This is a genomic window from Micromonospora sp. RB23 (assembly GCF_053585025.1).
In genome coordinates this window covers 4,155,384-4,213,054 of the sequence record NZ_CM132111.1, presented here as the reverse complement: position 1 = coordinate 4,213,054, position 57,671 = coordinate 4,155,384, and the positions used below count along the sequence as shown (strand labels likewise).

Annotated in this window: 44 protein-coding genes and 1 pseudogene (2 of these 45 cut by a window edge); 22 read left to right on the top strand and 23 right to left on the bottom strand. The window is 72.7% G+C overall.

Annotated elements, in window-relative coordinates:
• Together ACTFTM_RS19400 and ACTFTM_RS19395 are read left to right on the top strand one after the other, a co-directional pair.
• On the top strand, positions 1–193 hold the 3' end of the coding sequence (locus tag ACTFTM_RS19400; protein ID WP_449561890.1) for a PQQ-dependent sugar dehydrogenase. The gene continues 1,874 nt to the left of window position 1, outside the view; only the last 193 of its 2,067 coding nucleotides appear in the window; its start codon lies off the left edge, out of view; its stop codon occupies positions 191–193.
• Between the two features lie 171 nt (positions 194–364).
• Complete coding sequence (locus tag ACTFTM_RS19395) at positions 365–1,438, top strand: glycerophosphodiester phosphodiesterase family protein (protein WP_449561889.1); 1,074 nt, start codon at positions 365–367, stop codon at positions 1,436–1,438.
• 71 nt (positions 1,439–1,509) lie between these two features.
• Here ACTFTM_RS19395 and ACTFTM_RS19390 read toward each other — a convergent pair whose 3' ends face one another.
• Positions 1,510–3,819: a BTAD domain-containing putative transcriptional regulator gene (locus ACTFTM_RS19390; RefSeq protein ID WP_449561888.1), complete on the bottom strand. Its 2,310-nt coding sequence runs from the start codon at positions 3,817–3,819 to the stop codon at positions 1,510–1,512.
• Between the two features lie 298 nt (positions 3,820–4,117).
• Between ACTFTM_RS19390 and ACTFTM_RS19385 the strand changes: the two genes are divergently transcribed.
• The 6 genes from ACTFTM_RS19385 to ACTFTM_RS19360 all read left to right on the top strand — a co-directional run bounded on the left by ACTFTM_RS19385 (position 4,118) and on the right by ACTFTM_RS19360 (position 14,954).
• Positions 4,118–6,610: a non-ribosomal peptide synthetase gene (locus ACTFTM_RS19385; protein ID WP_449561887.1), complete on the top strand. Its 2,493-nt coding sequence runs from the start codon at positions 4,118–4,120 to the stop codon at positions 6,608–6,610.
• Entirely contained in the window at positions 6,607–9,897 is a 3,291-nt protein-coding gene (locus ACTFTM_RS19380) for an amino acid adenylation domain-containing protein (protein WP_449561886.1), read from the top strand. Before ACTFTM_RS19385 ends, ACTFTM_RS19380 begins: the two co-directional genes overlap by 4 nt.
• The gene (locus ACTFTM_RS19375) at positions 9,894–12,968 is read left to right on the top strand and encodes a type I polyketide synthase (RefSeq protein ID WP_449561885.1); all 3,075 of its coding nucleotides are present in this window, start codon (positions 9,894–9,896) and stop codon (positions 12,966–12,968) included. Before ACTFTM_RS19380 ends, ACTFTM_RS19375 begins: the two co-directional genes overlap by 4 nt.
• Positions 12,961–13,149, top strand: a complete 189-nt coding sequence (locus ACTFTM_RS19370) for an MbtH family protein (protein WP_449561884.1) — start codon at positions 12,961–12,963, stop codon at positions 13,147–13,149. Before ACTFTM_RS19375 ends, ACTFTM_RS19370 begins: the two co-directional genes overlap by 8 nt.
• A 10-nt stretch (positions 13,150–13,159) precedes the next feature.
• Positions 13,160–13,639: a hypothetical protein gene (locus ACTFTM_RS19365; RefSeq protein WP_449561883.1), complete on the top strand. Its 480-nt coding sequence runs from the start codon at positions 13,160–13,162 to the stop codon at positions 13,637–13,639.
• A 76-nt stretch (positions 13,640–13,715) separates the two neighbouring features.
• The gene (locus tag ACTFTM_RS19360; RefSeq protein WP_449561882.1) at positions 13,716–14,954 is read left to right on the top strand and encodes an MFS transporter; all 1,239 of its coding nucleotides are present in this window, start codon (positions 13,716–13,718) and stop codon (positions 14,952–14,954) included.
• Positions 14,955–14,962: 8 nt separating this feature from the next.
• Here ACTFTM_RS19360 and ACTFTM_RS19355 read toward each other — a convergent pair whose 3' ends face one another.
• From ACTFTM_RS19355 to ACTFTM_RS19300, 12 genes are all read right to left on the bottom strand, one after another.
• The gene (locus ACTFTM_RS19355) at positions 14,963–16,165 is read right to left on the bottom strand and encodes a 2-oxo acid dehydrogenase subunit E2 (protein WP_449561881.1); all 1,203 of its coding nucleotides are present in this window, start codon (positions 16,163–16,165) and stop codon (positions 14,963–14,965) included.
• Positions 16,158–17,171 (bottom strand): alpha-ketoacid dehydrogenase subunit beta, encoded by a 1,014-nt coding sequence (locus ACTFTM_RS19350; RefSeq protein ID WP_449561880.1) that lies wholly within the window; start codon positions 17,169–17,171, stop codon positions 16,158–16,160. Before ACTFTM_RS19350 ends, ACTFTM_RS19355 begins: the two co-directional genes overlap by 8 nt.
• A complete protein-coding gene (locus tag ACTFTM_RS19345) occupies positions 17,164–18,102 on the bottom strand; it encodes a thiamine pyrophosphate-dependent dehydrogenase E1 component subunit alpha (protein ID WP_449561879.1) in 939 nt (312 codons plus the stop codon). The genes ACTFTM_RS19350 and ACTFTM_RS19345 overlap by 8 nt, the downstream gene beginning before the upstream one ends.
• A complete protein-coding gene (locus ACTFTM_RS19340; protein WP_449561878.1) occupies positions 18,099–18,347 on the bottom strand; it encodes an acyl carrier protein in 249 nt (82 codons plus the stop codon). The genes ACTFTM_RS19345 and ACTFTM_RS19340 overlap by 4 nt, the downstream gene beginning before the upstream one ends.
• A complete protein-coding gene (locus ACTFTM_RS19335; protein WP_449561877.1) occupies positions 18,340–20,223 on the bottom strand; it encodes an HAD-IIIC family phosphatase in 1,884 nt (627 codons plus the stop codon). The genes ACTFTM_RS19340 and ACTFTM_RS19335 overlap by 8 nt, the downstream gene beginning before the upstream one ends.
• A gap of 35 nt (positions 20,224–20,258) precedes the next feature.
• Positions 20,259–21,287: a 3-oxoacyl-ACP synthase III family protein gene (locus tag ACTFTM_RS19330; protein ID WP_449561876.1), complete on the bottom strand. Its 1,029-nt coding sequence runs from the start codon at positions 21,285–21,287 to the stop codon at positions 20,259–20,261.
• Positions 21,284–22,849, bottom strand: a complete 1,566-nt coding sequence (locus ACTFTM_RS19325) for a hypothetical protein (RefSeq protein ID WP_449561875.1) — start codon at positions 22,847–22,849, stop codon at positions 21,284–21,286. Before ACTFTM_RS19325 ends, ACTFTM_RS19330 begins: the two co-directional genes overlap by 4 nt.
• Entirely contained in the window at positions 22,846–23,076 is a 231-nt protein-coding gene (locus ACTFTM_RS19320) for an acyl carrier protein (RefSeq protein WP_449561874.1), read from the bottom strand. Before ACTFTM_RS19320 ends, ACTFTM_RS19325 begins: the two co-directional genes overlap by 4 nt.
• Entirely contained in the window at positions 23,073–24,461 is a 1,389-nt protein-coding gene (locus tag ACTFTM_RS19315) for an MFS transporter (RefSeq protein ID WP_449561873.1), read from the bottom strand. Before ACTFTM_RS19315 ends, ACTFTM_RS19320 begins: the two co-directional genes overlap by 4 nt.
• Positions 24,462–24,472: 11 nt before the next feature.
• Complete coding sequence (locus ACTFTM_RS19310) at positions 24,473–31,063, bottom strand: condensation domain-containing protein (RefSeq protein ID WP_449561872.1); 6,591 nt, start codon at positions 31,061–31,063, stop codon at positions 24,473–24,475.
• On the bottom strand, positions 31,060–31,863 hold the full coding sequence (locus ACTFTM_RS19305; protein ID WP_449561871.1) for a thioesterase II family protein: 804 nt from the start codon (positions 31,861–31,863) through the stop codon (positions 31,060–31,062). Before ACTFTM_RS19305 ends, ACTFTM_RS19310 begins: the two co-directional genes overlap by 4 nt.
• Positions 31,864–31,952: 89 nt before the next feature.
• Positions 31,953–32,558: a class I SAM-dependent methyltransferase gene (locus ACTFTM_RS19300; protein WP_449561870.1), complete on the bottom strand. Its 606-nt coding sequence runs from the start codon at positions 32,556–32,558 to the stop codon at positions 31,953–31,955.
• 124 nt (positions 32,559–32,682) lie between these two features.
• On the opposite strand from ACTFTM_RS19300, the gene ACTFTM_RS19295 reads away from it, so the two are divergent.
• Together ACTFTM_RS19295 and ACTFTM_RS19290 are read left to right on the top strand one after the other, a co-directional pair.
• Positions 32,683–33,276 carry a hypothetical protein gene (locus ACTFTM_RS19295; protein WP_449561869.1) on the top strand — a complete coding sequence of 198 codons (594 nt, stop codon included), beginning with the start codon at positions 32,683–32,685 and terminating at the stop codon, positions 33,274–33,276.
• Positions 33,277–33,425: 149 nt separating this feature from the next.
• On the top strand, positions 33,426–37,361 hold the full coding sequence (locus tag ACTFTM_RS19290) for a ThuA domain-containing protein (protein WP_449561868.1): 3,936 nt from the start codon (positions 33,426–33,428) through the stop codon (positions 37,359–37,361).
• Between the two features lie 57 nt (positions 37,362–37,418).
• On the opposite strand, the gene ACTFTM_RS19285 is transcribed toward ACTFTM_RS19290, so the two are convergent.
• Positions 37,419–37,871 carry a septum formation initiator gene (locus ACTFTM_RS19285; RefSeq protein WP_449561867.1) on the bottom strand — a complete coding sequence of 151 codons (453 nt, stop codon included), beginning with the start codon at positions 37,869–37,871 and terminating at the stop codon, positions 37,419–37,421.
• 102 nt (positions 37,872–37,973) lie between these two features.
• Between ACTFTM_RS19285 and ACTFTM_RS19280 the strand changes: the two genes are divergently transcribed.
• Genes ACTFTM_RS19280 through ACTFTM_RS19270 form a run of 3 tightly spaced genes read left to right on the top strand, consistent with a single transcriptional unit; the run spans position 37,974 to position 40,535 of the window.
• Positions 37,974–38,669, top strand: coding sequence for a response regulator transcription factor (locus ACTFTM_RS19280; protein ID WP_449561866.1), 696 nt, complete (start codon positions 37,974–37,976; stop codon positions 38,667–38,669).
• Positions 38,666–39,952: an ATP-binding protein gene (locus ACTFTM_RS19275; RefSeq protein WP_449561865.1), complete on the top strand. Its 1,287-nt coding sequence runs from the start codon at positions 38,666–38,668 to the stop codon at positions 39,950–39,952. Before ACTFTM_RS19280 ends, ACTFTM_RS19275 begins: the two co-directional genes overlap by 4 nt.
• A 28-nt stretch (positions 39,953–39,980) precedes the next feature.
• Positions 39,981–40,535 (top strand): DUF5872 domain-containing protein, encoded by a 555-nt coding sequence (locus ACTFTM_RS19270; protein WP_449561864.1) that lies wholly within the window; start codon positions 39,981–39,983, stop codon positions 40,533–40,535.
• Here the strand turns inward: ACTFTM_RS19270 and ACTFTM_RS19265 are convergent.
• On the bottom strand, positions 40,519–41,427 hold the full coding sequence (locus ACTFTM_RS19265; protein WP_449561863.1) for a LysR substrate-binding domain-containing protein: 909 nt from the start codon (positions 41,425–41,427) through the stop codon (positions 40,519–40,521). The genes ACTFTM_RS19270 and ACTFTM_RS19265 overlap by 17 nt on opposite strands.
• Between ACTFTM_RS19265 and ACTFTM_RS19260 the strand changes: the two genes are divergently transcribed.
• Together ACTFTM_RS19260 and ACTFTM_RS19255 are read left to right on the top strand one after the other, a co-directional pair.
• Positions 41,426–41,977, top strand: a complete 552-nt coding sequence (locus ACTFTM_RS19260) for a GNAT family N-acetyltransferase (RefSeq protein ID WP_449566675.1) — start codon at positions 41,426–41,428, stop codon at positions 41,975–41,977. The two genes, ACTFTM_RS19265 and ACTFTM_RS19260, sit on opposite strands and share 2 nt — an antisense overlap.
• 84 nt (positions 41,978–42,061) lie before the next feature.
• Positions 42,062–42,577 (top strand): PepSY domain-containing protein, encoded by a 516-nt coding sequence (locus tag ACTFTM_RS19255; RefSeq protein ID WP_449561862.1) that lies wholly within the window; start codon positions 42,062–42,064, stop codon positions 42,575–42,577.
• Positions 42,578–42,633: 56 nt separating this feature from the next.
• Here the strand turns inward: ACTFTM_RS19255 and ACTFTM_RS19250 are convergent, their stop codons facing one another.
• Positions 42,634–44,526, bottom strand: a complete 1,893-nt coding sequence (locus ACTFTM_RS19250) for an ABC transporter ATP-binding protein (RefSeq protein ID WP_449561861.1) — start codon at positions 44,524–44,526, stop codon at positions 42,634–42,636.
• Positions 44,527–44,595: 69 nt separating this feature from the next.
• Here ACTFTM_RS19250 and ACTFTM_RS19245 point away from each other — a divergent pair.
• Positions 44,596–45,136 (top strand): annotated as a pseudogene (locus ACTFTM_RS19245) (pyridoxamine 5'-phosphate oxidase family protein).
• Positions 45,137–45,208: 72 nt separating this feature from the next.
• On the opposite strand, the gene ACTFTM_RS19240 reads toward ACTFTM_RS19245, so the two are convergent.
• The 6 genes from ACTFTM_RS19240 to ACTFTM_RS19215 form a co-directional block, all read right to left on the bottom strand.
• Positions 45,209–45,742: a hypothetical protein gene (locus ACTFTM_RS19240; protein ID WP_449561860.1), complete on the bottom strand. Its 534-nt coding sequence runs from the start codon at positions 45,740–45,742 to the stop codon at positions 45,209–45,211.
• A gap of 91 nt (positions 45,743–45,833) precedes the next feature.
• On the bottom strand, positions 45,834–46,211 hold the full coding sequence (locus ACTFTM_RS19235; RefSeq protein ID WP_449561859.1) for a DUF7668 domain-containing protein: 378 nt from the start codon (positions 46,209–46,211) through the stop codon (positions 45,834–45,836).
• A gap of 329 nt (positions 46,212–46,540) precedes the next feature.
• Positions 46,541–47,794: a DUF222 domain-containing protein gene (locus tag ACTFTM_RS19230; protein ID WP_449561858.1), complete on the bottom strand. Its 1,254-nt coding sequence runs from the start codon at positions 47,792–47,794 to the stop codon at positions 46,541–46,543.
• A 144-nt stretch (positions 47,795–47,938) separates the two neighbouring features.
• Positions 47,939–48,172: a hypothetical protein gene (locus ACTFTM_RS19225; protein ID WP_449561857.1), complete on the bottom strand. Its 234-nt coding sequence runs from the start codon at positions 48,170–48,172 to the stop codon at positions 47,939–47,941.
• Positions 48,173–48,275: 103 nt separating this feature from the next.
• Positions 48,276–49,493 (bottom strand): chitosanase, encoded by a 1,218-nt coding sequence (locus tag ACTFTM_RS19220; protein WP_449561856.1) that lies wholly within the window; start codon positions 49,491–49,493, stop codon positions 48,276–48,278.
• A 133-nt stretch (positions 49,494–49,626) separates the two neighbouring features.
• Complete coding sequence (locus ACTFTM_RS19215; protein WP_449561855.1) at positions 49,627–50,523, bottom strand: LysR family transcriptional regulator; 897 nt, start codon at positions 50,521–50,523, stop codon at positions 49,627–49,629.
• A 71-nt stretch (positions 50,524–50,594) separates the two neighbouring features.
• On the opposite strand from ACTFTM_RS19215, the gene ACTFTM_RS19210 reads away from it, so the two are divergent.
• Entirely contained in the window at positions 50,595–51,473 is an 879-nt protein-coding gene (locus tag ACTFTM_RS19210; RefSeq protein WP_449561854.1) for a dihydrodipicolinate synthase family protein, read from the top strand.
• Positions 51,474–51,652: 179 nt separating this feature from the next.
• Positions 51,653–52,261 carry a hypothetical protein gene (locus ACTFTM_RS19205; protein WP_449561853.1) on the top strand — a complete coding sequence of 203 codons (609 nt, stop codon included), beginning with the start codon at positions 51,653–51,655 and terminating at the stop codon, positions 52,259–52,261.
• 13 nt (positions 52,262–52,274) lie between these two features.
• Here the strand turns inward: ACTFTM_RS19205 and ACTFTM_RS19200 are convergent, their stop codons facing one another.
• Complete coding sequence (locus tag ACTFTM_RS19200) at positions 52,275–53,900, bottom strand: glycoside hydrolase family 43 protein (protein WP_449561852.1); 1,626 nt, start codon at positions 53,898–53,900, stop codon at positions 52,275–52,277.
• A gap of 253 nt (positions 53,901–54,153) precedes the next feature.
• Here ACTFTM_RS19200 and ACTFTM_RS19195 point away from each other — a divergent pair, with 253 nt between their 5' ends.
• The 4 genes from ACTFTM_RS19195 to ACTFTM_RS19180 form a co-directional block, all read left to right on the top strand.
• Positions 54,154–55,449, top strand: a complete 1,296-nt coding sequence (locus ACTFTM_RS19195; RefSeq protein WP_449561851.1) for an extracellular solute-binding protein — start codon at positions 54,154–54,156, stop codon at positions 55,447–55,449.
• A gap of 52 nt (positions 55,450–55,501) precedes the next feature.
• Positions 55,502–56,500 carry a carbohydrate ABC transporter permease gene (locus ACTFTM_RS19190; protein WP_449561850.1) on the top strand — a complete coding sequence of 333 codons (999 nt, stop codon included), beginning with the start codon at positions 55,502–55,504 and terminating at the stop codon, positions 56,498–56,500.
• On the top strand, positions 56,497–57,336 hold the full coding sequence (locus tag ACTFTM_RS19185; protein WP_449561849.1) for a carbohydrate ABC transporter permease: 840 nt from the start codon (positions 56,497–56,499) through the stop codon (positions 57,334–57,336). Before ACTFTM_RS19190 ends, ACTFTM_RS19185 begins: the two co-directional genes overlap by 4 nt.
• 90 nt (positions 57,337–57,426) lie before the next feature.
• On the top strand, positions 57,427–57,671 hold the 5' end (the start) of the coding sequence (locus ACTFTM_RS19180) for a LacI family DNA-binding transcriptional regulator (protein ID WP_449566674.1). The gene runs 736 nt beyond the window's last position; 245 of the gene's 981 nt are visible here — the first part of the coding sequence; the start codon lies at positions 57,427–57,429; the stop codon falls past the right edge of the window.

The window sequence follows — 57,671 nt, the reverse complement described above, 5'->3', positions numbered from 1 at the left end:
GTACCGGGGTGTGATCAGCGGCAGCAGCCTGACCAACGTGCAGACGTACTTCAGCGGCACCTACGGTCGGCTGCGCACGGTGGAGCCCGCCCCGGACGGCGGGTTGTGGCTGACCACCACGACCACGGGCGACAAGGACAGCATTCCGAACAACAGCAACGAACGCGTCCTGCACGTCACCCTCGGCGGTTAGGGGAGTTCGCCGACGGTCACCGCATCACCCCGGTGACCGTCGGCGGGCGGCAGGTGCTTCTGAGGTTCGGCGAGCGTTCACGTCCCGCTCGCGGCGAGGTCATCGTCGCCGATCGTCTCCCGCCTAGCGTGACCAGGGCATCTGCACCTGAAGAGCTGAGGTTTTCGCACCATGTCCCTGCGTCACATTCTGGCGGGCCTCGTCGTCCTGCCCGCGCTCGCCGTTCCGGTGGCCGCGCACGCGTCGACCGTCGACAGTGCCACCGCGCTGCTCCCCCAGAAGACCCACTTCGACCTCCAGGCGCACCGCGGTGGCATCGGCATGACCACCGAGGAGTCGCTGGAGGGCTTCGCCAAGGCCCTGCGCCTCGGTGTCACCACCCTGGAGATGGACACCCAGATCACCAAGGACCAGAAGGTCGTCGTCAACCACGACCGCCAGGTCAGCGCGCAGAAGTGCGCCGACACCGCTCCGGTCACGCCCGGTGACCCGATGTACCCGTACGTCGGCAAGTACCTCAAGGACCTCACCCTCGCCCAGGTCAAGACCATGGACTGCGGCTACCAGCAGCTCCCGGGCTTTCCCGAGCAGGAGCAGGTCAAGGGCTTCCGCATGGTCGAGTTGAAGGACGTCCTCGACCTCGTCAAGAGCTACAACGCGAAGCAGGTCACCCTCAACATCGAGACGAAGGTCGAGGCGGGAGCGCCCGAGCAGACCGCGCCCCGGGAGCTGTTCGTCCGGCGCGTCTTCGAGGAGATCCGCGCCTCCGGCATCGAGAAGCAGGTCACCATCCAGTCGTTCGACTGGGGCGCGCTCACGGTGATGCACCGGCTCGCGCCGAAGTGGCCGCTGGTGGCGCTGACGAACTACGACTTCCTCCAGGTCGGCAAGCCCGGCGCGTCCCCCTGGCTGGGCGGGATCGACGCCGACGACTACGACGGCGACTTCGTGAAGGCGGCCGCCGCCATCCCCGGCGTCACCGCTCTGTCGCCGAACTACGGATTCCCGCAGAACGGCACCATCGCCGACCCGAACTTCCGCTTCTACCCCGACGCGACGATGATCGCCGAGGCGCACGCCCGTGGTCTGAAGGTCATCCCGTGGACCTGCGACGACCCGGCCACCGTGTCCGCGCTGATGGACATGGGAGTCGACGGGATCATCACCAACTACCCCAACCGCGTGCGGGCCATCATGGCCGAGCGCGGCATGCGCCTGCCGAAGAGCTACCAGCCCCGCCACTGATCCCGCATCCGGTGGCCGGGACCGTCCGGTGAGCTGCTGTGGCGCTCACCGGGCGGTCCGGCGTCCACCGGTCAGGCCGGATGCTGGATGAGCCTCTTCGACGTCCGCTGCGCCGGCACACCGGCCGGACGGTGGCCCGCGTCCACCTCCGCCGTCCACGGGGGCTGGGCGGCCGGCGTCCGCCACCGGGCCACCCGCGCCCCCGGCCCGGCCGCCGCGCCCGCGTGCTGCCCCGCGGGGCCGGTGTCACCGCCGGTCGTCGGGCCGCCGGCCGGCGCGATGCCCAACTCCCGCATCCGCTCGACGTACGTGCGGTAGCGGCGTTGCGCCTCACCGTGCCGCCCGGCCGCGCGGAGCACCTGCACCAACTCCAGGTGGGCGTCCTCGTCGTACGGGTCGCGGTGCACCAGCCGCATCAGGTAGACGAGCTTCTGATCGGTGTCCGCAGTGTGCTGGGCCAGGGCCCGCAGCACGCTGGTGTGGGCGACCTGCGCCTCCTCCCGCAGCGGCTGGGCCCAGTCCTCGTACGGGTCGTCGGCGAGGAAGTCCCCGCCGTACAACTCGTCGGCGCGGATCAGCGCGCGGACCGTGTCGGGGTGCCCGGCCCGCAGGGCGACCTGCGCCTCCTCGGCCGCGGTGAGGAACGTCTCGACGTCCACGTCGATCACGTCGAGGTCGACCGCCACCGAACCCCGGTCGGCCAGCACCGCGCCCCGACCGCTGGTGCGGTGCCCGGTGCCGAGCACCCGACGCAGCGTGGACAGCAGCACGGACAGCCGGTTCGCGGTGCGCGACGGCGACTCGTCCGGCCAGAGCAGCTCCATCAGCCGGGCCCGGGGCACGGCGCGGCCCCGGTGCGCGACGAGGATCTTCAGCAGGTCCCGGGCCTTCTTGGACTGCCACTCGCCGTACGGGACGACGGTGCCGGCCCGGAACACCCGGAAGTCGCCCAGGGTGTGGATGACCACCGCCGGAACCCGCAGCGTGATCGCGGTGAGCCCGTCGGCGACGCCCGGGTCGAGGCGTACCCCGCAGCGGCGCAGCTTCTGCTCGGCGCCCTCGGCGCCGCGACGGGCCTGGCGTCCCTGCAACCGGGCGGCGATCAGCCGGACGGTCGCCTCCTCGGCCGGATCGCCCAGCTCCCGGCAGAGCGCCGCGGCGTCGTCGAGCAGCCCGGCGGACGCGCGCGGATCGTCCGCCGCGAGCACGGTGAGCTGAAGCGCCTCGATGAGGGTGGCGCGTCGCCGACCCACGGTCGCGCCGGTGCGGGCCTCGGCGGCGTCGAAGTGGGCGGCGGCGGTGTCGCCGCGCAGCAGCGCCACCCACCCGCGGGCCAGCAGGGCGTACGGCCGTTCGGACTCCCGGGCCACGGTGACCGCCCGATCGGCGAGGTCCTGCGCGGCGGTCAGGTCGTCGGCGGCGCGGATCCGCGCCAGCTCGGCGAGCACCCAGGCCGGCGACGCGGGACGCACTGCGGACGTGGCCAGCGCGCTCAGGGCGCCCTCCAACGCCTGCCGGGCCTGGCGTGGCTCCCGCCGGCGGCGGTGCACCATCCCGAGGGCGGCCAGCGAGAACGCCTCGTCGGCGGTCACCCCGGCCAACTCCCGCAGGCGAAGCCCTGCGGCGCCGTCGGCCAGCGCCTCCTCCAACCGGCCGAGCTGGCACTTCGCCACGGCGGCCAGGGTCAGCGCGTACGGCTCGTAGCCGGAGTCACCCGTCACCTCGGTCAGCCGCACGGCCGCCTCGGCCTGTCGCAGCGCGTCGCCGGCGTCGCCGGCCCGCAGCAGGTGGCTGGCCAGGTCCAGGTGGACCATCAGCCGGAACAGGCTGGCGTCGGCACGGCGGAGCCCGTCGGTCGCCTCCGCCCGCCCGAGGGTCGCCGCCGCGTCGCCGGTGGCGGCGGCGAGCAGGACGACCACCCGGGTGTACGCCTGGTGGGCGGTCGGTACGCCGCACGCGTGGGCGGCGCGCGCCGCCTCCTCGACGTCGGCGCTGGCCCGCTCGATGTCGTCGTCGAGCAGGTGGTGCACCGCGGCGTGGCAGTACGTCTGCACGGCGTGCGGCCCGGTCGCGCCGATCGGCGCGGTCGCCAGGAGGGCTGTCGCCAGGTGTGGTTCCCCGGCGAGGTGGTGCCGCAGCGCGGTGCGCCAGATCTGGGCGACCGGGACGTCGGTGTCGTCGGGATCCGCGGCGAGCAGGTCGGGTTGGGTGGCGAGCCACAGGTGCGCCGCCGTGCGGTCACCGGCGGCGGCGAGGTGCCGCAGCGCCCGCCCCGGGTCACCGCTCGGACGTTCTCGTTCTGCTGCCGACGCGTCGCCTCCACCTTCGCCGCGAGCCGGCGTCGACGTGCGCCAGGCATGGTTGACAAGGTCTCCGGACATTCACCGCTCCTGTGTTCTCTCGTGGAGGCTCAGGCGAGCGAAGAGACAACCGGGCCCTGCGAGTCGTCGCCCGGCGTGGCTTCCCCCCGGCACGATCATTGCCTCCATCGAGCGGCATCGCCATAACCAAAAGAGTCGGTGTACTTACTGACTGCAATGCGCTATCGGCATAAAGCCGCGCTCAGGTTTCCCTCAGACCGCCGCAACGGCACCCGAACGGCCCGTACAAGCAACTGGCACGGGTACGGGCCAGACTCCCGGTCATTGCGTGTCACCCGCCGATCGGAGCTGAGATCCGATGACCGAACAGCCAATTGTTCCTGGCCTTTCCGCCTTCTGGGGGCGGCAGCTCGCCGCCCTCCCCGAGCCGCCGGACCTGCCCTTCACGCCGACGACAGACCCGCCCGTCGACACCCGAGTTGACCTGGGCGACGAGGTCGAGCCGCAGGTCAGCGCGTTGGCCGGCCTGTTCGCGCTGCTGCGCCGCTGGGTCACTGGTCGGGACCTGCTCGCCGAGACGCCGGCCGCGCCGACCGGTGCCGCGCGCTGGCTGCCGGTCCGGGTCCGGCTGCCCGAGGATCCCACCTGGACCGAGCTGCGGGACCTGGTCCGAACGGCGCTCCGGGAAGCCCGCGAGCATGACGCGGAATTGCCCGAAAATCCTCCCGACTATCGGCCGGTGGTGTCGATCGGATTCGATCAACTGCCGTTCGGTAATCGTGGTGCGTTGCAACTGCTGATCGACGACACCGGGGAACGGCCGACGGCCACGGTGGGCGGGCACCCGCACGCGACGCCGATCGCGACCGCGCTCGCCGTCCTGCTCGACCGGGCGCGGGAACGCCCCGCGGCACGTCTGTCCGACCTGCCGCTGCTCGACCCGGCGACCGAACGGCGGGTGGTGCGTGACGGGAACGCCACCGACACCGACTATCCGCGCGAGTCGTCGGTGCCCGCCCTGTTCGCCGAGTGGGCCCGCCGGACCCCGAACGCGCCCGCCCTGCGCGACGACCACCAGACCCTCGCCTACCGCGAGGTGGACCGGCGTGCCAACCACCTGGCGGCGCGTCTGCTCCGACTCGGCATCGGCGCCGAGACGATCGTCGGGATCTGCCTCGCCGACACCACGACCTGGGTGGTCGCCGCCCTGGCGACGCTTAAGGTCGGCGCCGCGTACCTGCCGCTGGACCCCGGTTACCCGCCGGAGCGGCTGGCGCTGATGTGCCAGGACGCCGCGCCCGGCGTCATCCTGCACGCCGCCGCGCTGGCCGACCGGCTTCCCGACGACGGCACTCCCCGGATCGCCGTGGACCGGCTGCCCGCCGACGACGGCCCGGCGCAGCCCCCGGCGGTGACCGTCCATCCCGACCAGCTCGCGTACGTCATGTACACGTCGGGCTCCACGGGCCGTCCGAAGGGCACCGGCGTCAGCCACCGCAACATCGTCCGGCTGGTCCGCGACACCACCTTCATCGACGTACGCCCCGACGACGTGATGGGGCAGGCCGCCACGATGTCGTTCGACGCGGCCACCCTGGAGGTCTGGGGCGCGCTGCTCAACGGCGCCTGCCTCGCGGACCTGGACATGAACGACGTGATCGTGCCGGACCGGCTCCGCGCCCGGCTGCGCGACACCGGCGTGACGATGATGTTCCTGGCCACCTCCGTGGCCCGGCAGCTGGCGACCGAGGCGCCGGACGCCCTGGCCGCGCTGCGCTACCTGACGTTCGGTGGTGAACAGGCCGACCGGGTCGCCGTGGACCGGCTCCGGGCGGCCTGCCCGGACACGACCCTCGTCAACGGGTACGGCCCGACCGAGGCGACCACCTACAGCACCACGTACGACTGCGCCCGGCTCACCGCCGCGGACCCGGTCGTGCCGATCGGCGGTCCGGTCGCCAACACCCGGGTGTACGTGCTGGACCGGCTCCTGCAACCGGTGCCGCCGGGCGTGCTGGGCGAGCTGTTCATCGGCGGGGACGGGGTGGCCCGTGGCTACCTCGGCCGTCCGGACGCGACCGCCGAGCGGTTCGTGCCGGACCCGTTCGGACCCCGCCCCGGGGGCCGGCTCTACCGCACCGGCGACGTGGTCCGGCAGCGCCCCGACGGGTTGATCGAGTTCGTCGGCCGATCCGACCACCAGGTGAAGATCCGCGGGTACCGGGTCGAGCCGGGGGAGGCGACGGAGGCGCTGCGCGGTGGCGGGCTGGTCCGCGACGCGATCGTGCGCGCCGACCGCGACGCCGCCGGCGACGCCCGACTGGTCGCGTACGTCGTACCCGACGAGGGGGTGGACGTCGAGGCGATCCGGGAACGGGCCCGCGAGCAACTGCCCGACCATCTGGTGCCGGCCGTGTTCGTGGCACTGCCCCGGCTGCCGCTCAACCGCAACGGCAAGGTCGACGTCGCGGCGCTGCCCGCGCCCGACGCCACCACGACAGCCGACGACGACGGCCCGCGTACGCCGACCGAGCGGGCGGTGACCGAGATCTGGCAGGACGTCCTCGGCGTGCCGGTACGTCGCCGCGCCGACGACTTCTTCGACCTGGGCGGGCGGTCCCTGAAGGCGACCCGGGTCCGCTCCCGGCTCGCCGCCGCGATCGGCGCGGAGGTGCCGTTGCGGCTGATCTTCGACCACCCGACGGTGGCCGGGCTGGCCGCCGCGCTGGACGAGATCGGTGGCACGCCCGCCGAGTCCGCCGAACCGGTCGCGCCGGTCCCGCTGGACGGGCCGCCCCCCGCCGATCTCGCGGGCCTGCTCGACCAGCTCGAACAGGGCGTCGCCCGATGATCGGCGCGCTCACCCCCGCGCAGTTGCGCCAGCGCGTGGACGCCCTGCCACCCGAGCGGCGGCGGGCGTTCGTCGCGGCGATCCGCGCCGACGGCGACCGGTACGGCATCCACCCGCTCACCGCCGCCCAGGAGTGGATGCTCCTGCTGGCCCAGCTCCGACCGGACAGCCCCGCCTACCACGTTCCGTACCGGGTGGACCTGCGCGGCGAGGTGGACGTCGCCGCGTTGCGCGGCGCGCTCGACGAGGTCGTGGCGCGGCACGAGGCGCTGCGCACGGTGTTCGTACCGCTGGACGGTCAGTCGTACCAGATGGTCCTGCCGGCGACGGGCCTGCCGCTGACGGTCGAGGACGTCGCGCCGGAGCGGATCGACGAGTACGCCGCCGTCGAGGCGGTACGCCCGTTCGACCTGGCCCGGGGGCCCCTGGTGCGCGCCACCCTGTGCCGGACCGGCCCGGGTGACTTCTCGCTGCTGCTCAGCCTGCACCACGTGATCTGCGACGGCTGGAGCATGGGTCTGCTCTTCGAGGAGCTGTCGGCGGCGTACGCGGCCCTGCGCCAGGGCCGTGCCGTGGCCCTGCCGGCGGTGCCCCGGGACGTGCCGGCGGCGCTGGCGCAGGACCGGCTGCTCGGCCCGGCCGAGTTGGCCCGGCGGCTCGACTGGTGGCGCGACGCGCTGGCCGGCGCGCCGCCCGGTCTCGACCTGCCCACCGACCGGCCCCGCCCGGCGGAGCTGGAGGACGCCGGCCACGAGATCGAGTTCTCCTGGCCGCCCGCCCTGGCCGACCGGGTCGCCGAGGCGCAGCGACGCACCGGCGCGACCCCGTACATGATCTTCGCGGCGGCCTGGGCGGCGTTGCTGCACCGCCGCAGCCAGCAGCCGGACCTGCTCATCGCCACCCCGGTGGCGAACCGGCAGACGCTCGACAGCGAGACCGCCGTCGGTTTCTTCGTCAACACGCTGGTGCTGCGCAGCCGGGTCGACGGTGGACTGACCTTCGCCGCTCTGCTGGACCGCCTCCGCGACTCGGCGCTGACCGCGCTGACCGACCCGGTGCCGTTCGACGCCCTGGTGCAGGAGCTGCGCCCGGCCCGCGACCCCGGTCGTCATCCGCTGGCCCAGGTCATGTTCGCCGTCGAGGACGGCTGGGAACAGCGGCTGACGCTGCCCGGGGTGACCGTGCTGGCCAGCGGCGAGACGCACACCGGCACGTCCATGTTCGACCTGACGCTGACCGTCATCGCACACGAGGGCCGGATCGACGGGCGGATCGAGTACCGCACCCGCCTCTTCGACGAGTCCACCGCCCGCGCGCTCGCCGACCAGCTCGACACCCTGCTCATGGCCGCGCTCGCCGACCCGGACACCCCGGTGGACCGGCTGCCGCTGCTCGACCCGGCCGCCGGACGGGACCTGGTCGACCGCTGGGCCGCCACCGCGCCCGCGGCACCGACGCAGCCCGCCCTGGGTGAGCTGATCGCCCGTCAGGCGAGGGCAACCCCGGACGCGGTGGCCGTGGCGTACCGCGATCAGGCCCTCACCTACCGGGACCTCATTGCCCGGGCCGACCGCCTGGCCCGAACCCTCGCCGCCCGGGGCGTGCGGGCCGAGACGACCGTCGGTGTCTGCCTGCCCGCCGGCCCCGACTGGGTGGTCACCTTCCTCGCCGTACTCTCCTCGGGCGGGGTCTATCTGCCCCTGGACCCGCAGTTGCCGGCGGCCCGGCTGGCGCACCTGCTCGCCGACTCCGCCGCCGCGCTCGTGGTCACCACGGCCGACGCGCAGCTCGCGCTCCCCGCCACCGATTTGCCACTGCTGCACCTGGACGAGGCCGCGCCGCGCGACGAGGCTCCGCCCTCCGTGGCCGTCCAGCCGGACGCCGCCGCCTACCTGATCTACACGTCCGGCTCGACCGGGCTGCCCAAGGGCGTCGTCGGCACCCACCGAGGGCTGGCCAACCTCGCCGAGGCGCAGGCCCGACTGGTCGGCGTCCAGGCCGGCGACCGGGTCCTGCAGTTCCACTCGATCGGGTTCGACGTCGCGCTGTCCGATCTGGTCACCACACTCACCGTCGGCGCGACCCTGCGCCTGCTCGGCCCGGACGAGCGCACGCCCGGCCCCGACCTGGCCGCCGCGCTCGTCCGGCACCGTGTCACGGTGGCCGACCTACCGCCGGTCGTCCTCGACGCGTTGGACCCCACCGCCGTTCCCGACCTGCGGGTACTCACCGTGGGTGGGGAACCCTGCGCGCCGGACGTCGCCGCCGCCTGGTCACGCGGCCGGCTGCTGATCAACGGGTACGGCCCCACCGAGGCCACCGTCACCGCCACGGCCGCCCGCTGCGCGCCCACCGACACCGAGTTGCCGATCGGCCGCCCGCTGACCGGGGTACGCGCCTACGTCCTCGACGCGGAGCTGCGGCCGGTGCCCCCCGGGGTGCCCGGCGAGCTGCACCTCGGCGGCGCCGGAGTGGCCCGCGGCTACCACGGCGACGCCGCGCTCACCGCCCTCCGGTTCCTGCCGGACCCGTACGCCCCGACGCCGGGGGCGCGGATGTACGCCACCGGTGACCTGGTCCGCTGGCGTGCCGACGGGCAACTCGTCTTCCTCGGTCGGGCGGACAACCAAGTCAAGATCAACGGTTACCGCATCGAGTTGGGCGAGGTGGAAGCCCACCTGCGGCAGTACCCGGGCGTGCGCCGGGCCGCCGCCGTGGTGCGGACCGACTCGCCCGGCGGCCGACGACTCGTCGGTTACCTCGTCGGCGACGGGTTGGCGGTGGACGAGCTACGCCAGAGCCTGCTGCGGCGTCTGCCCCGCTACCTGGTGCCGAGCGCCTTCGTGGTGGTGCCCGACCTGCCGTTCACGTCCAGCGGCAAACTCGACCCGTCCCGCCTGCCCGCGCCCGCCGTCGCCCGCGCCGACCTCGGCGCCGCGTACGTGGCGCCGGACGGAGCCGTCGAACGGGCCATCGCCGACACCTGGCGACAGGTGCTCGGGCTGGACGACGTCGGGGCGGACGACAACTTCTTCGACCTCGGCGGGACGTCCCTGCTGCTGGCGCGGGTGCAGACCCGACTCGCCGACCGGCTGGGCCGAACGGTTCCCGCGGTGGAGCTGTTCCGCTACCCGACCGTCGCGCAGTTGGCCCGCTTCCTCGACGGCGGATCCGCGCCGACGGCGTCGCCGACCGCAAGCGGTCGGCGACGAGACGAACGCAAGCAGGCGCTGGCCGACCGGGCCCGCCGGGCCCGCCCGGTGCCGGCGGGGGAGGGACGAGCATGAGCGACCAGGAGACCGGACTGGAGATCGCCATCGTCGGAATGGCCGGCCGCTTCCCGGGCGCGGCCGACGTCGACGAACTGTGGCGGCGGGTCCTCGCCGGACAGGAGACCATCACCCGGTTCACGGACGCGGAGTTGGCCGCCGCCGGGCTGAGCGAACAGGAACGGCGGCACCCCGACCACGTGCCGGCGCACGGCGCGCTGCCGGACATCGACCGCTTCGACGCGGCCTTCTTCGGCTACTCGCCCCGCGACGCCCGGCTGCTCGACCCGCAACAGCGGCTCTTCCTCGAGGCGGCCTGGACCGCCCTGGAACGCGCCGGTCACCTCGCCGGGAACCCCGACCGGCTGGTCGGTGTGTACGCCGCCGCGGCGGCCAGCGGCTACCTCCTGCACCACCTGTTCCGCAATCCGCGCCTCGACTCGGTCTCCGAGTACGAGCTGATGCTCGCCAACGACAAGGACTCGCTGCCCACCCGGGTGGCGTACCACCTGGACCTGCGGGGACCCGCCGTCGCGGTGCAGACGGCGTGCTCGTCGTCGCTGGTCGCCGTGCACCTCGCCGCGCAGGCGCTGCTGGCCCGCGAGTGCGACGTCGCGCTCGCCGGCGCCGCGCACGTCCTGCTGCCGGGGGGCACCGGCTACCGCCACGAGGCGGGCGGCATCATGTCCCGCGACGGCCACTGCCGCCCGTTCGACGTGCGTGCCAGCGGAACCGTGGGAGGCGACGGCGCCGCCGTGGTCGTCCTGCGCCGGCTGGCCGACGCCCGCGACGACGGCGACACGGTGTACGCGGTCATCCGGGGCTCGGCCATCAACAACGACGGCCGGGTGAAGGTCGGGTTCACCGCCCCCGGGGTGGACGGTCAGGTGGCCGCCATCCGGGCCGCCCAGGAGGTGGCCGAGGTCGACCCCGCCACGATCGGCTACGTCGAGGCGCACGGCACCGGCACCGAACTGGGTGACCAGATCGAGCTACGCGCCCTGACGGAGGCGTTCCAGGGCGCTGCCGGGGGTCGGGGCGCTGGCGGAGGTTCGTGCGCACTCGGCTCGATCAAGGCGATCGTCGGTCACCTCGACGTCGCCGCCGGGGTGACCGGGCTGATCAAGGCCGCGTTGGCGCTGCACCACCGGGTGGTGCCACCCAGCCCGTACTGCGCCGAGCCGCACCCCGAGCTGGCCGGTGGGCCGTTCCGGGTGCCCACCACCGCGCAGCCCTGGCCCGACCTGGGCGCGCCGCCCCGCGCGGCGGTCAGCTCCTTCGGCATCGGGGGCACCAACGCCCACGTCGTGCTCCAGGCCGCCGAACCCGCGGACCACCTCCCCGCCGGCGAGGGGCCGGCACACGTGCTGGTGCTCTCCGCCCGGGACGCCGACGCGCTCGACGAGGCCCGTACCCGGCTCGCCACCCACCTGGAGGCGGACCCGGACGTGCCGCTGGCCGACGTCGCGTACACACTGGCCCACACCCGACGCGCGTTCGGCCACCGCCTGGTCGTCGTCGCCCGCGACGTCCACACCGCCGCCGCCCAACTCGCCGACCGCGACTCGTCGCTGGTCCGCACCGGCGTCGCCACCGGTACGCCGGCCGGGGTGGCGCTGCTCTTCCCCGGCCAGGGCGCCCAGTACGCGGGGATGGGCCGCACCCTGTACCGCACCGAACCGGTCTACCGGGCGGCCTTCGACCGCTGCGCCGACCTGCTGCGCCCCCACCTCGACGTGGACCTGCGCACGCTGCTCTGTCCACCCGGCGAGCAGGTCCCCGCCGCACCCGAGCTGGACGAGACCCGGCTCACCCAGCCGGCCCTGTTCGCCGTCGAGTACGCCCTCGCCGAGCTGCTGCGCCACCGGGGCGTACGCCCGGTCGCGATGGCGGGACACAGCCTCGGCGAGTACGTGGCCGCCTGCCTGGCCGGTGTCTTCACGCTGCCCGACGCGCTCGCCACCGTCGCCGTACGCGGCCGGCTCATGCAGGCACAGGCCCCCGGCTCGATGCTCTCGGTGGCGCTCGGCGTCGACGAGGTCACGGCGCTGCTGCCCGCCGGCGTGGAGGTGGCCGCCGCCAACGCGCCGCGCCTCGTCACCGTCTCCGGCGCGACGGCCGCCGTCACCGCGTTCGCCGACGACCTGCGCGGGCGTGGGGTGGCCTGCCGGGAGATCCGCACCTCGCACGCGTTCCACTCGGCCATGATGGAGCCCGCACTGGCCGGCTTCGCCGCACACCTGCGCGAGATCCCGCTGCGCCCGCCCACCCTCCCCGTCGTCTCGAACGTGACCGGTCGCTGGCTCACCGACGACGAGGCCACCGACCCCGACTACTGGGTGCGGCAGCTGCGCCGTCCGGTCAACTTCACCGCCGCCGCGGACCTGCTGCTGAGCGAGCGGTACGCCGTGCTGGAGGCCGGTCCGGGCCGCACCCTGGCCACCCTCGTCCGCCAGCACGGGGCAGCCCGCGGGGCGACGGTGTTGACCAGCCTGCCCGCCGACCGCACCCCGGCCGGCGAGGACGACGCCGTCGCGCTGGCCGTCGGCCGGCTCTGGCTCGCCGGGGCGCCCGTCGACTGGCCCACCGGACGACGGCGGGTGCCCCTGCCCACGTACCCGTTCGCCCGCGAGCGGCACTGGGTCGACGCGTACCGGCCGGGTCAGGTCACCCTCGACGAGCAGGCGCCGGATGCCGCCGCCCCACCAACGACCGCCCCGGCCGTCGCCGCCGCGTCGACCGACGAGCCGTACGAGGTGGTGCGGCGGATCTGGGTCGACCTGCTCGGGGTGGACGAGATCGGCCCCGACGACGACTTCTTCGAGCTGGGCGGTCACTCGCTGCTCGGCACCCGCGTGGTGGCCCGACTGCGCGACGCGTTCGGCGTCGACCTGCCGCCCGCCGCGATCTTCGAGTCACCCACCCCCGCCGCGCTGGCGCGTACCGTCGCCGACCTGGCCCGGCCCGCTCCCGCCGTACCCGACGGCGACCTCACCGACCTGCTCGCGGAGATCCGGGCGCTCTCGCCGGAGAGTCTCGCCCGCGAGCTGCACCTGGCCCGACACGAGGAAGGTAATTCCCATGGCTGACGAACACCGCGTGGTGGTCAACGACGAGGAGCAGTACGCCCTGTGGCCCCGGCACAAGGCGGTGCCGGACGGGTGGCGGGACGCCGGCTGTGCCGGCAGCCGCGAGGAGTGCCTGGACTTCGTGACGCGCACCTGGACCGACATGCGCCCCCGCAGCGTCCGGGAGCATGTGTCAATGTAGCGTTGACACGATGACGACGCCGTTGGCCGGGTTGGCTGGGGTGCGTGCCGCTCGTGCGCAGCTGGACGAGCGGGAGGCCGAGCTGATCGACCGGGCTCGTCATGACGGCGCGACCTGGGCGCAGATCGCGGCGGCACTGGGCCTCGGCACCCGGCAGGCTGCCGAGCAGCGCCGTCAGCGCCTGGCGGCGGCACGACGGGTGCGGCGGCAGGAGCTGGACCGGGGCTACTCGCCGCAGATCGTGGCGTTGCGCGCCGCGGTGGCGGAGCTGGGGCGCTGGATCGCAGCGGACCGCCGGTGGGACTCCCGCTTCCGTCGGGCGGCACTCGTGCGGAGCACGGTCGACGCCGCCCTGGACGCCGACCCGGGCTCGCTCTACGCCCTGGTCCTGCACCTGCGCACCGACCTTGACGACGCGGGCGACCGGCTGCCGCCGCCGGTGCGGGCGGTGGCGGCGACGTTGGGGACCGCGTTGTCAACGCCGAATTGACATCTCCTGGCGGCATTGCCTGCGCCTGGCTCAAGAAACAGGATGTGAGTCCAGTGGACTCAACCTGGGAGAGCGCATGCGCCGTAACGCGGGTCTGTTCGTGGCGATCTCGATCCTGTCCGGCTTCGGCAGCAGCGCCATGGCCCTCGTGTCCGGCCTCTGGATCCTGGACCTCAGCGGTTCCACCGGACTGGCCGCCCTCGCCGGGCTCTGCGTGTACGCCCCGGTGCTCGCCGGCCCGTGGCTGGGTGGCCTGCTCGACCGGGCGTCGCGACGGCCACTGGTGATCGCCGTCAACCTCATGCTGGCGGCCGCGCTGCTGGCGCTTCTCGCCGTGCGTGGCCCCGGGCAGGCGTGGGTCATCTTCGCCGTCTCGTGCGCCTACGGGGTCAGCTACGTACTCATCGACGCGGGGGAGACCGCTCTGCTGCCGTCGGCGCTGTCGGCGGCGGAACTCGGTGCCGTCAACGGGTGGCGGTCCAGCGCCCAGGAGGGCATGAAGCTCGTCGCGCCGCTGGCCGGCGCGGGCCTCTACGGCTGGCGGGGTGGCCACGCGGTCGCCGTGCTGAGCGCGGCGATGCCGACCCTGGTTGCCGTCCTCTACCTGGCGGTCCGCCTGAACCGGGCCCCACCCGAGCGCTCCACGAGGCGGGACCGAGGGCTCCGCAGCGGACTGGTACTCCTGGCCGGACAGCGGTCCATCCGCGTGCCGGTCCTGCTCGCCGGAGTGTCGATCGCCATGTCCGGCTTCGTGACCGCCGCCCTCTACACGATCGTCGTCACGGACCTACGCCTGCCGACGACCTTCCTGGGGGTGCTGGCCAGCGCCCAGGGCGCCGGCTCCATCCTGGGTGGACTCGTGGTCGGCCGACTGCTCACCCGACGGGGGCCCGTCGCCGTGGGCGTCGCCGGAACGCTCCTGTTCGCCGCGGGTTGCCTCGTACGGTGTCTGCCCTGGTGGCAGGGCACGATGGCGGGTGCGGTCGTGGCCGGCGTCGGGCTGCCGTGGACCCTGGTCGCGGCGGTCACCGCCGTGCAGACGCACACCCCGGCGGCGCTGCTCGGCCGGGCCGCCGCGACGGCCAACACCGCCATGTTCGGCCCGCTCGTCCTGGCGATTCCGCTCGGTTCCGTCGCCGTGCACCTGGGCGGCCGCCCACCGCTCCTCGCCGCCGCCGCGCTCTGCGCGCTCGCCGCGACCGCCTCCGCCCGTGATCGTTGGCGGCTGAGCAACACGACACGCCGGCCACACCACTGCTCAGCAGCCAACGATCACCACCGACAGCCGTCTGCCACCGGTTGGCGCCAGCCCTGACCGATGCGTCAGTCCTCGCTGAGGTGGTCGGGGGACTCCAGCGCCGCCTTCACGGCCTGGAGGAAGGCGACCGCCTCCCGCCCGTTGACGACCCGATGGTCGTAGACGGCACTCAGGTTGACGAACCGGCGGGTCACCACCTGACCGTCCGCGTCCAGCGCCAGTTCCTCCTGCGTGCCACCGATCGCCACCACGCAGGTCTGACCGGGGAACACGATCGGCCCGGCGAGCACCACGTCGGGATCGGTGTGCAGGGACACGACGATGGTCCCGCCGGCCAGCTCGCCGGCCCGGAAGCCCTCGCCGCCGGCCCGGCTACGGAAGTCCATCAGCGTCTCGGCGATCTCCGCGCAGGTCAGCTCCTCCACGTCACGGACCACCGGGATGAACAGGCCCGTGCCCACGTCGATGGTGACGCCGACGTGGGCCGCCTCGGCCAGTCGTACGCTGCTGCCGTCGCCGGGGGAGGCGAAGAGCAACGGGTGGTCCTCGCGCAACCCGCCGATCGCCTTGACCAGCAGTTCCGGCAGGCCGACCAGGGTGCGGGTGGCGCGGGTGAGTTGCCGGGCCACCGCGAGGGCGGCGTCGGCCCGTACCTTGATCACCGCGAGCGCCGCCGGCACCTCCCGGTGCGACTCGGTGACCACGGCGGCCACCGCGCGCTGGGCGCGGGAGAGCGCGTGGACCGGGCGCGGGTCGTCCGGCTCGGGGCCGTCGCCGGCCGCCAGCGCGGCGGCCGCGGCCACCACCACCGGCTCGGTCGTGGCCGTGGGCGCCGCCGACCGGTCGGCCAGCAGGCGTTCCACGTCGGTACGCCGCACGACCGCCTTGCCGAGCCCGCGCAGCTCGTCGTCACCGAGGCCGTGCGCGGCGGCCAGGTCCCGGGCCGAGTCGGTGAGGACGGGTCCACCCGGTCGCACCTCGGGCGTCGGGGCGGCCGGCGTGACCGCCTCCGTGAGGAACCGCTGCCGTGCCTCCTCGCTGTCGAAGACGTGCGCGATGACATCTCCCGGGGCGCACTCCTGGTTGACCTCGACGAGCCGGTGCAGCACGCCGTCGCCGTCGCTGAGCAGCTCCTCGGCCGCCTTGGAGGTCTCCACCTCGGCGATCGGCTCGCCGGCGTGCACCTGCTCGCCGTCCGCGGCCAGCCAGTCGAGCAGGACGTACGTCGTGTCGTTGTTGTTGAGCTTGGGGACGACCAGGTCAGTCACCACTGACGACCTCCTTCACGGCCTGGTGGATGTCGGCGTCCTGCACCAGCACGGTGCGTTCGAGGTGCGCGGCGGTCGGGATGACGCTGTCCGCGGAGTGCACGAGGCGTACCGGCGCGTGCAGCGACCCCCAGAGCCGCCGGTGCACGACCTGCGCAAGCTCCGCGCCCCAGGTGCCGCCGGCGGTGCTCTCCTCGGCCACCACCACCCGCCCGGCGCGGGCGATCGGCGGCAGCAGGGCGTCGGTGTCCAGCGGCCACAGCCGCGACGGCACCAGCACCTGGCAGACGATGTCGTCGCGCAGCAGCAGCTCCCGCGCCACCGACACGGCCCGCGCGGCCAGCCCGCCGGGTACGACGAGCACGCAGTCGGCCTGCTCCTCCTCGTCCACCCGCACCCGGGCGACGTCGGCGTCCGGGCCGATCAGGTCGTAGCGGAACAACTCGTCCACGACGCCGTCGGCGTACATGCGGGTGGTGTAGAGGACCTTGTCCTCGAAGAGCAGTCCCGGCCGGCCGGTGGCGAGCATTCCGGCGAGGACGGCCCGGTTGTCGTGGAACGGCGACACCTCGTGCACGCTCAGGCCGGGAATGCCGATGAAGTGCTTCAGCGGGCTCTGGCTGTGCGTCGGGCCGTACCCGCGGTTGCCGCCGCTGGGGCAGCGCACCACCAGCCGCATCGGCACCCGCCGGCCGTACATGGCCGTGGACTTGCTGGCGAAGTTGAGGATCTGGTCGAACGCCAGCGCCACGAAGTCACTGAACATGATCTCGACGATCGCGCTCTGTCCGGCCAGGGCCAGCCCACCGGCCACGCCGACGATCCCGCCCTCGCTCAGCGGGGTGGACAGCACCCGCTCCGGCCAGCGCTCGGACAGTCCCCGGGTCACCTTGAACGCCCCGCCGTACGGGTCGACGAGGTCCTCACCGAGCACGCTCAGCGTGGGGTCGTCGGCCAGCAGCGCGTGCAGGGCCTGGTTGAGGTTCTCCACCACCCGCTCAGCCACGGTTCTCCTCCGTCCAGCGGCTCGCCGGCCGGCCGGCGACGTCGGCGACCACCTGGGCCACGTACGCCCGTTGGCGTGCGTCGTGCGCGTCGAACTGCTCCGGGTACGCCTGCGCGTAACGCGCGTACCAGTCGTGCGCCCGCGCGTGCGCGATCTCCTCGGGGCGACGGCTGTCGTCCCCCTTGCTGTGTGGTCCCACGCGGTGGGTGAGCAGCTCCACCACGTACGGCGTGGACCGCTCGCGGACCCGGCGCAGCACCGGTGTCAGCGCGGCGCGGACCACCTCGGTGTCGGTGGAGGTGATCCGGAGGTGGTCCACCCCGAACGCCCGCGCCCGGCCGCCGATGCTGCCGGCGAGCTGCGCGGTGGTCGGCGTGGACTGGGCGATGCCGTTGTTCTCCACGACCAGCACCAGCGGCAGGCCCCACAGCGCGGCCATGTTCAGCGCCTCGTAGACGGCGCCCTCGCCCCACGTGCCGTCGCCCAGGTAGACGAGGGCCAACCGGCCGGGCTCGGTGCGCTTGAGGTGCAGCGCCACCCCGGCGGCCACCGGCGCGCTCTCGCCCTGCACCCCGGTCGACAGGTAGCGGTCCCGCAGGATGTGCTGGCTACCGCCGACGCCGTGGCACACCGCGCCCTCGCGGCCCATCACCTCGGCGAGCAGGCCGTGCGGGTCGTCGAACCGGGCCAGGTAGTGGCCGTGGCCCCGGTGGTTGCTGAACACGAAGTCGGCGTCGTCGAGCAGCGGGCGCAGCGCCACCGGCACGTACTCCTGGCCCAGGCAGGTGTGCGTGGTGCCGTGCAGCTCCCCGCGTCCGAACATGTCGAGCAGGGCCAGCTCGAAATGCCGGATCAGCAGCAGCAGGTCCAGGTCGGTGTCGGCGAGCCGGGTCGGCGCTGTCGGCGCCGCCTCGGTACGGGTGGCGGTCACCGTGTCGCCCCGTCCAGTTCGCCGGCGACAAGGTCGACCAGCTCGCCGACGGCGGTCACCGCCAGGTACGCCCGCAGGTCCAGCCGTACGCCGAGGTCGTCCTCCAGGGCGGAGAGCAGCCGCAGCGCCTCCAGGCTGGTCCAGTGGGACAGCGACGCGAACCGGACGTCGCGCGAGATCTCCTCGGCCGGTACGTCCGCGACCTGCTCGATGAGGCCCGCGACGGTGGTGAACAGGTCAGGCACGGATGTCTCCCTCCTCCAGGGCGATCCACGCCGGCAGCAGCCGGGGCGGGGGGTGCAGCGGCAGCACGTGCCGGGTGGTGCCGTCCTCGACGGCGGCCACGGTGAAGCCGGCGGACGGCCAGACGGCCCCGCCGGGCTTGTTGCGGGCGGTGGGCTGGAACAGCGCCTCCAGGCGGGTCGCGCCGGCGGACCGGGCCAGCTCCGCGACCCGGTGCAGCGCGGCCTGCTCGACGCCCCGGGAGAAGACCCGGCAGCTCAGCACGAAGTTCTCGATCACCCAGGCGTCCGGGTCGGTCCGGTCGAGCCACAGGCCGCCCACCAGACCTTCGGCGCCGAACCGGTCGGCCACCTCGACGGTGAGCACCGTGTGGTCGGCGGATTCGGCGCGTGTGCGGGTCTGCGCCTCGGTGTGCGCCCGCTCGGCCATCGTGAACTGGTTGGTGCGCAGCCCGAGCTGCGCGACCCGGGGCAGGGTGTGCGCGTCGACCTCCCGGACGCTGACGCGCAACTTCAGCTCGTGCAGGTAGTCGGCCGCCGAGTCGAACGTGGCGGCGAAACGCTCCCGCCCGGCCCGGGCCCGGTACAGCTCGGTGCGCTCGCGGTCGGTGGCGCCGGTGGCCAGCACGGTGAAGTGCCCCTCGGTGAGCAGCCGGGTGGAGAAGCCGGCCGGGTCGCCGGCCAGCTCCACCACCCGTACGGTCGGCAGCTCGTGGCGTACCAGCTCGCACTCGAACGGGCTGTCGTCGGCGAACACGACAGCGTCCAGGCCCAGGTTGAGGCCGGTGGCGAGCTGGCGCAGGTTCTCGTCCTTGCGTCCCCAGTTGACCGCCTGCGCGACGAAGTCGTCGGCGCGCAGCAGCAGGTCCGGATGTTGCGCGAACGCCTCGGCCACCAGGTCCGGGTCGTTCTTGCTGCACACCGCGAGCAGGACCCCCTGCCGGCGCAGCGCCAGGGCGCGACGTTGCACGTCCCGGTGGCAGTTGCCCGGGTAGTCGGTGCCGAGCCGGATGCCGGTCAGCCCGTCGTCGCCGAGCACGCCCGCCCAGAGCGTGTTGTCCAGGTCCAGCGCGAGCACCTTCGCCGTCCGGCCGAGGACCGCGCGGCAGAAGGTGGCCGCCTCGTGGGCGTACCGGCGCTCCACCGTGGGCGTCCACGCCATGCTGGCGAACCGGTACAGGCGCTCGTCGCGCACCGGACCGTCGTGGTCGACCAGCAGCGTCTCCAGGTCCAGCGTGTACGTGGTGTCCCGCCCGCCCAGTTCCAGGAGCTGGGCGTTCAGGTCCCGCCAGAGGCGGCCCAGCTCGGCCCGACCCCGGAAGCTGACCAGGCTGCGATGCTCCAACGGGGACAGCGGCACGGTGTGCAGCAGCACCGCGCCGTCGGTGCGTGCGGCGTACCCGCGCAGCGCGGCGGTGAGCACGGCGGTCCGCTGGCGCAGCACGTCGGCGAGGCCGTCCAGGTCGCCGGGGTCCCACTCGGCGGGCAGGAACCAGCCGTCGTGCAGCAGGCAGAGCGTGACGTCCGGCCGGAAGTCGGCAAGTGCCGAGCCGGGGTCGCTGAGGTCGAGCACGAGCTGGTCGAAGCCGGAGACGTGGATCTCGGCGGCGATGCCGATCCGCAGCAGCGCCACGCGCAGCAGCGGTTCCAGCGTGCCCGGTGTGAACGTGCCGGTGACCGCGACCCGCAGCGGGCGCAGCGGGAAGTCCTCGCTGGTCAGCTTCTCGACGGGCACGTCGGCGAGCAGCCGGCCGGCGGACGCGACGGTGGTGACCGCCGCGTCGTCCAGGTGGACCAGGCCGGGCGCCAGCTCCGGGTCGGCGGTCGCGCCTGGTCGACGCAGCCGGCGGATCCGGTGCAGGACCTCCTCGACTCTCATGTTCGCTGTTCCTTCCGTGGGTGGGGCGCGGCCGGTCAGACCCGCAGCAGGGTGCAGACCCAGTGCATGCCGCTGCCGGTGCTGGTCAGGGCGACCAGGTCGCCGGTGGTCAACTCGCCGCTGTCGAGGTGGTGCTCCAGGCCGATGAGCTGGTCGGCGCAGCCGATGTGACCGTGCGCGAGGGCCAGCTCGACGTTCGTCCGTTCCAGGTCCACGCCGAGGTCCTTGGCCAGTTCGGCGAACTGCCGGGCGTTGTCGTGGAAGTGCACGAAACGGCGGACGTCGGCGAGCGTGACGCCGGCCCGGGAGCAGGCCGCCTGGACCACCTGCCGGTTGCGCTCGCGGATGGTCGCGACGAACTGGAACATCCGCCGGACGTCCCCGGCGAAGAACTCGTTGAGCCGGTCGGCCGGGTCGCCGACGCGGGGAGTGCCGGCGTCCGGCGTGAACGGCTGGGCGGCGCCACCGACGGGCATGCGCATGAAACCGGCGTACCGGCCGTCGGTGATCGTCTCGGTGGCCAGCCAACGGCACCGGTCGTGGTCGCGGACCAGCACGGCCGCCGCCGCGCCGTCGGAGAAGACGCTGGTGTTCACCTCCATCCGGTTCCAGTACGGCTCGCACACCCGGTTCGCGCCGATGACCAGCGCCGTCCGGTAGTCGGAATGGGTGGCGAACCGGCCGGCGACCGTGTCGAACGCGGCCACCCCGCCGCCGCACGCCTGGTTGAGCAGCACCGCTTCGGCGCGGTGCGCGCCGAGGCGGGCCTGGGTGTGCGCGGCCGGATCCCAGTAGAGGTGTTCGGCGAGGTCGGGGATGGCGAGCACCACGAGGTCCACGTCGGCGGCGGACAGCCCGGCCCGGTCCAGGGCCGTGCCGCCGGCCACCACCGCCAGGTCGGTCACCCCGACACCGGGACCGGCCCGGTGGAAGGTCCGGTACTCCCAGGACCGCAGACGATCAAGATCCTTCGTGTACGCGGCCGCGGCCGCCGCCACGTCGACCGGCTCGCCGAGGACGTGGGCCAGGGCGGCCACCCCGACGCCGACCGGTGGCGCGCTCATGGCCGTACCCCCGTGCTCTGGTCGTCGCTCGCGTGCGTGGCGCGCAGACGGACCCGGGGGTCGGCGGGCGTGACACCGTCCACCTCGGACAGGAAGCGCCGAGCGGTGCCGTTGCGGCCCGTGTCGGTCCACCGGACGACCACCTCGTCCGCGCCGGCCGCGCCGGCCCGGCGGGTCACCTCCCGCAGCACGGCCGCCTCGACGCCCTTGCCCAGCACGGGACAGGAGAGCGAGAAGACGTCGACGGTCCAGCGGTCGGCGGCCCGGTCCAGCGCGACGAGGCCCGAGGTGCCGTAGTCGCCGAGCCGGTCGCGGACCCGGATCGCCAGCAGGTCGTCGGCCCGCTCGGCCAGCGCGGCGGCCGGTGGGGCCGACGTCAGCGCGAAGTCGTGCGCCCGGGCGACCACCTCGGCCACCTCGGCGACGTCGTCCGCGACCACCGGGAGGTAGTCGATCTGGACGTCCAGGCCGGCCACGAAGTCGTCCAGGGACAGCTCGACGGACGCGGCGACGGGTCGGGACGGGCCGCCCGCCCACCGGCGCTCCGGCAGCCGGTCGGTCAGCCCGGCCGCCCGCAACTCGTCCGACCAGGCCGCCGGGTCGGCCCCGAGCGGCACGTGTCGTGGTGGCGGCTGCGCCGCGCCGACGCCGGTCAGGACGATCTGAGCCGGTACGAGGTCCAGCTCGGCGGCGACCTCGGCGAGCTGGTCGGCCAGCGGCCGGTCGTCGGTGACCCAGCCGTCGAGCACGCTCAGCAGGTCGACGGCGTCGCCGTGCGACCACCACTCGTCGCCGGTGGCCCGCAGCGCCACCCGTACGCCGGCGGCGCGCAGCTCGCGCAGCGCCGGCAGCAGGTGCGCGGCGCCGGTCAGCCCGTCACCGTCGACGACGAGCGCCCGGCAGCTTGCGCCGAACCCGGCGCCCACCAGCGCGGCGGCGGTCGCTCCGAGCCGGGCGAACACCTCCTCGGTGTACGGCACCTTGGCGAGGCGGAACAACACCGGATGGTAAGCCCGCTCGTCGCCGACGGCGCGTACCGCCTCGTCGGCGTCGACGAGCAGCACCCGCGGGTCGCCGGCCAACCGGTCGCGCAGGCGTTGCCGTACGACGGTGGCGCTGGCCGACACCCCGTCGGCGTGCATCGCGTCGGCCGGGCCGTGCGGGCGAGCGGCGGGGACGGCCGGCAGCACGTACACCAGCAGGGCGCCGTGTCGACGCGCGGCGGTGACGGCCGCCTCGGCCCCGGCCAGCAGCTCCGCCGCCCAGTCGTCGCCGGACGGGCCGGGGTCGCCGGCCTCCTCCAACCGCTGCGCCACCACCAGCACGTCCGGGCGTGCCGTGGCGAGGAACCCGTCGGTGGCCAGGCACTGCTGCACGACCTGCTGGAACGGGCCGACGGTGAGCGTGGCGGGCAGGCCGGCGTCGTGCAGGCCGAGCCCCAGGTACGGCACCAGCGGGTCCACCGTGTAGCTGGCCAGCAGGGCGACGCGCAGCGCCGGGGTCGGCCGCTGGCGGGTGAGTGCCTGCCAGCGGGTGCGTCGGGCGAACAGGACGTTGCTCATCGCGTCTCCGTGCCCTTGGCGCGCAGCACGGTCCGCAGCTCGCCGACGCTGCGCACGTCGCGGATCTCGTCGAAGGCGAAGGAGAGCCCGTAGACCTCCTCCAGGGTCACCACCAGTTGCAGGTGGCGCAGACTGGTCCAGGTGCCGATGGTGTCCGGCCCGGACTCGTCGGTCACCTCGGCCGGGTCGACGTCCAGGACCCCGGCCACCACCTCGGCCAGCGTCACTTCGCCACCACCGCGCGGTCGTCGGTCAGCTCGTCGGTGCCGGTCGGCGACGGCAGCGGGGCCGGCGGGTCGCCCGGCTCGTCGTAGTCGGGCAGGTCGACCTCCATCCGGCGGATGCTCGGTGAGGCGAACCCGGCGGCCGCCACGCCGATGCCGAACAGACCGACGATCACGAAGATCAGGCCCATTCCGGCGCCCGGTCCGCTACCGACCAGCCACCCGAAGTACGGCACGCCGGGGCCGCCCTCGCGCATCATCGGCTCGAACCAGCGGTCCGCGGCGATACCGGCCAGGGCGGTGCCGCCGGGGTACGCCAGGTCCTCGATGAACTGGCGGGCGGCGAAGACCCGGCCCTGGTGGGACGGCTCGACCTTCTCCTGCCACACCGACTGGGCGTACCCGTCGATGAAGGGGATGGACAGGTGCAGGAAGAGCAGGGCGACCGACCAGACGATGATGCTGTCACCGACGCCGTAGACGATCCGGCCGAGGACGCTGAAGACCAGGATGGCGATGAGCATCCGGCGGATCTTGTGACGGGTGTTCGGCAGCAGCCCGAGCAGGAGCGCGCCGGCCACGCCGCCCACCGCGCCGATGGTCTGCACCAGACCGACCGCGTTGGTGCTGCTGTCGGTGCGGGCCAGGATCTGCGGCACCAGCAGGGCGAAGCCGACCGCGGCGAGCACGTTGATGGCGAACATGATCGCCTCCAGCCCGGTGAACGCCCGGCTGGCCAGGATGTAGCGGAAGCCGTAGACCGTGTCGTACCAGAAGCCACCCTCGTCCTGCTGTGTCGAGCGGGGAACGGGTGGGAGCTGCACCAGCAGCACCGCGCCGATCGCCACCACGTAGGACAGCGCGTCGATGAGCAGGATGACCTTGATGTCCATGAGGCCGAGCAGCGCGGCGGCGAACCCGGGAGCGAAGATCACCGGGATGGTCCGGACCGCGAACATCATCGCGTTGGCCCTCGGGTACTGGCCCTTCTCCATCATCACCGTGATGGTTGCCTGGTACGCCGGGAGCTGGAACGCGAGGAACGCGCCGGTCACCAGGTTGACCAGGTAGAGGTGCCAGACCTCGACCGAGCCGCTGAGGAACAGCAGCAGCACGACGGCCGTGGTGACCGCCGAGCCGACGTCACTGAGCACGATGGTCAGTCGTCGTCCCCACCGGTCGACGAGCGCGCCGGCGATCGGGCTGAAGATGACTGTCGCACCGAACGCGAACGCCATCAGCATGGTCAGGTCGAAGGCCCGGCCGGTGGCGTCCCACACCCAGATGCTCAGGGCGAAGTTCGTCATCCGGGTGCCGAGCGCCGACAGCAGCTGGCCGAACCAGATCGTGGTGAACCCGGCGAACCGGGACGGGCGTCGGAACGCCATGGGGTCTCCTCCTACTGCCGTGGCGGTTGCCCGGGGCGTCCGGCCAGGCGCAGCAGGCCCTGTCGGATGCCGTCGAGCAGGTTCTCAGCGGTCTCCGGCCGGAAGGCCGGAGTGGCGTAGCTCAGATCGACGCGCAGCTCGGGGCCGGTGAGCGACCCCGTCACGTCGAAGGGGAAGGGCCAGTGCCCGTCGGGGTCCTCGGTCGGTCCGAACGGCGCCGCGCAGACGTCGAGGAGGTGGTTGGCCGGGGCGACGTCGTCGAAGCCGTACCCGCCCATGTAGTTGACCGCCACCATGGGCGGCGCGGTGGCGGCCAGCCGGGCGCGCACGTCGTCGTCCGGGCAGAGGTGACGCAGCAGCGCGTACCCGATGCCGTTGTCCGGAACCCGGCCGAGCTGGCGGATCACCGAGCGGACCGAGCGGGTCGCGTCGGCGGTCGCGGGCAGCTCCAGGCGCAGCGGGTACAGCACCTGGAACCAGCCTGTCGTCCGGCTGACGTCGACGTCGTCGAAGAGTGGTTCCCGGCCGTGGCCGGTGGTGGCGACGGTGACCGCGCCGCCGGTACGCCCCGCGACGGTGTCCACGACCGCCCACACGAGCAGGTCCCGCACGCTGGCGCGCAGCCGACGGGCGGCGGCGTGCAGTCCCCGGGTCGCCGCCTCGTCCAGGGTCACGGTGGCCAGGCCCAGGTCACCGAGGCGGAACGGTGCGGCCGTCGGCTCGTCGGCCAACCGGGACAGCACTCCCTCGTCGGCCTGCGCCAGCCAGAACGGCACCTGCTCGCGCAGTTCCGGCGAGCCCGCGTACTCCGCCAGCCGCCGCGCCCAGTCGCGATACGCCGTCGTCTTGGCGGGCAACGCCGGCTCGACACCGCGTTCGAGCTGGTCGCAGAGCGTCTCCAGGTCGGCCAGGAGGACGCCCCGGGAGACCGCGTCGACGACGAGATGGTGGTTGACGAGCAGCAACCGGTCGGGCAGCTCCGGACCGAGCCGGAAGTGCGCCACCCGGGCCAGCGGTCCGGCCGTGAGGTCCAGGGCGGTCTGCGCCTCGGCGCAGTGGGCCTCGACGGCCGCCTCCCGCTCCTCGACAGCGAGCCCGGTCAGGTCGTGGCTGACGAACGGCACCGCGTCGGCCGGGTCGGCATGGTGCTGACGCCAGCTCCCGTCCGCCTGCCGGGTCAGCCGCAGCCGCAGCGCGTCGTGCTGGGCCACCAGCCGACGTACCGCCTCGCGGACCAGGTCGGCCGGGAGCGGCCGGGCCAGCTCGAGGTAGTAGGGGTGGTTGAACAGGGCGGGCCGACCCATGGTGGGTGCGATGACGTCGGTGAACCAGCGCTGCGCGCCGGTCAGCGGGGCGTCGCCGTGCACCTCGCCCTGCTCGGCGTTCGGCGTCGCCGTCGCCTCGCCGAGGCTGGCGGCCAGCTCGGCCACCGTGGGGTGGCGTACGAGCTGTCGGGGGGTGATGTGGATGTCGGCCGCCGCGCAGCGGGCCACGAGCTGCATCGCGAGCAGCGAGTCGCCGCCGGAGGCGAAGAAGTCGTCGGTGATGCCGAGCTGGTTGGTGCGCAGCAGCTCGGACCAGATCGCCACCAGCTGACGTTCCCGGTCGGTGCGGGGCGCGGCGGCGGCCCGGTCGGCCGAGCGCCGGTACCCGTCGGTGACCGCGCCGCGTACCGCCGCCGCGTCACCCAACTCGCTGGCCACCTCGGCCAGCAGCGCGGCGGGTATCCGGTCGACCGGTGCGTCGCCGTCCACGGTGGCGCCGGCGTCGAGCGACCAGAGACCCCGCAGCACCTCCACCGGCCCGACGCCCTCGTCGACGGGCAGCGCCGGAACGTCGGGCGGCGCGGGTGTGGAGCCCGGGTGCAGGAGCAGGGTGGCCGCGTCGGTGGCGGGCGTCGGGGCGTACCCGATGATCCCGGCGGTGACCAGCGCGGACAGCTCCGCGCGCTGCGGCGTCGTGGTGAGCAGCACCTCGCGCCCGGAGCGGGCCTGGGCCGCGAGCAGCCGTGCCAGCTCCGCCTGCCGGTGCGCCGGTCCGGCCGGCACGACCAGCCGGCGCAGCGCGGGATGCCGCACGGCCCGCCGCACCAGCAGCGTCGCGGTGACGGCCGCCAGCTCCGGCGACCAGGCGTCGTCGGGCAGCTCCGGCACCCGGTAGCGCCGCGCCCACGCCTCGATCACAACGACGTCGACGTCCGGCCGGGCCTGGGCCAGCCGCGCGGTCAGCTCCGCGAAGACAGCGGTGTACGGCGACGTCCGGTACGGCGGCGACGGCGGGCAGACGGCGATCGTCAACGCCGCCGCGCTGTACGCCCGGTACACGTCCAGCGCCACCAGCAGCTCCGCGAAGAAGTCGCGCAGCCCGACGATGCCCGCGCCGAGCGGACCGGGTGCGAGCCGGTCCTCCCAGCGCAGGACCAGCGCGTTGCGGTCACGCGCGCTGGTCGCCAGGCCGGCGGCCGGGTCGCGGAGCAGCCGCAGCAGCGCGCCGGGCGCGAGGTGGCCGAGGGTGTGCGGCAGGTTGAGCAGCCCGGCCCAGAAGCGGACGGTCTCCGCGAGCCCCGGAACCTCGACGGTGCCGCCGACCACCAGCCGGGGCGCGGGCGGCGTCGGCCGCCGGGACGCGGGCGCACGTCGACCCGCGATCGGCGCGTCCGGTCGACGCACCCCGTCGTCGAGCACCCGGGCGAGCCCGGTGAGCAGCCGGACCATCCGCTCCGGGGTGAACAGGTCGGCCCGGTACGCCAGGTCGGCGTGCAGGTCGTCGCCCTGCCAGGTGACGCTGAGGAAGAGGTCGAAATCGACACCCACGCTCGGCACCTCGACCGGCGTGGCGGCCAGTCCGGCGAACTCCGGCAGCTCGTCGGCGCCGTCGAGGACGTTGAGCACGCACTGGAACAGCGGGTGGTACGCGGCCTGCCGGGGCAGCCGCAGCGCCTCGACGATGGTCGCGAACGGCAGCCCCTGGTGCCGGTACGCCTCCCGGGCCGTGCGGTGGGCCCGGGTCACGAGCTGCCGGAACGTGGGCCGTCCCGCCACGTCCATGCGCAGCGGCAGCAGGTCGGCGAAGCACCCGATCAGCGGGGCGAGTTCGGCGCGTTCCCGGCCGGCGGTGGGTGTGCCGAGCACCAGGTCCGGTTGCCCGCTCTCGGTGTGCAGCAGGGCCGCGAAGCCGGCCAGCAGGACGGCGAACGGGGTGACCCCCTCCGCCCGGGCCAGCTCCCGCACGGCCGCGCCGAGCCCGGCGCCCAGCCGCTGGGCCTGGTACCCGGCGACGTCCGAGCGCTCGTCGGGGCGGGGATGGTCGGTGGGCAGGTCCAGCAGCGGCGGCGCGTCGGCCAGCCGCTTGCGCCAGTACGCCAGATGCGGCTCGACGGCGTTGGACGCGAGCCAGTCGCGCTGGTGTCGGGCGTAGTCGGTGAACTGCACCGGCAGCATCGGCAGCGGCCGGTCGACGCCGGTGGCGTGGTGGGCGTACCGGGCGGCGAGCTCGTCGAGCAGGATGCTCCACGAGGTGTTGTCACACACGATGTGGTGCATGCCCAGCAGCAGGTGCCAGCGCTGGTCGGGCAGCCGGAGCAGGCGGGCCCGCACCAGTGGCCCGGCCGCCAGGTCGTACCGGTGCGCGGCCAGCTCGGCGGCCGCCCGGCGCAGCGCACGGGCGTGCTTCGCCGCCGGCAGGGCGGTCAGGTCCAGCGTCTCCAGCCACGGGTCGACGTGCGGGTGCACCACCGGTTCGGGCTCGCCGTCGCGGCCCCGGAAGGTGGTCCGCAACACCTCGTGCCGGGCCAGCACGTCGTCGAACGCCCGGCGCAACGAGGTCTTGTCGAGGTCGCCGCGCAGCTCGACGGCGGCCGTGGTGTTGTGCCGGACCACGTCGTCGTCGAGCTGGTCGAGCGCCCAGAGCCGGACCTGCGCCGAGGACGCCACCGCCGGCGTACCCGCCGGAGCGGGGGTGAGCGGGGCGAGCGCGGTGGCGTCCCCGACGGCGTCCAGCACGGCGGCGAGCCCGGCCACGGTCGGGTTGGTGAACAGGGTGTAGAGCGACACCTCCCGGCCGAACTCGGCCTGCACCTGGGACAACAGACCGGTGGCGAGCAGCGAGTGTCCACCCAGGCCGAAGAAGTCGCTCGTCACGCCGACCTGTTCGACGCCGAGCGCGGTGGTCCAGAGACCGGCGAGCCGCTCCTCGGTGGGAGTGCGCGGCGCGACGATCTCCGCATCGGCGGCGGTGCGGACGGGGGCCGGCCGGCTGCGCTCGGCGACAGCCGCGGCGGTGCTCAGCTCCTCGACGACGTACGCGGCCCGCTCCGACCCGATCGGCGTGTGCAGCTCACTCGGGCCGGCGCTCGTCACCGGCGGGTCCAACGCCCAGACGTGGGCGAGCAGCCGCCGCAGATCCTCCGACCCGGCGGGCACGGTCAGCGCCAGCACGCCCGGGTGCGCCTCGCGCAGCGCCGCGATCACCTGCGGGTCGGTGTCGAGGACCACCGTGGTGGCCGGGTCGGCGGCGTCGAGCGCCTGCGCCGTGTACGCCCGCACCTCGTGACCGGGCAACGCGTCCGCGAGCCGGTCGACCGGCAACCGTTCGCCGTCGACGAGCACGAGCCGGCGCGGCTGGCCGGCGAGCCGCCGCAGCTCGCGCAGCACGATCGTGCCCAACGCCGCGAAGTACTCCCCGGTGTACGGCACGTGGCCCAACTCGTCGGCGCCCTCGTCGTCCACCTCGGCGACCGGGTAGGCGCGGGCATGGTCGGCGGCCCAGACCGCGTGGACCCCCGGCGTACGCGCCGCCAGCCCGGCCAGCCGGTCGTCGAGCCGGCCGTGCTCCTGGTCGGCGGCGCGCGGCGACGCGGGGCAGACCACCAGCAGCAGCGGGGCGTCGGTCCGCCGCCGGTACGCCGCCACCGCCGCGTCCAGGTCGTCCATCGCCGCGTCGAGGGCCCCGGCGGTGTGGTCCTGTCGGCGCAGCCAGTCCTCGAAGCGCAGCAGGCAGACCGTGGCGTCGACCGTCGGCCCGGCCAGCAGGTGGGCCACCAGCTGGCCGTACCCGACCAGCTCCACCGACGCGGGTACGCGCAGGAAACGCAGCCAGAACTCCACCGGGTCGCGCAGCGGGTCCACGGTGAAGGTGGCCGCCAGCGCGATCCGGTGCCGGCGCAGACCGGGCACCTCCGACAGCGGGCGGTCCGGGTCGTCGACCATGGCGCGCAGCAGCTCGGGCAGCCGGCCCACGGTCGCGGCGATCGTCTCGTCGAGGTACAGGTCGGCGTTGAAGTCGACCGCGCCGTCGATCCGGTCACCGTCGACGGTCAGGCTGACGAACAGGTCGAAGTCGGTGAGGCCGCTCTCCGCCGGCACCGGACGGAACGTCGCACCGGCCGCCTGCCGCTGCCGTACGCCGCCGTCGGTCATGGTCGCCAGCACCTGGAAGAGCGGGTTGACGCTCGGGTCGCGGACCGGACGGACCTCTTCCACCACCCGCGCGTACGGGGCCTCCTGGTGGGCGTACGCCTCGCTGACCGTGCGGTGCACGCGGCGGACGAGGTCGCGGACGCTCGGGTCGCCGCCGGTGTCCACCCGCAGCACCAGCATGGTGGCGAAGCAGCCGATCAGCGGCTCCAGATCGGTGCTCGCCCGGCCGGCGGCGGGCATGCCGAGCAGCAGATCCTCCTGGCCGGTGGCCTGGCGCAGCAGGGCGGTCAGCCCGGCGAGGACCACCGCGTTGACAGTGGCCCCGGCGCGGCGGGCCAGCCCGCCGAGGGCGTCGGTCAGGTCGGCGTCGACGGTGAACGGCAGGCTCCGGCCCCGGTGGGTCTGCACCGGCGGTCGGGGCCGGTCCGGTGGCAGCGTGGACCGGGCCGGCGCCGAGGCGAGCCTCTCCCGCCAGTGCGCCAGGTGACCCGCCAGCTCCCGTTCGGCCTCCGGCTGGCGGCGGGCGGCGACGTGCGCGACGAAGCGGGTGGGCAGCGCGGGCAGCCCGGCCGGGGCGTCCCCGGCGAACTCGCCGTACCAGCGCACCAACTCCTCGACGAACAGCCCCGCGGACCAGGCGTCGAAGACGATGTGGTGCGCGGTCACCAGCAGCAGGTGTTCGTCGTCGGCGAGGGCGACCAGCCGTGCCGCGAGCAGGGGTCCGCTGGTCAGGTCGAAGCGGACCGCCGCGTGCGCCGCGATCTCCCGCTCGGCCGCCGCCTCCCGCTCCGACGCCGGCAACCCGGTCAGGTCGAGCAGCGGCAGTGGCACCTCCAGCGCGTCCGACACGCGCTGGGTGACGGTGCCGCCGGCGGTCGCGAACACGATCCGCAGCGCGTCGTGCCGGGCCACCACCGCGTTGACCGCCCGGTGCAGCGCCGCCACGTCGAGAGGGCCGGTGATCCGCTCGGCGAAGGGCACATTGTAGACGGGCGTGCCGGGCTCCAGCCGGTCGAGGAACCAGAGCTGCTCCTGGGTGAAGGAGAGCGGGTAGCTCGCGTTCGCAGGTGGGGCCGACGGCGTCGGATCCGCGCGGCCGGCCCGGGCCTGGCGCAGTCGCAGGGCCAGCAGCTCCCGCTGCTCGGGGGTGAGGTCGGCGAGGTCCGGGTGCAGGTCCTGGGTCATCGGGTGGCCCCTTCGACGTACGCGCGGTCGGCGGCCGTCCCGCCGTCGAGCAGGCGGGACAGCGGGGGAGGCGTGTCGTGCAGGTAGAGGTGTCCTCCGGGAACGACGGTCAGCGCGAAGCCGGCGGCGGTGCAGGCCGCCCAGCCGGCCACCTCGTCCGGGCTGACCAGGGGATCGTCGGCGGCCGCCACCGCGTCCACGGGCAGCGGCAGCGGCGGCACGGTCGTCGGTCGGTACGACGCGACCACGTTCAGGTCGGCCCGCACGGTGGGCAGGATCAGTTCCAACAGGCCGGGGTCGGCGAGCACCTCGTCGGGGATGCCACCCAGATCGTGCAGCCAGCGGGTCAGCGCCGCGTCGTCGAGGCGGTGCGCCGTGCCCAGCGGCACGGCGTCGTGGGGCGGACGGGCCGCCGAGACCACCAGCCGCTGCGGCGTCGGGCCACCCCGCGCGACCAGACGGGCCGCCACCTCGTACCCGACGAGGCCGCCCATGCTGTGCCCGAAGATCGCGAACGGCGTCCGCACCCGCGCGGCGATCGCGTCGACAATCGGCGGCACGAGGTCGTCCATCGTGCTCAGTGGCGGGTCGGCCAGCCGACGCTCACGGCCCGGCAACTGCGCGGTCCACACCTCCACGTCGTCGCCCAGCAGGGCGGCCCACGGCCGGTACGCGCCGCCGCCGGCCCCGGCGTACGGGAGGCAGACGAGCCGCAGCCGGGCGGCCGGACGGGCCGCGACGCAGGTCAACCAGGCGGTGACGTCCGCGGTCGTCGGCGGGGTTACGGGTGGTGTCGCCATGCCCGCACACGCTAGGAACGGGACGTGAGAGCGGTCTTAGCGTCGGCTGAGCGTTCCTGCCGGTGTCCGCTGCGCGCGGACGACCCGACTCACCCCGTGACGGTGGCCGCGATGGCGTAGTGCGGACGGTGCGCACCGCCATCGGGGCGTTCCAGGCGCTCGACCTCGGCGAAGCCGGCCCTCGTCAGCCGCGCGGAGATCTCGTCGACCGGCCAGCGGTAGGCGGTCGTGACCTTGTGGTCGAAGGCGTCGACCTCGTCGCCGGAGAAGAGACCCAGCACCAACGCCCCCGTGGGGGCCAGGGCCCGTCGGAATGTCGTCAGCACGCCGTCGAGGCGCTGCGGGGGCAGGTGGATCAGCGAGTACCAGGCCAGGATGCCGGCGACGGTGTGGTCGGCCACGTCGAGGTCGTCCAACGACCCGAGGCGGTAGGTGCCGTCCGGGTGGGTCGCCCGCGCGTGGGCGATGAACTCGGGCACCACGTCGATGCCCGTGGCGTCGGCGCCCAGCGACCGCAGGTGGTCGGTGAGGTGGCCGGGGCCGCAACCCAGGTCGAGCACCGGCCCCGGTAGACCCGTCAGGTGCCGGCCGACGAAGGCGAGGTCGTCGGGGTGCACCTGCTCGCGGGTGCCGAACAGCTCGATGTACAGATCCGCGACCGCGCCGTACGCCTGCCGCACCTGGTCCGTGCTCACCGCGCGACTATAGGAGATCACGGGGCTCGGGGTCCCTCGGTGGAAGACCTGAGGCGGAAACCGGGGCCGTACCGGGGCTGCGCCCGGAGGTCCGACGGGTGCGGGCGGCCAGATGATGGCCCGCATGAGACGCGCCGCATTCTTCGTGATCGCCGGGCCGGCCTGCATCGTGGGCTACGGGCTCGTACGCCTGTGGGGCAGGTCCGACGGGACGTACGGTCCCGGGTTCGACTGGCAGGCCGCGCACCTGGTCGGCCTCGCGGGCATGGTGGCGTTCGTGCCGGTGGTGCTGGCGCTGGCCGGCCTGCTGCGCCCCGGTCCGTGGCGTACGTCGGTCGCGGCCGTCACGCTGGTCGGCCTGGCCGCCTCGATGGTGCAGTTCGGCGCGGACATCGTCGAGGGTCTGCTGGCCGCCGACCGGGCGGAGATGTCGGCGCTCGGCGCGGACTTCAAGGACGTGCCCGGCGTCGAGGTGCTGTTCTACGACGTCGTACCGCAGTTGTTCTTCCTCGGTCTGCTCGTCCTCGCGGGCATGCTCGCGGCTCACCGGCGGCTGCCCTGGTGGAGTGTGGCCCTGCTGTTCGTCGGCATCGTGCTGCCGGCCGTCACGCTCGACCTGCTGCCGATCGGCGGCCTGTGCATGCTCGTGGCGCTCGCGCCGACACTGCCCGCCCTGCGCCGACAGGGCACGCGGACCACCGCGGAAACAGTAATCTGATCTTCCCTGCCCCAGTCGCCCTGACCTGCCGAGATAACGCTCTCTCGGATAGTGCGGAAGTCCTTGACGCGGTGGTAATCGACCCGTAACGATGCATGCACACCACCACCGGCGTGATCGGCGCACGTCGTCCGCGAAAGGACCAATCCGTGCGCAGATCCCCGAGAGCATGGCTCGGCGCTGTGTTGAGCGCGATCCTCGTGTTGGGCGGCGTCGTCGCCACGCCACCCGCGGCCAGCGCCGCCCCGTTCACCGTCCTGGTCTTCAGCAAGACCGCCGGATTCCGGCACGGCTCCATCACGCCGGGCATCACGGCGATCCAGCAGCTCGGCGCGGCCAACGGCTTCACCGTCGAGGCCACCGAGGACGCCGGCCAGTTCACCGACGCCAACCTCGCCCGGTTCGCGGCGGTGATCTGGCTGTCCACCACCGGCGACGTGCTCAACGCCGCCCAGCAGGCCAGCTTCGAGCGCTACATCACCGCCGGCGGCGGGTACGTGGGCGTGCACTCCGCCTCGGACACCGAGTACGACTGGCCGTGGTACGGCGGGCTCGTCGGCGCGTACTTCGCCTCGCACCCGGCCGAGCAGACCGCCACCGTGAAGGTCGCCGACCAGGTGCACCCGTCCACCAGGGGGCTGCCGCAGCGGTGGAGCCGCTTCGACGAGCTGTACAACTACCGCACCAACCCCCGGGGCGCCGTGCACGTGCTGGCCACCCTCGACGAGAGCACCTACACCGGCGGCAGCATGGGGTACGACCACCCGATCTCCTGGTGTCAGAACTACTCCGGCGGCCGGGCCTGGTACACCGGCCTCGGTCACACCGACGCCTCGTACGCCGACGCGGCCTTCCGTCAGCACCTGCTCGGCGGCATCCAGACCGCGGCGGGAGCGGTCACCGCCGACTGCGGCCCGACGGTCACCACGAACTTTCAGCAGGTGGAGCTGGCCAAGGGCGCGGCCGAGACCGGCGAGCCGATGAGCCTCACCGTCCTGCCCGACCGGGGTGTGCTGCACACCTCCCGCGACGGCGTGATCCGGCACACCGACGCCGCCGGCAACACCAAGGTCGCGGGCACCCTCGCCGTCTACAGCGGCGACGAGGAGGGCCTCCAGGGCATCAAGGCCGACCCCAACTTCGCCACCAACCGCTGGGTGTACGCGTACTACGCGCCGCCGTTGAACACGCCCGGCGGGGGCGCGCCGGCCACCGGCACGGCTGCCGACTTCGCCGTCTGGGACGGGGTCAACCGGTTGTCCCGCTTCACCGTGAACGCCGACAACACCATCAACCTGGCCAGCGAGACGCTGATCCTCAACGTGCCCACCAGCCGGGGCATGTGCTGCCACGTCGGCGGCGACATGGACTTCGACGCGGCCGGCAACCTCTACCTGTCCACCGGGGACGACACCAACCCGTTCGACTCGGCCGGCTTCACCCCGATCGACGAGCGGGCCGGCCGCAACCCGGCCTTCGACGCGCAGCGCACCGCGGGCAACAGCAACGACCTGCGGGGCAAGGTGCTGCGCATCAAGCCGAGCGCGGCCGGCGGCTACACCATCCCGGCCGGCAACATGTTCGCGCCCGGCACGGCCCGGACGCGTCCGGAGATCTACGCGATGGGCTTCCGCAACCCGTTCCGGATGAGCGTGGACAAGGCCACCGGCGTCGTCTACCTCGGTGACTACGGCCCCGACGCGGGCACCGCCGACCCGAACCGGGGGCCGGCGGGCAACGTCGAGTTCGCGCGGATCGACCGGCCGGGCTTCTACGGCTGGCCGTACTGCACCGCCCGCAACGACGCCTACAACGACTACACCTTCCCGTCCGGGCCGTCCGGGCCGAAGTTCGACTGCGCCGGCGGGCCGGTGAACAACTCGCCCAACAACACCGGCATCACCCAGCTACCACCGGCCGTTCCGGCCTGGCTGCCGTACGGCGGTTCCGGCTCGCCGCCCGAGTTCACCGGCGGTGGCCTGTCGCCGATGGCCGGCCCGGTCTACCGGTACGACCCGAACAACACCTCGCCCGTGGCCTTCCCGCAGTACTACGACGGCACCTTCTTCGCGGGCGAGTTCGGCCGCCGCTGGATCAAGAACATCACGCTCGACTCCACCGGTCAGCCGCTGAAGATCAACCCGTTCCCGTGGACCGGCACCCAGGTCATGGACATGGAGTTCGGCCCCGACGGCGCGCTCTACGTGCTCGACTACGGCACCGGCTGGTTCAACGGCGACGCCAACTCGGCGCTCTACCGCATCGAGTACGCCCGCGGAGGCCGGGCGCCCGTCCCGAAGGTCACCGCCACCCCCACCAGCGGCACCGCGCCCCTGACCGTCGCCTTCTCCTCGGCCGGCACCCTCGACCCGGACGGCGACCCGTTCACCTACGCCTGGGACTTCGACAACAACGGCACCACCGACTCGACGGCCGCGAACCCGAGCTTCACGTACACCACCAACGGAACCCGCAGCCCGACACTGACCGTGCGGGACACCACCGGCAAGACCGCCACCGCGAGCGTGGTCGTCACGGTCGGCAACAGCGCGCCGGTGGTCACCGTGAACACCCCGTTGAACGGGCAGACCTTCACCTTCGGGGACGCCATCCCGTTCTCCGTCACGGTCACCGACGCCCAGGACGGCACCGTCAACTGCGCCCGCGTCAAGGTGAACTACGTTCTCGGCCACGACTCGCACGGCCACCAGCTCGGCAGCGCGCAGGGCTGCACCGGGGTCATCCAGACCTCGGCCGACGGCGAGCACGACACCGCGGCGAACATCTTCGGCATCATCGACGCCGAGTACACCGACCTCGGCGGGGGCGGCCAGCCGGCGCTGACCACGCACACCCAGGCGGTGCTGCAACCCCGCGCCCGCCAGGCCGAGCACTTCGGTGACTCGTCCGGCGTCCAGATCGTCGCCGGGGCGGCCGGGCACGGCGGGGCAGCGGTCGGCTACATCGACAACAACGACTGGATCTCGTTCCGTCCGTACAACCTGACCGGCGTCCAGTCGTTCAGCGCCCGGGTCGGCGCGCCCGCCGGCGGCGGCGGGACGCTGGAGCTGCGCGTCGACTCACCCACCGGACCGCTGGTGGGCTCCGCGACCGTCACCTCCACCGGCGGGTACGCGAACTTCGCCACCGTCACCGGCGGGGTCACCGCCCCGACCGGCACCCGGACGCTGTACCTGGTCTTCAAGGGCGCCGGCCCGTGGTTCGACATCGACGAGTTCACCCTGTCCACCAGCCCCGGCGGGCCCGGCCCGGACCCGGACCCGGATCCCGGGACGGGCACCAACCTGGCCAAGGGCAAGCCGGCACGGGCATCCAGCTACGAGGGCGCGTTCGTCGCGGCCAACGCGTTCGACGGTGTCGCCGGCACCCGTTGGGGCAGCGCCTTCGGCGACCCGCAGTGGATCGACGTGGACCTCGGCGCGACGTACGCCCTCAGCCGGGTCAAGCTGACCTGGGAGGCCGCGTACGGCAGCGCGTACCAGATCCAGACCTCCACCGACGGCGTCACCTTCACCACGATCCGCACGGTGACCGGCGGCGACGGCGGGGTGGACGACCTGACCGGGCTCACCGGGTCCGGCCGGTACGTCCGGCTCCTCGGCACCGGACGCGGTACGGCGTGGGGCTACTCGCTGTACGAGTTCGAGGTGTACGGCGGCACCGGCACCCCGACCGGCGGCAACCTGCTGTTGAACAAGCCGACGACGACGTCCAGCACCGAGGGGGCCGACGTGACCGGCGCGCAGGCCGTCGACGGCAACCTCGCCACCCGCTGGTCGAGCACGTTCTCCGACCCGCAGTGGATCCGCGTCGACCTGGGCAGCCCGACCGCGATCGGGCGGGTCAAGCTCGCCTGGGAGGCGGCGTACAGCAGCGCGTACCAGATTCAGACCTCCAACGACGGCACCACCTGGACCACCGTGAAGACGGTGACCGGCGCCGACGGTGGCGTGGACGAGCACAGCGGCCTCGGCGCGAACGGCCGCTACCTGCGCATCTACGGCACGGCCCGGGGGACCGGCTACGGCCATTCGCTCTGGGAGGTGGAGGCGTACACGAGCTGAACCACCACCACGACGTGGCCGGCACGGTCCTCCGTGCCGGCCACGCCGCTCGTCCCGCTAGTCGTCGGCGACGGCCACCGGCTCGGTCCCGATGCAGCGCACCTTCAACTCGTGCTTACCGGCCGATCCCTCGAAGGTGACCTCGACGTCGTCGTCGGGGCCCCGGTCCACCTCGTGCACCCGGTAACCCTGCGCCGGCGCCCACGACACGAGGCGTACCCCGTCGGGACCGCACTCGGCCACGGCCGTGCCACCGTCGGTGGCGAAACTGCGGCGGACCCCGGCGCTCGCGCTCGGCGCGGCGCTCACCGTGGACGGCCCGCCGACGGTGCCGCTCGGCACGGGCTCGGGTGAGGCCAGCGCCCGCTCGATCTCGGCCTCGCTGCGCACCCCGCCCGGCGTGCCGGTGATGCTGTCACCCACCAGCCGGATCGCGCCCAACCCGATCAGGGTCGCCACGGCGACCGTGGCCACCCATCCGGCGGCGACGAGGACCGAACGACGACTCATGGCACCGACTATCCCCGATCCACTGTTGTCGCCGGCACATCCGGAGGCTAAGGCACGGTTAAGGCGCCTCGCGCCGGCGTCGGCACCGGCTAGCCTGCCTGCGTGGCCCGCCTGCTGCTCGTCGAGGACGACCTGACCATCCGTACCCCGCTGCTGCGCGGGCTGGCCGAACGCGGCCACGCGGTCGCCGCGGCCTCGACCGCGATGGCGGGCCTGCGGGACGCCCTCGACGACCGGCCCGACCTGGTGGTGCTCGACCTGGGCCTGCCCGACCTGGACGGGCGTGAGCTGCTGCGGATGTTGCGCGCGGTCAGCTCGGTGCCGGTCATCGTGGCGACCGCCCGCGACGACGAGTCGGAGATCGTCCGGGTCCTCGACGCGGGCGCCGACGACTACGTGGTCAAGCCGTTCACCGCCGCGCAGCTCGACGCGCGTGTCCGCGCTGTCCTGCGCCGAGGTCCCGCCGGCGTCGACGCGCAGGATCCGTCCCTCGTGGTGGGTGGTCTGCGCGTCGATCCCCGGTCCCGGCAGGTCACCCTGGACGGCACGCTGGTGGAGCTGACGCCGCGCGAGTTCGACCTGCTGCACCACCTGGCCGGGCGACCCGGTCAGGTGGTCACCAAACGCGAGCTGCTCACCGAGGTCTGGCAGATCCCGTACGGCGGGGCCGACAAGACCGTCGACGTGCACCTGTCCTGGCTGCGCCGCAAGCTGGGGGAGACCGCGCTGCAACCCCGCTACCTGCACACCGTGCGTGGCGTCGGCGTACGCCTCGAAGCGCCCGCGGCCCGCCCGTGAGGGCGCGTCTGGCGCTGTTGGTCGCCGCCGTCAGCGTCCTCACGCTCGTCGCGTTCCTGGTGCCGCTGGCGCTGCTGGTGCGGACGGTCGCCCAGGACCGGGCGACCGTCCGGGCCACCGCCGACGCGCAGAGCCTCGTGCCGGTGGTCGGCACCGCCGACGCGCCCACCATCCGGCTCACCGTCGAGCAGCTCGCCGCGGAGTCCGGCCGACCGGTGAGTGTCTTCCTGCCAGACGGCACGGTGCTCGGCGCCCAGGCGCCCCGTACGCCGGCGGTGGCCCTGGCCGCACGCGGGCAGAGCCTCACCGGGGAGTCGGCCGCCGGCCGGGAGGTGGTCATCGCCGTGCAGGGCCGGGCGGACGGCACGGGCGTGATCCGGATCGTGGTGCCCCGGCAGGAGCTGACCTCCGGGGTGGCCCGGGCCTGGCTGGTGCTGGCGCTGCTCGGTGTGGTGCTGGTGCTGATCGGGCTGGCGGTCGCCGACCGGCTGGCGCGCACGTTGGTGCGGCCCATCAGCGACCTCTCCGCCGTGTCGCACCGCCTGGCGAACGCCGAGTTGGACGCCCGGGTCGTACCCGCCGGCCCGGCGGAGCTGCGCGAGGTCGCCGGCGCGCTCAACCACCTGGCCGGCCGGATCCAGGTCCTCCTGCTCCAGGAACGCGAGCAGGTCGCCGACCTGTCCCACCGGCTGCGGACACCTCTGACGGCGCTGCGGCTGGAGGCGGAGTCACTGCGCGATCCGGACGACGCGGCCCGGATCGCGGCCGCCGCCGACGGGCTCGAACGGGCGGTCACCGGGCTGATCCAGCAGGCCCGCTGGCGTCGCGCGCCGGCACCGGGCACCGCCGCCTCGGACGCCGCGTCGATCGTCGCCGACCGGGTCGCGTTCTGGTCGGTGCTCGCCGAGGACACCGGCCGGGCCGTCCACCTCGACCTGGCCCCCGGCCCGCTGACCGTCGGAGTGGCCGCCGACGACCTGACGGCCGCTGTGGACGCCCTGCTCGGCAACGTCTTCGCGCACACGCCCGACGGCACGCCCTTCACCGTCCGGCTCGCCTCCGACGCCGGGGAGGTGCTGCTCACCGTCGCCGACGACGGCCCCGGGATGCCGCCGGGCGCCGTCCAGAGGGGTGCCAGCGCGGCCGGCTCGACCGGGCTCGGCCTGGACATCGCCCGCCGCGCCGCCCAGACCGGTGGCGGCCGGCTGGAGCTGCGTGCCGGCCCGGATGGAGGGGCGCAGGTGGTGCTGCGCCTCGGCCCGCCACCGCAGCGCCAGGCATAGCCGCTGCCCAGCCGGGTAGCTGGCACCCATGGCGCGGTATACGAAACCCGAGCTCAGAGAGCAGATCAAAGAAGAGATCAAGGCGTCCGACAAGGGCGGCAGGCCGGGTCAGTGGTCGGCGCGCAAGTCACAGTTGGTGACACAGGAGTACAAGCGGCGCGGCGGCGGATTCCTGGGCGAAAAGGACGACCGGCAGAAGGCGTTGCAGCGGTGGGGCAACGAGAAGTGGCAGACGAAGGAGGGCGACGCGCGCGCCCGCAAGGACGGCACGACGAGCCGCTACCTGCCCAAGAAGGCCTGGGACGAGATGTCCGAGAGCCAGAAGCGCGCGACCGACACCAAGAAGCGCGAGGCGTCCCGGACCGGCCGGCAGTACGTCGCCAACACCGGCCCGGCGAAGAAGGCACGACGCGACGCCACCACCGCCGGCCGGATGTCGGAGATGTCGGTGGCCGAGGCCAGCAAACTCGTCCGCGGCCTGGACACGCGACAGCTCCGGACCGCCCTGCGCAACGAGCACGCCGGCAAGGACCGCAAGACCCTCGTCCAGCGGCTGGAGGCGGAACTCAACCGGCGCGGCTAGTCGCGGGCAGGTCGGGAAGCCCGCCTGCGGTCCCGAAGCTCGTCGAGGTGACCCGGTCGTCGTCCCGGCGACGCAGGATCCGCATCTCGGTGGTGGCCTCGGTGCCGGTCAACGGCAGCACCGCCACCCGAGGGGGCGCCACGGCGGTGATGCTCGCCGGTGCGATCGTCACTCCGAGGCCGGCCGCGACCAGGTGCACCAGAGTGGTCCAGCTGCCGGCGTCCTGGACGATCCGCGGCGTGTAGCCGGCGTCCAGGCACGGCCGGAGATTGCGCTGGTAGGCCCGCTCGCCGGCCACCCGCGGGAAGAAGACGAACGGGTCGTCCCGCAGCGCCACGGCGTCGATCGCGGGGTCTGGGGCGTGTGGGTGATCGGCCGGCAGGACGGCGACAAAGGACTCGGTGGCGAACGTGACGCCGTCCAGGTCGTCGTGGTCGTCCGGGTCCCGCACCACGCCGAGATCGACCTCGCCGTTCAACAGCCGGTCAACGATGTTCGCCGTGTACGCCTCGTGCAGGCGTAGGTGGACGGCCGGGTGGCGTTCACGGAAACGACGGATCGGCCCGGCCAGCCCGAGCTGGATCGCCGAACTGACGAAGCCGATGTCGAAGCGCCCCTGCTCCCCGCGTCCGATGCGGCTCGCCTCGTGCACGTCGTCGGACACGGCGGCCAGCACCCGCCGGCACCGGACGAGGTACGCCTCGCCGGCGGGCGTCAGCGCCACCGACCGGGAGGTGCGGACGAACAGCGGCGTACCGATCATCGCCTCGAGCTGGCGGATCTGCTGCGACAGCGGCGGCTGGGCCATCCGCAGCCGCGCCGCAGCCCGGCCGAAGTGCAGCTCCTCCGCGACCGCGACGAAGTAACGCAGGTGGCGCAACTCGGGATCCATACGTCGAGGATACGAATCAGTCCCAACAAGATATTGGACGTTCGAATGGCGGCGACCGGAGAATCGGCTCATGAAGCCGAGCACGCTGACCGTCGCGTCGATGACCACCGCCGAGGAGGCCACGGCCTTCCGGACGCTCAACGAAGAGTGGATTACCCGCTTCTTCACCATCGAGGAGTCGGACCGCAGGACGCTCGGTGACCCGTTCGCCGCCATCGTCGAACCGGGCGGCGACGTGCTCGTGCTCCGCGACGGCGGGCAGATCGTCGGCTGTGTCGCGCTGGTGCACAGCTCGGCCGGCGTCTTCGAGTTGTCGAAGATGGCGGTGACGCCGGCGGCGCGCGGCAGGGGTCTCGGCCGCCACCTCATCGAGGCGGCGATCGGACGCGCCCGTCAGCTGGGCGCGGCCACCCTGTTCCTCGTCAGCAGCACCAAGCTCCCCAACGCCGTGCACCTCTACGAGACAGCCGGCTTCCAGCACGTCGGGGCGGACGAGATCCCGCTGTCGCCGTACACCCGCGCCGACGTCTTCATGCGGATGGTGCTCTGACCGCCGGCTTAACCCGGCCTTAGCGTTCGGACAGCGCGGTGCTATCCCGCTTCAGCCGATCCTCGTAGTCGACAACGAGGAAAGGTGGACACCATCATGAAGCGGACCAATCTCCTTCTGGCGTCGGCCGGCGGAGCGGCGGTGCTGGCGGTCGCCGGGGTCGCCCTCGGCGTCACCGCCGCGAGCGGCTCGCGCCCCGACACGACGCTCGCCGCGGCGACCGTCGCGCCGACGGCCGACAGCACCACCGCCGCGCCGGCGACCGCCGATCCGTCGTCGACCGGAACACCATCGGGTACGCCGACGAGCGGCGCCCCGTCTGCGGGCGGCGCGCCGGCCGGCACCGCCGTCGACGAGAAGCGAGCCGGTGAGATCGCCCTCGCCGAGGCTGGTGGCGGTCAGATCGTGGAGGTCGAGGCCGAGCAGGAGCACGGCCGCCAGGTCTGGAGCGTCGAGATCGTCGCCGGCGACACCGAGCACGAGGTGGACGTCGACCGTGAGAACGGCTCGGTGGTCGAGGCCGAGCAGGAGCCGGTCGACCACGACGACGACGCCGACGACAAGGACGACGACGCGGACGATGACGGCGACGACGACTGACCGTCGCGTCTCGCCGCCCGCCCCGGGGACCGACCCGAGGCGGGCGGCGTGGTGTCCTAGATCGGCACGCGTTGTTCCTGGACCGTCGGTTGGTCCTGCGCGAACTGCGTGCGGTACAGCTCGTGGTAGCGACCACCGGCCGCGAGCAGGTCGCCGTGTCGTCCGCGTTCGACGATCCTGCCGTCCTCCACCACGAGGATCTGGTCGGCCGCCCGGATGGTGGAGAGCCGGTGCGCGATGACCACGCTCGTGCGGCCGGTCAGGGCCTCGGCGAGAGCGTCCTGGACCGCCGCCTCCGAGGTGGAGTCGAGGTGCGCGGTGGCCTCGTCGAGGATGACCACGCGCGGCCGGGCCAGCAACAGTCGCGCGATGGTCAGCCGTTGCCGCTCGCCGCCGGACAGGCGGTACCCGCGTTCGCCGACGATGGTGTCGAGGCCGTCGGGAAGCGCACGGATCAGGTCGTCGAGCCGGGCCCGCCGGAGCACGTCCCACATCTCGTCCTCGGTGGCGTCGGGCCGGGCGAACGCCAGGTTGGCGCGGATGCTCTCGTGGAAGAGGTGCCCGTCCTGGGTCACCACGCCGAGCGCCGTCCGGATCGACTCCGCGGACAGGTCGCGGACGTCGACGTCGCCGAGCTTCACGGTCCCGTCGTCGACGTCGTACAGGCGGGGCAGCAACTGCGCGATCGTCGACTTGCCTGCCCCGGACGAGCCCACCAGGGCGATCATCTGACCCGCCTCGGCACGGAACGACACCCCGTGCAGCACGTCCTCGCCGCCGCGCGTGTCGAGCTTCACCACGTCCTCGAGGGACGCGAGGGACACCCGGTCGGCCGACGGGTAGCCGAACCGTACCCCGTCGAACTCGACCGCGACCGGTCCGTCGGGGAGGCGGCAGGCATCGGGCTTGTCGAGGATCAGCGGTTTCAGGTCGAGGATCTCGAAGACCCGTTCGAAGCTCACCAGCGCGCTCATCACCTCGACCCGGGCGCTGGCCAGCGATGTCAACGGCGCGTAGAGGCGCGACAGGAGCAGCGCGAGGGCGACCACCGTCCCGGCGTCGAGGCTGCCCCGCAGGGCGTACAGGCCGCCCAGTCCGTAGACCAGGGCGAGCGCCAACGAGCCGACCACGGTGAGCGCGGTGATGAAGACCCACTGCAACATCGCGGTACGGACGCCGATGTCCCGTACCCGTCGTGCCCGGGCCGCGAACTCGGCGGACTCCTCGGCCGGCCGCCCGTACAGCTTGACCAGGGTCGCGCCCGGCGCCGAGAACCGTTCCGTCATGCGTGTGCTCATGGCCGCGTTGTGCTCGGCCGCCTCCCGCTGTAGACGGGCGAGCCGTGAACCCATGCGGCGGGCCGGCAGCACGAAGATCGGCAGCAGGACGAGCGCCAACAGCGTGATCTGCCACGAGAAGCTGAGCATCACGGCCAACGTCAGCATCAGCGTGACCGCGTTGCCGACCACACTGGACAGGGTGTCGCTGAAGGCCCGCTGGGCGCCGATCACGTCGTTGTTCAAGCGGCTGACCAGCGCGCCCGTTCGGGTCCTCGTGAAGAACGCCACCGGCATACGTTGCACGTGGTCGAAGACAGCCGTCCGCAGTTGGACGATCAACCCCTCGCCGATGCTGGCCGAGAGATAACGCGTCACCAGACCCAGGCCGGCCTCGGCGAGGGCGATCACGGCGATCAGGACGGCCAACCGGACCACGACGCCGCCGTCCGCACCGTCCACGATCGCGTCGACCACCCGACCGGCGAGAATCGGCGACGCCACCGTGAGCACGGCCGTCACGACGCTCAACAGCAGGAACCTGACGATCAGTGCGCGGTGTGGCCGGGCGAACCGCCCGATCCGCTTCAGGGTGGCGCGGGTCAGCGGTCGCTCGTCCCGCTGGTTCATCGCGTGGCGCAGGGACGTCCACGCGGTAACTTCCATGCTCATGCGTACCTCCGATGTCGGAGGCTAGGACCTCACCCGTACTTGAGGTCAAGCCACGCGATAAGGTTCCGTATGCCGTTGACGAATCCATGGCTGGCCGGGCCTACGCCGGCCGGGCGGCTCGATCGTGAACGGCTCGAAGAACGCATTCTCAACCTGCTGTCGTCGCAACATGTGCGTGCTCGCGACCACAGGCCCGGACGGGCCGCTGGCCACCCCGGTGCGGTACTACCCGCTCGGCTTCACGGTGCTGTTCACGGCCGCGCCGCGTTCGCCGAAGATGCGCAACATCGCCGACGATCCGCGAGTGTCCGTCGGGATCTTCGCGCCACTGGTCGGGCTGGCCAGCAGTCGAGGGGCTCAGGTGTTCGGAACTGCCCGGGTGCTCGACCCGGGGCATCCGGACCGCGGGCACTACTGGGAGGCGTTCCGATGGGAGAACGAGCACGCCGAGCGGGGACGGTTGCTGTCGGAGCCGCCCAAGGACACCCTTGTGGTCGTTGAGCCCGAGCGGATTGTCTATACCGAGCACTGGCTGCGACGTGAAGGGTTCGCACCCCGCCAGGTCTGGCGCCGCACGTCACACGATCGGCCAACCTGCCCCAGGGCCTGACGCACGTTCCTCTACCCGGCCCCTGGTCCTCGGCGCTGCTGTCATCCGGCACAAGCTGAGCGGCACTGACACTCATCCGGCATCGATGAGGGACCACTCTCGAGGAAATTCGGCGTGCAGCAGGTCGGTGATACTGGCGGGTGGAAAGTCCGGCCAGGAGCGTCGCGGATCGTGCCGCCGGTTGAGACGTCGATCGAGGAAGCGCTGCGTACGTATGAGTCCCTCGGTCGCCTCACTCACGCTGAGCGCGCCGTCCTGCACGGCTACGGCGTATTCGTCGAGATCCAAGACCTGGTAGGGATGGTCGCCGGGTCCCACGATCACGTCGATCCACAGGTCGTCAACCGCGACCATGCTCCCATGGTCAGTGACTCGTACCAGGTCGCAGTACCACCAGCCCTGCTGCTCCACCGGAAATATGATCGGCTGATTGATCTGGAACCCATCATCGAGCAACACGAAGCTGCGCTGCTCATACGGCCGATTGTCGAGGTCAAATCCCCAGTCGTAAACGATGGCGTCGCCAAGACGTAGCCCCGCCGCGCGAAGCTTCCCGTCGCGCACCACGGCCACCGGCGTCGGTCTGCGCTCGGAACCATCGGTCACACGCAACAGCTTCACAGGTCGACGAGCCGACGACCAACCATTATCGGCAGGACAGACCTTGACCGATTGTCGGGACGTGTGGATCGTTCGTTCAGGGGACGTAGACGAGGTTTACGCGGTAGCGGTATCCAGGTCCGTGCTCGAAGACGTCGACATCGAGGACCAGGTCGCTTCTGCCTTCTTCTTCGGTCCAGAGGTCTACCAGGCAGCGCCAGTGATCGCCAAGCCACAATGCAACTGATGTGTTCCAGCATTCGTCTGGTGGGGTGATCAGCGTGACGGCGCCGTAGTTGTCAACCGCCTGGAGGCATTTTTGCGAGAGTTCGCTAGGAACTGGGTCTACTGGCGGCAGACCTGCGCCGATGGCGGCGTCTCGTCGCACCAGCGAGTCCACGACCGCCTTGAGCGTCGGCCGCCAGGCCTGTGGAATGGAACCTTCGAGCGAGGCATCCTTCACCGGATCGCCCACGTATGCCTCCTTCGCGGTGCCAACATGTGATCCAATGATCTTGGATAGGCGGCGGCGTGGGCCTTGGTGGCGGGGTGGCCACGGCGCGGTCACCGCCACCGCGCCGGCCAAGGTGAGCACCTGCCACGGCTGCGCGTGGCCGTTGCGCACGACGAGGCACCACGTCCGGGTCCGCTGGCGGCGAGGCACTGGGTGACTACGGTGAGCATGGGCGTACCTCCCGACCCGCGTTGGCGCGGCCTGGTTGATTCCTTCACTCGCACTCCGTGGGAAGGCGCGCCCTTCCCACGCCCATCCACAGGTTCAAGCATTGCCCCGCAGACCTTGAGCTAGTTGCGTCGGTGGTAGTGGTTACGGCGGGGGATCTGGTTGGGGTCCAGCCAGGCTGGCGGGACGAAGATCGGTCGGCCGTCGCTGTCGAGCTGGATCGTCCACTCTCCTTTATGGACGTGGCGATGGTGGTGACCGCAGAGCAGGACGGCGTTGGTGATGCTCGTGGACCCGCCGTCGACCCAGTGACGGATGTGGTGGGCGTCGCACCAGCGGGGCGGACGGTCGCAGCCCGGAAAGGCACAGCCACGGTCACGCAGCACGAGGGCGCGGCGCAGGGCACCGGTCACGAGGCGGCGCTGCCGGCCGACGTCGAGTGGCTGGCCGTTGCCGCCGAGCACAGTGGGGAGGATGGCGGCGTCGCAGGCGAGCCGACGCACCGTCTGCGGGGTCAGGGTGAGTCCGGTGTCGAGCGTGCCGGCGCCGAGCTGCTGGCTGAGAGTGTCGTAGTCGCTGGTGACGACGATCTGGGCGGGCTCGCCGCCGCGTTCGGGTAGCTCACCGGTGCGGAGAGCGAGTCGGCAGACGTCGGCGAGGGCGTCGTGGCGGCGTTGGCCCGGCGTACGGGTGTCGTCCGGGCCGGTGGGGCCGCTGAGCGGGTCGATGGCGGCGCGGAGCAGGCCGGCGGTCTCGGCGTCGAGGGTGCCGGCGAGGCGCAGCCGCCCGTCGGTCTGCTCGGACACGGTGAGGTGCCGGTCGCGGTCCGCGCGGCGGGCGTCGGCGTCCAGCGCGGCCTTTGCGGCGGCGTCGGCGACGTCCGGTGCGACGTGGTCGAGGATGCGGGTGCTCATCCTCCGCAGCAGGGTGGGGTCGAACTGTCCGGCCCATTCGACGAGGACGCCAGCGGCTTTGTCGGCGACCGCGGCACCGGCGGCGGAGTGCACAGTGGTCACGGTGTCGGCGATGACGCGGGCCTGCTCGGCGGTGATGGCACCTTCGGCCAAGGCCTGCTGTGCCCCGTCATTGCGGCCGTCGTCGAGGGCGGCGGCAAGGTCGACGAGGCGCCGCGCGGCAGGAATCGTGAGGCGCAGACGTTCGCGGAGCCACACGGTGGTGCTGCACGCGCCCTGGGCGCGGGCCGTGCCGCGACCGTCCAGCTCGCGCACGAGGGTCAACTCGAGCGCGGCGAGACGTTGCGCGAGGCGGTGCGCGGCGTCGAGCGCAGCGACAAGTTCGTGCTCGGTGAGGCTCCAGGCGGACGCGTCCAGACATGCGGCGACTGCCTCGTCTGCCTGCGTCAGCTCCTCGACCACGCCTTGATGTTAGAACAGGTGTACGACAACTTCAGTAGTCATGATCGATTGGATGTGTGGGCGGTGCGATCCTCGGCGGTCGGCGAGACGGGCGGGCTCGCTGGAGTATCGAATAGTCGCTGGCGGCGTGCTGCCAGCATCGCGTCAATGCCGCGCGGAGCTGACGAACCAGGTGCCTGAGCCCACATCGATGGGCTCGTCAATCCACTGTTGCACGATGGTGGCGAGCTGTGGCGTCATAGGCCACGCATCCACGATCCACCCGTCGGGCGTCATCTGGACGAGGGAGCGGAGCGATTCGCCGACCTCTGCGGGCAGATCCCACGAGCGCTCAAGGAAATCGTCCGCGCCGAACTTCTCCACCGTGTTGACCACCACCCAGGAACCTTAGCGCTGCGCGTGGGGACGAACCCGATCGTGATCGCGCCGCCACCCGTGCCCTTCCGAGGCGTGGGTGGCGGCGCGAGGCGTCACCTGGCGATCAGCCGATGCGGAACTGCTCGCCGTAGACGGCGAAGGCCAGCGGCGTGTTCAGGTTGAAGTTGCCGTTGTTGAGGAAGACCCGCTGAGCCGTGTCGACGCGGGAGGTGTCCGAGTGGGCCTCCTCCTTGTTCATCTCGATGACCCGCTCGTCGAGGAACGCGTTGAGCCAGGTCCGCTCGTCGCCACCCTGCGCCGGGGGCTTGGCCCGGGTGAGGGCGCGGCTGCGGATCTGACGCATGCCCTCGTACCCGTGCATGACCGCCGCGTCGTAGTAGGCGAACTGGCCGAGTGCCCGTACCCCGTCGTTCTTGCCGTCGCGGACCGACGGGTTGAAGTAGACCCGGTCCCGCTCGGCCTCCTGCGCGGCCCGGAACACCGAGTCGTTGGCGGCGGTGCGCCAGTCGCGGGTGAAGTTCGGGTCGAGGCCCGCGTGCGAGGCGGTGCCGTTGACGGCGCGCAGCGCCGGCAGGTAGCCGGCGAGCACGTTGCCGGGCTTGGTGTTCGTGTACGCCTGGACGAGTTCGAGCATGTCGCCGGTGCCGGAGCAGAAGCCGATGATGCCGGCGGTGTAGCCGCGACCGTCGCCAATGTCCTCGATGTAGGAGAACTGGGCACGCCAGTCGAGCGAGGAGTTCTCGGCCGCCGAGACGAGCTGCATGGCGACGTCCTTCTTCGCCGGATCGTCCAGGTTGGTGCCGGTGGAGCCGCTGGCGGTCGGCGTGGGGGTGGGGGTGCTGCCGCCCGGCAGGGTCCACTGTTGGTTGGTGGTGCCGCCGCAGGTCCAGATCTGCAGTCGGGCGCCGTTCGCGGTGCTGCGGTCGGTCACGTCGAGGCACTTGCCCGAGGCGGTGTTGACGAGGGCGCCGCCGCTGCCGGCGGTCCACTTCTGGGCGCCGGTGTTGTTGCAGTCGTACAGCTGGATCTTGGCGCCGTTGGTGGTGGACGCGGCGGTGACGTCGAGGCACTTGCCGAGCGCGCGGATGGAGCTGTCGCTGTTGCCCACCGTCCACGTCTGGGCCGCCGAGCCGTTGCAGTCGTAGAGCTGCACCGCTGTGCCGTTGGCCGAGCTGGCGCCGGCCACGTCGACGCACTTGCCGGCCAGGCCCTTGATCGGGCCGGCGGTCGCGGCGCTGGCCGACGGCAGGCCGTAGCCGACCGCCGCGACGCCGATCAGCAGGGTGCCCACGGCGTAGGCGGCTGTTCTCTTGCGCACCATGGTGTTCCTCGGGGAAGGGGCGGCAAGCCGCCGGCCGGTGGGTGCCCGGCGCGACGTTGGGCCCCGGCGGGCACCCGAGTATCAGGAAACTGTATTAACAGATAGCAGTATGTCGATCACCTGTCAATCGGGCTCAACCGGGCATTGCGGTGGCGGCACCTCGCAGTGCGGAGACGCACGCGAGCACGGCGGGGTGGTCGCCCGCGCCCCTGCGGTAGGCGACCCGCGTACGACGGCGGATGGCCAGCGGAAGAAGTCGAACCTCCGGGCAGGGCCGCGGGATGGCGAGCTGGGGGACGAGGGCGACGCCCTCGCCCGCGGCGACCAGCGCGAGTGTGGCGATGAAGTCGTCGACGTGGTGCCGTACCGCAGGAGCGAAGCCCGCCACCTGGCAGACGTGCAGGGCCACCGCGTGACAGAGCGTCCCGGGAGTGCCGACGATCCACTGCGCGTCGCGCGCTGCGCCGACCGGATCGGCGTCGCCGTCCCAGACAACCCCGGGGGGTACGGCGAGGTGGACGGTCTCCTCCAGCAGCGCGATCGAGTCCAGCGCCGGGTCGGGCGCGACCGGCGCGATGTCGTAGTCGTGCAGCAGCGCGACGTCGAGTTGCCGGCTCCGCAGGGCGGCCGGCATGTCGACGGGATCCAACTCGGTGATCATCAGGTCGAGCGCGGGATGGTCGCGGGCCAGGGTCACCAGCGCCGCCGGGAGCAGGGTACGGACGGCGCTGGGATAGGCGCCGATGCGGACGCTCCCGCGTAGTCCCGTCCGAGCCGCGGCGAGGGTCGCGTCGGCGGCTTCCAGCGTGGCCAGGATGACCTCGGCGTGCCGTACCAGCGCGGTCGCTGTCGCCGTGAGGGTGACCCGGCGGCCGGTGCGCTCCAGCAGCCGGGTGCCGGCCTCCCGTTGCAGGGCGGCCAGTTGCTGCGAGACGGCGGACGGCGTGTAGGCGTGGGCCTCGGCGACCGAGGCGATGGTGCCGAGGCGGGCCAGGTCCCGCAGCAGAACGAGACGGCGGACGTCAAGCATCAGCTCAGCTTATGTATTGCGTGAGCAATCGGAACTGGACCTACGCGGTTCGGTCGATCGAGAGTGAAGGCATGACTCTGACCGGCCTGTACGTGCCCATGATCACCCCGTTCGACGCGTCCGGCGCCGTCGCCACCGACGCGCTGACCGCCCTGGCCGTCGACGCCCTGGACGACGGCGCGGCCGGTGTGGTCGCGTTGGGAACGACGGGCGAGCCGGCCGCCCTCAGCGACGAGGAGCAGAGCGTGGTCCTCGACGTCCTGGCGGCGGTGTGCCGTGCACGCGGCGCGCGCCTGCTCGTCGGCGCCAACAGCGTCGCGGCGTTACGCGCGCTGGGGGAGCGGCCCGAGGTGACGGCGGCCCTGAGCCTGGTGCCCCCGTTCCTCCGTCCGGGGGCCGCGGGAGTGCATGCCCATTTCGTCCACCTCGCCCAGGCCAGCCCGGTGCCGCTGGTCGTCTACCACGTCCCTCACCGGACCGGGCAGCACCTCGACGCCGACGATCTCCGCCGGCTCGCCGAGGTGCCCGGCGTCGTCGGCGTCAAGCACGCCACGGGTGGGATCGACGCGGACACGATCGACCTCCTCGCCGACATTCCGCCCGGCTTCGCCGTACTCGGTGGTGACGATCCGTTCCTGTCGCCGCTGCTGGCCCTCGGCGCGCACGGTGCCATCACGGCCTCGGCCCAGGTCGCGACGGCGGAGTTCGTCCGGTTGGTCACCCACTGGCAAGCGGGCGACGTCGTCCGTGCGCGGTCGCTCGGTCATCGACTCGCGAGCCTGTCTGCCGCGCTGTTCGCCGGTCCCAACCCGACCGTCATCAAAGCGGTGCTGCACGCGCGGGGACGCGTCCCGACCCCGTCGGTGCGACTGCCGCTGCTGGCCGCCGACCAGGACGCGACCCGGCGGGCGCTCCGTCGGCTGGACGCGTTGACGGGCGCGCCGGGGTGACCGTTCCGGCCGGGTCGTGCCCCGCGACGCGACACCCCGGAGATGAAGATCATTTGTTCATCCGGCCGTTGCGCGGCCGTGCTCGCCGGTCGCTATCGTCAGCCCGCGCGCGGGCCCGGTGCCTGGAGCGCACAGACCAGTGCGCGTCAGCAGCGCCACCGACCCGCGAGGAGCGTCCCATGGCAGTCGATCTCCGCCGTACCCTGCCCTGGTGGGCCGCCGCGACCGCCGTGCTCGCCGTGGCGGCGCTGTCGGCCTGCGGTAGCGCCGACCACGCCGGGCCGGCCGCCGCGCCCGCCACCAGCGGCGCGGCGGCGGCGACCACGCCGCCCGCGCCGCCGCGGGGAAAGCTGCGCGGGTACGGCACGGTGCAGCAGCTCACCGAGGCCGCGGACCTGGTCGTCCGCGGCCAGGTCGCGACCGCGGGCCTCCGGGTCGACGAGGTGCTGCGGGCCAGGACCGATTCCGGGGTACGCCCCGGAGCGTCGATCGCACTCGCCAGCCTCGACGCCGGTGTGGCGGACACGGCCCACATGTCGACCCTGGACGTGGGTCAGAACGTGGTCCTCTACCTGTCCCGGGACGCGGCGGCCGCGACGCCGACGTACCGGACGCTCAGCGGCGACTTCGGCGTCTTCGACGTGACCGGAGCCGGCGACGACGCCGTCGCGTCCACCCGCTCGCAGGCGATGGCCGTCACCGGCCTGCGCGCCGAGGACGCGACGGCGTCGGGTCACGGTTTCCGCACCACCCTCGGCGAGTTGCGCGCGGTGGCCCGGCGGCCGTGAGGCCTCCGCGTGCTCAGTGTTCCCGGTAGGTGGCGTGGTCGAAGTCGGCGTACACCCCGTCGCCACCGAGATCCTGCACCCACAGTCCGACAAAGGCCCCGGTGAAGCCCCACGCTGCGGGCTCCCCGTCGATGATCAGCGCGGCGTGCTCGTCGGACAGGATGGTCGCGTCCAGATCGACGGGCAGGCGCTGCCAGCCGGCGCCGAGGTCGTAGTCGAAGCGCACCACGGGCCCGTCGAACACCGCCCGCAGACCGACCCGGCTGACACCGCTGGCGTCGACGGTCAGCTCGGGGTACGGGGTGCGCCGGCCGTTGTCGGAGCTGAGCAGCTCCAACACCGTCCGACCGTCGTCGGCGCGGGTCAGGTAGAGGTGATGCCAGTTCAGGGTGTTGTAGTACGCGGTGATCCCGGCGAGCTGCCGGTGGTCGATCGGATCGAACTCGACAACGGTCTCCAGCGAGCAGTGGGTCGCCCCGACCCGTCGCGCGACGAGGCTCGGCGCCTGCCGGCCCACCGGTGACTGTCCACCGTGGACGCGCAGGTGCGAGGGCCGGGAGCGCAGGTCGATCCAGTCCGCGCTGGCCGGCCGGCGCAGCGTCGACCAGCAGGATGCCAGTTCGGCGGCGTCGAAGTCGTCGGTGGCGGGCTCCTCGGGCCACGGGTGCGGCGACAGGTCCGGGGCGACGACCTCCTCGGCCGGCACCCCGCCGGGGATGCGGGGCCAACCGCCGTCCGGCCACTCGACCCGCTGGATGGCGGTCTCGCGCCCGAGCACGCAGTTGCCCAGGGGCGAGTAGGGGCGACCGACCAGGTGGGCCAGGTACCACCCGCCGTCGGGGGTCTGGACCAGGCTGCCGTGCCCCGCCTTCTGCAGGCGCAGGTCGGGTCGGCCCACCGAGGTGAGCAGCGGCCCGTCCGGGTCCACCTCGTACGGGCCGAACAGCTCCCGCGAGCGTGCCACGGTGACCTGGTGTTCCCAGCTCGTGCCGCCCTCGGCGGTGATCAGCCAGTACCAGCCGTCGTGGCGGTACAGGTGCGGTCCCTCGGTCACCCCGACCGGCGTACCCGTGAACAGGATGCGGGGCCGACCGACGAGACGACGGGCCGCCCGGTCGTACTGCTGAATTTCGATGCCGCCGAAGCGGTCCCGGCCCGGACGCCAGTCCGCGCTCATGCTCAGCAGCCAACTGGTGCCGTCGTCGTCGTGGAACAGGGCGGCGTCGAAGCCGCGCCCGTGCAGCTTCACCGGGTCGGACCAGGGCCCGGCGATGTCGGGCGCGGTGATCAGGAAGTTCTGCGGGTCCCAGTAGCCGCTGGCGAAGCTGGCCACGTCGCTGTAGACGAGGTGAAACTCCCCGTCGTGGTACGTCAGGTCGGGCGCCCACACGCCGTTCGAGTCGCCGCAGCCGCGCAGATCCAGCAGACGGCGGTCGGTGATGATCCCACCCAGTGGGCGCCAGTTCACGAGGTCGCGCGAGTGGTGCACGCGTACCCCGGGATACCACTCGAAGGTCGAGGTGGCCAGGTAGAAGTCATCGCCGACGCGCAGGATCGACGGATCCGGGTGGAACCCGGCGAGGACGGGGTTGCGGATCGACCAGGCAGCGGTCGCCACGTCAGCGGTGTCGGTCGACACGGGGGCTCCTCTGTGCGGTGCGGCTGTGAAACTTCCGGAAACTTGCGGGACCAGATCACTGGAAGCCCCTCGTACGGTAGCCGGTCTTATCGCGATAGGACAGGGGTCTTGACCGCTGGGGGAACTGCTCGTAGCGTCCCGGCCATCGATCGGTAATACCGACGAAGCAATGAAAGTTCCGGAGATCCAGGTTCGAACCCTTGCCGGCTCGGCCGGCGTCCGAGCAAACCGTGAGTCCCCGAAGGGATGGATCATGACAGCGCACCTCTCCCGCCGATCGCTGCTCGGCATCGCCGGCGCCGGCGCCGGCGCCTACCTGCTCAGCGCCTGCAGCGGCGATGACAAGTCCAGCGACCCGAACGCGGCGCAGACGATCAACTGGTGGCACATCCAGAACACCGAGCCGATGCTGCCGGTCTGGGCTGCGATGGCCAACGAGTACAAGACCGCGCACAGCAACGTCACGTTCACCATCCAGCCGCTGGAGAACGAGGCGTTCAAGGCCAAGCTCACCACCGTCACGCAGGCCGGCGACCCGCCGGACCTCTTCCAGTCCTGGGGCGGCGGCGTGCTCAAGCAGCAGGTCGACGCGGGCCTGGTCAAGGACCTCACCGACGACGTGAAGGACCTGGTCGGCGGCATCCTGCCGGCCGCCATGGGGCCGTACACGATCGACGGGAAGATCTACGGCATCCCGTTCGACATCGGCATGGTCGGGTTCTGGTACAACAAGGACCTCTTCACCCGCGCCGGCATCACCGAGCCCCCCGCCACCTGGACCGCCCTGCTCGACGCGGTCCGTAAGCTCAAGACCGCCGGCATCACCCCGGTCGCCATCGCCGGCAAGGACAAGTGGCCGGCCCACTTCTACTGGTCGTACCTGGCGATGCGCATCGGTGGCGTCGGCGCGCTGCAGAAGGCCGTCGACGACAAGAACTTCGACACCCCCGACCTGGCCGCCGCGGGTGAGCGGCTTAAGGAACTCGTCGACCTGCAGCCCTTCCAGAAGGGCTTCCTCGGCGCCGAGTACGGCTCCCCGGACGGGCAGGCCGCCACCATGGGCAACGGCGGCGCGGCCATGGAGCTGATGGGCCAGTGGGCGCCGGCGGTGCAGGCGTCCAGCTCGACCAGCAAGAAGGGCATCGGCGACAAGCTCGGCTTCTTCCCGTTCCCCGCCGTGGACGGCGGAAAGGGCACCGCCACCGAGGTGTTCGGCGGTGGCAACGGCTTCGCCGTCGGCAAGGACGCCCCGCCCGCGACGATCGACTTCCTGAAGTTCCTGCTCAGCGTCGACAACCAGAAGCGGTCCGCACAGACCGGCGCGGTCCTGCCCACGGTGAAGGACGCCACCTCGGCCATCAGCGACCCGAACAACAAGGTCGTCGCGGAGACCCTGGCAAAGAATACCGGCTTCCAGCTCTACCTCGACCAGGCGTACGCGCCCGCGCTCGGGCAGCAGATCAACGACAGCGTCGCCGAGATCATCGCCGGCAAGAAGGCGCCCGCTGCGATCCTCAAGGACATCACGCAGGTGGCGAAGACCGCCTGATCGTGGCCCCGTACCCATCCGTAGCCGGCGATAGAAACCGAGTGGAGCAGGCATGACCAGGCCATCGACCGTGTCGTACACAGGACGCGGCGACACGGCGACAGATCCGCCGGCACCGGGGCCGGGCACCGCGCGACGGCGCGGCCGCCAGCCCCGGCCGGGGCGGGGTGGCGTCCTCGCCGTCTTCCTGACGCCCGCCCTGACCCTGTTCCTGCTGCTGGTCATCACGCCCATCCTGGTGGCCGGCTACGCCAGTCTCTACAAGTGGAACGGCTTCGGGCTGCCGGAGAACTTCATCGGGCTGGACAACTACACCCGCGCCTTCGGTGACCCGACCTTCCGCGGCGACCTGTGGCGCGGCCTCGTGCTGGTGCTGCTGTCGCTGACCGTGCAGCTACCCGCCGCGCTGGCCCTGGCGATGCTGCTCAACCAGCCGCTGCGCGGCCGAGCCGTCTACCGGCTGATCTTCTTCGCCCCGTACGTGCTCTCCGAGGTCACCACGGCGGTCCTGTTCACGCTGGTGTTCTCACCGAACCGGGGTCTGGGCGAGTCGGTCTCCAAGTTCCTCGGAGCGGAGGCGGGCGCGGTCTTCGCCGACCCGTCCACCGTGCTGTACGCGGTCTTCCTGGTGGTGTCCTGGAAGTACTTCGGCCTGTACATGATGCTCTTCCTGGCCGCCCGACAGGGCATCCCGAAGGAGCTGTCCGAGGCCGCGGTCACCGACGGCGCCACCGCGTGGCAGGCGTTCCGCCACGTCACCCTGCCGCTGCTCGGGCCGACGATCCGGATCAGCATCTTCCTGTCGGTCATCGGCACCATCCAGCTGTTCGACATGGTCTGGGTGCTCACCGGCGGCGGCCCGATCCACTCCTCGGAAACCATGGCCGTCACCATGTACCAGTTCGGTTTCCGCCGATTCGAGGTCGGCTACGCCAGCGCGATCAGCATCATCATGTTCCTGCTGAGCCTCGTCTTCGCCCTGTTCTACCAGCGCATCGTCCTGCGTCGGGACACCGCGGGCGCGATCACCAACCAGGGAGGCCAGCGATGACCGCCACGACCAGTAGCGCCCAGCGGGCCCGCAGCATCGTGCTGCACATCGTCTGCATCGGCGTCGGCGCCCTCATCGTCGTACCGGTCTGGTTCGGTGTGATCGGTGGTTTCAAGGACAACGGCCAGCTGTCCACCAACCCGCTGGGCCTGCCCGACCCGTGGGTGCCGTCGAACTACACCGAGCTGTTCGCCTCCGGGGTGTTCTGGCGGCAGCTCGGCAACAGCCTGCTCATCGCCGTCAGCAGCACGTTCATCGTCGTCGCCGCGGCGGCGATGGCCGCGTTCGTCTTCGCCCGGTACGCCTTCCGGGGCCGCGAGTTCCTGGTGACCCTGTTCGCGATCGGCCTGATGTTCCCGTTCGCGGTGGCGATCCTGCCGCTGTTCGTCCTGCTGCGCTCCATCGGTCTGCTGGACAACCCGCTCGGCGTCATCCTGCCCCAGGCCGCCTTCGGGCTGCCGATCACCATCATCATCCTGCGTCAGTTCTTCCGTACCGTCCCCGGCGAGGTGGAGGAGGCCGCCGTCCTGGACGGCTGCGGTTCCTTCGGATTCTTCTGGCGGATCCTGCTGCCGATGGCCCGTCCCGCGTTGGCCACCGTCTCGGTCCTGGCCGTCGTCACGAGCTGGAACAACTTCATGCTCCCGCTGGTCGTCTTCAGCGATCAGAGCTGGTGGACCCTGCCCGTCGGGGTCCAGGCGTTCCAGGGCCAGTACGCCGACGACACCGCCCGGGTGCTCGCCTACGTCGTCCTGTCCATGCTTCCCGCGCTGGGCTTCTACGCCGTGGCCGAACGTCAACTGATCGGTGGCCTGACCGGCAGCGTCAAGGGGTGACCACACCAGATCACCGACCGACCTGAAACGCCCCGCCACACGAAGGAGCGGACCGTGGGCTCCGACAACGGCCGAAACGTCACCATCGCGATGATCGCGCGGCTGGCCGGTGTCTCCGTGCCCACGGTCTCGCGGGTCATCAACGGCCGCACCGACGTCGCTCCCGAGACCCGGGAGCGCGTCGAGGCCCTGCTCAACCATCACGGCTACCGCCGGCGCACCCAGGCCCGGCGTACCGAGGCCGCGCTGATCGACCTGGTCTTCAACGACCTGGACAGCCCGTGGGCGGTGGAGATCATCCGCGGGGTGGAGGACGTCGCCCGCGCCAGCGGCGT

Excerpts from the sequence above, each read along its gene's own strand:
- ACTFTM_RS19195 (WP_449561851.1), top strand. The coding sequence starts at position 54,154 with ATGACAGCGCACCTCTCCCGCCGATCGCTGCTCGGCATCGCCGGCGCC.
- ACTFTM_RS19205 (WP_449561853.1), top strand. The coding sequence starts at position 51,653 with ATGGCAGTCGATCTCCGCCGTACCCTGCCCTGGTGGGCCGCCGCGACC.
- ACTFTM_RS19335 (WP_449561877.1), bottom strand. The coding sequence starts at position 20,223 with ATGAGAGTCGAGGAGGTCCTGCACCGGATCCGCCGGCTGCGTCGACCA.
- ACTFTM_RS19375 (WP_449561885.1), top strand. The coding sequence starts at position 9,894 with ATGAGCGACCAGGAGACCGGACTGGAGATCGCCATCGTCGGAATGGCC.
- ACTFTM_RS19265 (WP_449561863.1), bottom strand. The coding sequence starts at position 41,427 with ATGGATCCCGAGTTGCGCCACCTGCGTTACTTCGTCGCGGTCGCGGAG.
- ACTFTM_RS19215 (WP_449561855.1), bottom strand. The coding sequence starts at position 50,523 with ATGCTTGACGTCCGCCGTCTCGTTCTGCTGCGGGACCTGGCCCGCCTC.
- ACTFTM_RS19365 (WP_449561883.1), top strand. The coding sequence starts at position 13,160 with ATGACGACGCCGTTGGCCGGGTTGGCTGGGGTGCGTGCCGCTCGTGCG.
- ACTFTM_RS19270 (WP_449561864.1), top strand. The coding sequence starts at position 39,981 with ATGGCGCGGTATACGAAACCCGAGCTCAGAGAGCAGATCAAAGAAGAG.
- ACTFTM_RS19385 (WP_449561887.1), top strand. The coding sequence starts at position 4,118 with ATGACCGAACAGCCAATTGTTCCTGGCCTTTCCGCCTTCTGGGGGCGG.
- ACTFTM_RS19315 (WP_449561873.1), bottom strand. The coding sequence starts at position 24,461 with ATGGCGTTCCGACGCCCGTCCCGGTTCGCCGGGTTCACCACGATCTGG.
- ACTFTM_RS19360 (WP_449561882.1), top strand. The coding sequence starts at position 13,716 with ATGCGCCGTAACGCGGGTCTGTTCGTGGCGATCTCGATCCTGTCCGGC.
- ACTFTM_RS19295 (WP_449561869.1), top strand. The coding sequence starts at position 32,683 with ATGAGACGCGCCGCATTCTTCGTGATCGCCGGGCCGGCCTGCATCGTG.
- ACTFTM_RS19395 (WP_449561889.1), top strand. The coding sequence starts at position 365 with ATGTCCCTGCGTCACATTCTGGCGGGCCTCGTCGTCCTGCCCGCGCTC.
- ACTFTM_RS19325 (WP_449561875.1), bottom strand. The coding sequence starts at position 22,849 with ATGAGCAACGTCCTGTTCGCCCGACGCACCCGCTGGCAGGCACTCACC.
- ACTFTM_RS19285 (WP_449561867.1), bottom strand. The coding sequence starts at position 37,871 with ATGAGTCGTCGTTCGGTCCTCGTCGCCGCCGGATGGGTGGCCACGGTC.
- ACTFTM_RS19310 (WP_449561872.1), bottom strand. The coding sequence starts at position 31,063 with ATGACCCAGGACCTGCACCCGGACCTCGCCGACCTCACCCCCGAGCAG.
- ACTFTM_RS19390 (WP_449561888.1), bottom strand. The coding sequence starts at position 3,819 with ATGTCCGGAGACCTTGTCAACCATGCCTGGCGCACGTCGACGCCGGCT.
- ACTFTM_RS19190 (WP_449561850.1), top strand. The coding sequence starts at position 55,502 with ATGACCAGGCCATCGACCGTGTCGTACACAGGACGCGGCGACACGGCG.
- ACTFTM_RS19330 (WP_449561876.1), bottom strand. The coding sequence starts at position 21,287 with ATGAGCGCGCCACCGGTCGGCGTCGGGGTGGCCGCCCTGGCCCACGTC.
- ACTFTM_RS19220 (WP_449561856.1), bottom strand. The coding sequence starts at position 49,493 with ATGGTGCGCAAGAGAACAGCCGCCTACGCCGTGGGCACCCTGCTGATC.
- ACTFTM_RS19380 (WP_449561886.1), top strand. The coding sequence starts at position 6,607 with ATGATCGGCGCGCTCACCCCCGCGCAGTTGCGCCAGCGCGTGGACGCC.
- ACTFTM_RS19185 (WP_449561849.1), top strand. The coding sequence starts at position 56,497 with ATGACCGCCACGACCAGTAGCGCCCAGCGGGCCCGCAGCATCGTGCTG.
- ACTFTM_RS19370 (WP_449561884.1), top strand. The coding sequence starts at position 12,961 with ATGGCTGACGAACACCGCGTGGTGGTCAACGACGAGGAGCAGTACGCC.
- ACTFTM_RS19305 (WP_449561871.1), bottom strand. The coding sequence starts at position 31,863 with ATGGCGACACCACCCGTAACCCCGCCGACGACCGCGGACGTCACCGCC.
- ACTFTM_RS19210 (WP_449561854.1), top strand. The coding sequence starts at position 50,595 with ATGACTCTGACCGGCCTGTACGTGCCCATGATCACCCCGTTCGACGCG.
- ACTFTM_RS19250 (WP_449561861.1), bottom strand. The coding sequence starts at position 44,526 with ATGAGCATGGAAGTTACCGCGTGGACGTCCCTGCGCCACGCGATGAAC.